The organism is Candidatus Villigracilis saccharophilus (assembly GCF_016711665.1).
In genome coordinates, this window is sequence record NZ_JADJSO010000071.1 from 57,672 (window position 1) to 98,864 (window position 41,193).

Annotated in this window: 27 protein-coding genes (1 of these 27 cut by a window edge); 11 read left to right on the forward strand and 16 right to left on the reverse strand. The window is 50.8% G+C overall.

Annotated elements, in window-relative coordinates:
- The 7 genes from IPL17_RS22455 to IPL17_RS22485 all read left to right on the forward strand — a co-directional run.
- On the forward strand, window positions 1-1,086 hold the 3' portion of the coding sequence (locus IPL17_RS22455) for a hypothetical protein (protein ID WP_345309323.1). 357 nt of this gene lie to the left of the window's left edge; only the last 1,086 of its 1,443 coding nucleotides appear in the window; its start codon lies off the left edge, out of view; the stop codon is at window positions 1,084-1,086.
- A gap of 3 nt (window positions 1,087-1,089) precedes the next feature.
- Entirely contained in the window at window positions 1,090-2,685 is a 1,596-nt protein-coding gene (locus tag IPL17_RS22460; RefSeq protein ID WP_345309324.1) for a hypothetical protein, read from the forward strand.
- On the forward strand, window positions 2,682-3,608 hold the full coding sequence (locus IPL17_RS22465) for a pseudouridine-5'-phosphate glycosidase (RefSeq protein ID WP_345309325.1): 927 nt from the start codon (window positions 2,682-2,684) through the stop codon (window positions 3,606-3,608). Before IPL17_RS22460 ends, IPL17_RS22465 begins: the two co-directional genes overlap by 4 nt.
- 7 nt (window positions 3,609-3,615) lie before the next feature.
- Window positions 3,616-4,005: an SRPBCC domain-containing protein gene (locus tag IPL17_RS22470; protein WP_345309326.1), complete on the forward strand. Its 390-nt coding sequence runs from the start codon at window positions 3,616-3,618 to the stop codon at window positions 4,003-4,005.
- Window positions 4,006-4,064: 59 nt separating this feature from the next.
- Window positions 4,065-5,528, forward strand: a complete 1,464-nt coding sequence (locus tag IPL17_RS22475) for a diguanylate cyclase (protein ID WP_345309327.1) — start codon at window positions 4,065-4,067, stop codon at window positions 5,526-5,528.
- Window positions 5,529-5,560: 32 nt separating this feature from the next.
- Window positions 5,561-9,247, forward strand: coding sequence for a PAS domain S-box protein (locus tag IPL17_RS22480; RefSeq protein ID WP_345309328.1), 3,687 nt, complete (start codon window positions 5,561-5,563; stop codon window positions 9,245-9,247).
- Between the two features lie 136 nt (window positions 9,248-9,383).
- A complete protein-coding gene (locus tag IPL17_RS22485; RefSeq protein WP_345309329.1) occupies window positions 9,384-10,814 on the forward strand; it encodes a glycoside-pentoside-hexuronide (GPH):cation symporter in 1,431 nt (476 codons plus the stop codon).
- Between the two features lie 46 nt (window positions 10,815-10,860).
- Here the strand turns inward: IPL17_RS22485 and IPL17_RS22490 are convergent, their stop codons facing one another.
- The 12 genes from IPL17_RS22490 to IPL17_RS22545 all read right to left on the reverse strand — a co-directional run bounded on the left by IPL17_RS22490 (window position 10,861) and on the right by IPL17_RS22545 (window position 32,410).
- Window positions 10,861-11,436 carry an HD domain-containing protein gene (locus IPL17_RS22490; protein WP_345309330.1) on the reverse strand — a complete coding sequence of 192 codons (576 nt, stop codon included), beginning with the start codon at window positions 11,434-11,436 and terminating at the stop codon, window positions 10,861-10,863.
- A 140-nt stretch (window positions 11,437-11,576) separates the two neighbouring features.
- Window positions 11,577-15,638 (reverse strand): tetratricopeptide repeat protein, encoded by a 4,062-nt coding sequence (locus tag IPL17_RS22495; protein WP_345309331.1) that lies wholly within the window; start codon window positions 15,636-15,638, stop codon window positions 11,577-11,579.
- A gap of 68 nt (window positions 15,639-15,706) precedes the next feature.
- Window positions 15,707-22,903 (reverse strand): putative Ig domain-containing protein, encoded by a 7,197-nt coding sequence (locus IPL17_RS22500; RefSeq protein WP_345309332.1) that lies wholly within the window; start codon window positions 22,901-22,903, stop codon window positions 15,707-15,709.
- A gap of 999 nt (window positions 22,904-23,902) precedes the next feature.
- Window positions 23,903-24,841 (reverse strand): LysR family transcriptional regulator, encoded by a 939-nt coding sequence (locus IPL17_RS22505; protein ID WP_345309333.1) that lies wholly within the window; start codon window positions 24,839-24,841, stop codon window positions 23,903-23,905.
- A 50-nt stretch (window positions 24,842-24,891) separates the two neighbouring features.
- Entirely contained in the window at window positions 24,892-25,389 is a 498-nt protein-coding gene (locus IPL17_RS22510) for a hydrogenase maturation protease (protein WP_345309334.1), read from the reverse strand.
- Window positions 25,390-25,429: 40 nt separating this feature from the next.
- On the reverse strand, window positions 25,430-26,896 hold the full coding sequence (locus IPL17_RS22515) for a Ni/Fe hydrogenase subunit alpha (protein ID WP_345309335.1): 1,467 nt from the start codon (window positions 26,894-26,896) through the stop codon (window positions 25,430-25,432).
- Between the two features lie 70 nt (window positions 26,897-26,966).
- Window positions 26,967-27,218 (reverse strand): hypothetical protein, encoded by a 252-nt coding sequence (locus tag IPL17_RS22520; RefSeq protein WP_345309336.1) that lies wholly within the window; start codon window positions 27,216-27,218, stop codon window positions 26,967-26,969.
- Between the two features lie 59 nt (window positions 27,219-27,277).
- Window positions 27,278-28,279 carry an oxidoreductase gene (locus tag IPL17_RS22525; protein ID WP_345309337.1) on the reverse strand — a complete coding sequence of 334 codons (1,002 nt, stop codon included), beginning with the start codon at window positions 28,277-28,279 and terminating at the stop codon, window positions 27,278-27,280.
- Window positions 28,276-28,770, reverse strand: a complete 495-nt coding sequence (locus IPL17_RS22530; RefSeq protein WP_345309338.1) for a hydrogenase iron-sulfur subunit — start codon at window positions 28,768-28,770, stop codon at window positions 28,276-28,278. The genes IPL17_RS22525 and IPL17_RS22530 overlap by 4 nt, the downstream gene beginning before the upstream one ends.
- A 63-nt stretch (window positions 28,771-28,833) precedes the next feature.
- Window positions 28,834-30,825 (reverse strand): CoB--CoM heterodisulfide reductase iron-sulfur subunit A family protein, encoded by a 1,992-nt coding sequence (locus tag IPL17_RS22535; RefSeq protein WP_345309339.1) that lies wholly within the window; start codon window positions 30,823-30,825, stop codon window positions 28,834-28,836.
- Complete coding sequence (locus tag IPL17_RS22540) at window positions 30,822-31,817, reverse strand: CoB--CoM heterodisulfide reductase iron-sulfur subunit B family protein (protein ID WP_345309340.1); 996 nt, start codon at window positions 31,815-31,817, stop codon at window positions 30,822-30,824. Before IPL17_RS22540 ends, IPL17_RS22535 begins: the two co-directional genes overlap by 4 nt.
- Window positions 31,814-32,410, reverse strand: a complete 597-nt coding sequence (locus IPL17_RS22545) for a 4Fe-4S dicluster domain-containing protein (protein WP_345309341.1) — start codon at window positions 32,408-32,410, stop codon at window positions 31,814-31,816. Before IPL17_RS22545 ends, IPL17_RS22540 begins: the two co-directional genes overlap by 4 nt.
- A 402-nt stretch (window positions 32,411-32,812) precedes the next feature.
- On the opposite strand from IPL17_RS22545, the gene IPL17_RS22550 reads away from it, so the two are divergent.
- Together IPL17_RS22550 and IPL17_RS22555 are read left to right on the forward strand one after the other, a co-directional pair.
- Window positions 32,813-35,608 (forward strand): helicase C-terminal domain-containing protein, encoded by a 2,796-nt coding sequence (locus IPL17_RS22550; protein WP_345309342.1) that lies wholly within the window; start codon window positions 32,813-32,815, stop codon window positions 35,606-35,608.
- 5 nt (window positions 35,609-35,613) lie between these two features.
- Window positions 35,614-36,465 carry a carotenoid biosynthesis protein gene (locus IPL17_RS22555; RefSeq protein ID WP_345309343.1) on the forward strand — a complete coding sequence of 284 codons (852 nt, stop codon included), beginning with the start codon at window positions 35,614-35,616 and terminating at the stop codon, window positions 36,463-36,465.
- Window positions 36,466-36,500: 35 nt separating this feature from the next.
- On the opposite strand, the gene dcd is transcribed toward IPL17_RS22555, so the two are convergent.
- Window positions 36,501-37,055 carry a dCTP deaminase gene (dcd, locus tag IPL17_RS22560; protein ID WP_345309344.1) on the reverse strand — a complete coding sequence of 185 codons (555 nt, stop codon included), beginning with the start codon at window positions 37,053-37,055 and terminating at the stop codon, window positions 36,501-36,503.
- 147 nt (window positions 37,056-37,202) lie between these two features.
- Between dcd and IPL17_RS22565 the strand changes: the two genes are divergently transcribed.
- Together IPL17_RS22565 and IPL17_RS22570 are read left to right on the forward strand one after the other, a co-directional pair.
- Complete coding sequence (locus IPL17_RS22565; RefSeq protein WP_345309345.1) at window positions 37,203-37,796, forward strand: hypothetical protein; 594 nt, start codon at window positions 37,203-37,205, stop codon at window positions 37,794-37,796.
- Window positions 37,797-37,892: 96 nt separating this feature from the next.
- Entirely contained in the window at window positions 37,893-38,714 is an 822-nt protein-coding gene (locus IPL17_RS22570) for a DUF1684 domain-containing protein (RefSeq protein WP_345309346.1), read from the forward strand.
- Between the two features lie 78 nt (window positions 38,715-38,792).
- Here IPL17_RS22570 and IPL17_RS22575 read toward each other — a convergent pair whose 3' ends face one another.
- The 3 genes from IPL17_RS22575 to IPL17_RS22585 form a co-directional block, all read right to left on the reverse strand.
- Window positions 38,793-39,662: an energy-coupling factor transporter transmembrane component T gene (locus IPL17_RS22575; protein ID WP_345309347.1), complete on the reverse strand. Its 870-nt coding sequence runs from the start codon at window positions 39,660-39,662 to the stop codon at window positions 38,793-38,795.
- Window positions 39,663-39,732: 70 nt separating this feature from the next.
- Entirely contained in the window at window positions 39,733-40,551 is an 819-nt protein-coding gene (locus IPL17_RS22580) for an ECF transporter S component (RefSeq protein WP_345309348.1), read from the reverse strand.
- 194 nt (window positions 40,552-40,745) lie between these two features.
- Window positions 40,746-41,193, reverse strand: a 448-nt coding sequence (locus IPL17_RS22585; protein ID WP_345309349.1) for an energy-coupling factor ABC transporter ATP-binding protein, incomplete at its 5' end; no start/stop codon positions are given.

Consider the following 41,193-nt stretch of genomic DNA (forward strand, 5'->3'; position numbering starts at 1 on the left):
GTGGTGGATACTGCCAGCGCAGCGGTATTGCGCACGGATACCGAGATCAAAGACACTGTCGGTCCGGGGGTCAAATTCACAGGCGGGAATGAATATATCGCCGGAAGCGTGGATCTTCGCTCACAGTGGCTGTTTATCGGTCCGCAAACTGCCGACCAGCCTTTCTTAAATCCTGTGCCGACCAGCCCCAAAGATTACAACGAAATGCAAAGCCGCCGCCATCAAACCAGCGGATTGACGCGCGATGGATTTGAAGTCTCCCCCACTATCAGCATCAAATTCAGCATCAAGCGACCAAAAGAAAAAAATCCGACCGAAGGCGGGGTAATCTCGCAATACGGATACGATCCAGATTCCGTCCGCAATGCCATCACGCGTGAAGTGATCGAATTGGGAGCGTCCGAGAATAAAAAAAACCGCATGGATTGGAACCGCCTTCCCGCACATTTGGTCGTGAATGTTTGGCGCGAATACATTCGTAAATTTAAACTCGGAGAGCTGTTCGCGCCTGGTGATACCAGCGGATTGCAAACCATTGAAAAAATGATCAACAAACGGGTCAGGCAAAGCAGTGTGGAAGTGCTTGATGATACGGGCGGAAGAACAGGGGAATGGCTGGAAAGCCTCGAATTCAAACAACTGCAATCACGCGGACTCGAGATCGTGGACGTGCGCATTCATAATGTGCTCTTCGATCCGGATATCGAAAAACAAACCATCGAGCAATGGAGTGCGGAGTGGTTGACAATCGCCAAAAAAGAAGAAAAGTATCTTAAAGAAAAAGAATCGCTGATTGAAACTGCATCACTGGAAGAGGCCAGCAAAAATTTTGCACGGATCGCATCCAGACAGTTTAGCGGTAAACCGACCCTGCCGCAGGAAAACCCATTCAAGACATTACAATTGTTGATTCTGCCGCTCAAGGAATTCATGCTGAGCGAAACCAACGCCAATAAAAACTATGAGACGGAATTAAGGAAACTGGACGAGATTTGGAAATGGCTGTTGGATAACAATCCCCTGAACAACAACTCCCTAGGGATTGACCCTGATGGCACATTTGATGATTCGCAGAGCGTGGGATAAACCATGAAAAATAATAACCCCCGAAACAATTTTGCGTCCCTGATCTTCGGCTTGACAGATGAAAGTGTAGCAATCAGGAATCGTTGGCGCGGTGTTGTTGTTATGGCGATCTGGCTTGTTTTAAGTGGTTTGACCATGGTGCTCACGATCTTCAGCGTACCGGAACGAATGCATAAAGCGATCATCATTGGCATGAGTCTGGTCAAGTACATTCCTCTGTTGGTTGTGGTTTACGCTCTTTCTAAAAAATTAGCGGGGCGTTATCTCGACGATGTTTATGAATTTCACAACGAAGAACTCGCCTCCGACTTTCTCGAAGAAGTAACATTTGGTTACGGGCATCAAAGGATCACGATCAAGGAGGGCAAGATCTCCGAAGATGATGAAAAATCATCCCTCATTTTGATCGGAGGGCCGGGTGAGATCCAGGTCAACCTGGATAGCGTTGCTGTGTTGGAAAAAGTTAACGGGGAACCAAAGGTCATTTATCCGCGAAATGAACCGTGGAAACTTGGCAGGTTCGAGCGCATCCGCGAGATCGGCAAATTTGACGAACTCGGCAAGCGCGAATACGCGATCATAAACCTGCGTGACCAGTTCGTCAGCGGTCTTGCGGTCAAGTCGCGCACCAAAGACGGCATACCTCTGGAAGCAAACGGCATAAAAGTAATGTTTAGCCTGCTCCGCAGGCCACAAACTAAGGATGACAAAGTTCAGGGGGACGCATACTTGTTTGACGAAAGTGCAGTTCAGCTGCTTGTTTATCACCAGACGATCATCACACCCAGCCCCGCCACCCCATCCGGAATCACCTTCCCGTGGGATACAACCATTGTCCCCCTCATCATTTCCGAGCTGGAAGATTTGATCAAATCACGCACACTAAGCGAGATCCTCGCAAGCATCAGCCAGAAGGAAGTGGACAACGCGTCTTTCAACGACCAGACCATCGCTCAAATGCGCGTGGAGATGACAGGCCAGCAGACCATCCCTGGCGCGAGAAGAGAATCCCCCGCGCCAAAATTCGAATCACGATCCAAAATCACCGCTCAATTCTTCAACAAAACCTTTAGAGAAAAAGCCGCCAAACTTGGCGTTTCCATCGAATGGATCGACATTGGCAATTGGCAGCTTCCGAATACTTTAATCCTTGATAAACACAAGGAAGCCTGGGCTCTTTCACGTGAAAACGCCAAGAAACGCGCCTCAGTGGAACACTCAGGAAAGCGTTATGAAAATGTAGAGGTCATGAATCTGATAAAAGATGTCGTCATCACAAATTATGAAAAAGCCAACACCTCACGTATCCCCACTAATAAGGGGACGTCCACCAGGGAATCGGATAATACACAGGAATCATCAGTTTCATTCGATCCTGAATCCAGAAAACGAAATATCCAACAGGCAGAGGTTAAAAAAGACGCGACCGTCATTGCGCAGGAAATACTAAGGGCCTTCCGCAAGGAATTAATCGCGGGAAAAATAAAGATCGAGAACGACAATAGACCGATGGAAGAAAAACAAGAAGAACTTGCCAGAATCGAAAAGGCATTAATAAATATTTCCCACCTCACACCCCACTACCTAAAACCCTCATGAAAAATCCCAACATCACACTCACTCCTGAGATCGCGCGGGCGCTCAATTTTGGCACGCCCGTTGTAGCACTTGAATCCACCGTCATTACACATGGGCTGCCGCAGCCGCAAAATCTTGAACTGGCGCGCGACATGGAACAACAAGTCCGCGATAACGATGCGACCCCCGCGACGGTTGCGCTGTTAGACGGAGAAATTCGCATCGGTCTCTCAGATGAGGAATTGGTACGGCTTTCTGAGTCAGACTCTGTGCTGAAAGTGAGTCACCGCGACTTCGCGACAGCCATCCTCAAAAAGAAAAATGGCGGCACCACAGTCGCAGGGACAATGTTTGCGGCGCAACTGGCGGGTATCAAAGTCTTCGCCACAGGCGGGATCGGCGGCGTGCACAAGGAATCATCTTTTGATATTTCCACCGACCTGCGCGCGCTGGCTGAGATTCCCATGATCGTTGTCTGCGCTGGCGCGAAAGCGATTTTGGACCTGCCGGCAACACTGGAATATCTTGAAACGATGGGCGTGCCTGTCGTCGGCTACCAAACGGATGAATTCCCCGCGTTCTATTCCCGCGAGAGCGGACTGAACGTCAGCGTGCGGTTGGATTCGCCCAAAGAGATCGCGGACTTCGCGCGGGCACATTGGGATCTCGGGATGCGGAGCGCCGTCCTCGTGACGAATCCTGTCCCTGAAACAGAAGCCATCTCACAGGTCGAAATGGAACCGATGATCCTACAAGCGTCGGAAGAAGCGATCGAGCAGGGAATCCACGGACAAAAACTTACTCCGTTCTTATTGGGACGAATCAGTGAATTGACAGAGGGGAAATCTCTGCGCACGAATCTGGCATTATTGTTGAACAATGCGCGTCTCGCAGCGCGGATCGCGGCTGAGATGACCATCCCAATCAAGGTCAAAGCAATTTAGAGGCGACATGAAAAACGAGTTCACCCTGACAGTTACAGTTCACGCAAAAGCAGAAACAATTTATGAAGCATGGCTTTCCACTGAAGGACATAGCGCCATTACAGGCAGTCCCGCGAAGGTGGATGGGACAGTGGATGGCGATTTCGCTGCATGGGACGGGTATATTCAGGGTATGTTTTTAGAGTTGGAACCAAACCGCCGCATTTTGCAAGCATGGCGCACCGCGGAGTTTCCCTCCGAAGCGGAAGACTCGTTGGTGGAAATTTTATTGGAAGAAGAACACGGCAAAACCAAACTGACTCTCAAGCATTGGAACATCCCCGAAGGACAGGCGGAAAGTTATAAAACAGGCTGGGAAGATTTCTACTTCAAACCCATGAAGGTTTATTTTGGGTAGAAGTTATAACCCAGAGTAAATCAAATTCACACATCCAACCCCTAATTTCTGGGATAAATATGAAGGATTGGTCTCCTCAAGCTGGCTATGTACATCAAGAAGATCGGCGTGCGGCAGGTATTGTCAACACGCTTATTTACACATCGCTGGTTACCTACGTCGCGGTTATTCTTACATCCCTTGTCTCGAGTGATTGGAAGTTGATCAGCGTGACATTGGTCGGCGGTGCTTTGCAATTGATTCCATTCACCCTGGTCAGGCATGGATATTTACGCGCCGGCAGTTTGACGGTTGTCCTGAATGCGATTTGCACGGTGACTGTGATCGCCACTGTCGGACAGGGTATTAATGATCTGGCATTGATCGCTTTTCCCATTATTTTTATTTTTTCAGGTCTGACGCTTGACCGCAAGTATTTCAGGATCAGTGTTGGATTTTCCCTGATCGCGGTCTGCTGGCTTGCTGTCGGGGATGCGCTGGGATGGTTCACCCCTGCGTCTCTGGATTTCGAAAACTCACACTGGGTCGTGCTGAGTATGGTGTCTGCGCTTCTGATCGTGGCAGGCATCGCTGTGGATCTGCTCGCCGAGAATATGCGCAACAATCTCGATCAGGCGCGGCAGGAGATCGTTCAACGCCAGAAGGCAGAAGAGGCGCTGCAAAAAAGCAACAATCGTTTCAGTCTGATCATGGACGCGACCCAGGACGGGTTGTGGGATTGGATCGTTGAATCAAACGACAGCTACTTCAGTCCGGGTTATTACCGCATGCTTGGGTACGAGGTTGGTGAGTTTCCCATGAACAGCGAAGCCTGGCTGGAACTGATCCACCCAGGCGACCGTGAACATACCCTGCGCGTGAACATGGATTGTATCGAAGGCATAACAGAACAATTTGAAGTTGAATATCGAATGAAGACCAAGTCCGGCGAATGGCGCTGGATCCTGGGACGGGGAAAGTGCGTTGAACGGAACACTCAAGGCCGCGCGCTGCGTCTGCTCGGTACTCACATGGATCTGACAGACCGCAAACATGCTGAAGACCTGCTTCGCTATCAGGGAACACATGACTCTTTGACGGGTATCTACAACCGCTCATTTTTTGAAGAGCAGCTGATGCGTCTTGAAAGAAGCCGCGAATTCCCAGTCAGTATCGTTATGGTTGATGTGGATAAGTTAAAAATAACCAATGACACCCTCGGCCACGCTGCGGGCGATGAGTTGCTGCGGGAAACTGCTGATCTGCTCAAATCAGTATTCAGGGCAGGAGATGTGCTGGCAAGGATCGGGGGGGACGAATTCTCCGCTTTGTTGCCCTCGACAGAACTGGCTACGGCTGAAGAGATCACTACCCGCATCAAGGAACGGCTGATGAACCACAATCTTATGAATCCAAACATGCCTATTCACTTATCCATCGGCGCTGCAACTGCACAGACCCAGGATATTTTCGAAACATTCAAGATCGCCGATCAGCGTATGTATGCTGATAAAGCTGCCCGCAAATTGAACGGAAGCAAGTAGCTTCGGTGTAAAGGTCTGGAAAGAGGTTACCCATGTTAGTCTCAATAAAACGATGGCTGGAGCCGCCATCAATTGAAGGCGATGAAGAAAAAACGATCCAAACACGGATCGCCAATACGCTCATGCTCTACCTTGGCGCAGCGCTCTTAATCATTATCTTTATTCTCATCCCCCTGTTCGCCTTCCAAAAAATCGGCAGTTGGATATTATCCATCATTATGTTCTGCGGAATTGCGGCAGGACGTTATTTTCTCTTCAAAGGGAACTACCGCCTGGCAACCGTGATCGTGTTTTCGATCATCTATCTTTGCATCCTGGCTATGCTGATCCTCTCAGGCGGTAATTCTGGCACAGCGATGTTCTATTTTGCGACCGTGGTGCTGGTGGCTGGTTTCTTTTTGGAAACAGGTGTGGTGAATGGCTTTACCATCGCAACCTTCCTGATCGCGGTAGGAGTTTCGTTCCTTCAGAATCGAGGGCTTGTCAGCCTTCCGATCATATTCAAATTCAATTCCGCCTTCAGTTGGGTCGCGACCGGCGTCGGTCTGTTGTTCATGATCCGTACCCGTGACCTTTTCGTAGGGAATCTGAAAAATGCGCTGAGACTCGCCCATCAACAGAATTTGACCCGCCAACAGATGGAGGCGCGTTTTCGCGCCGTGGTCGAATATAGCGGCAACGGCGTTGTTTTCATGAACGCTGAGCGAAAGATCAATTATGTCAGTCCCGCGTATCAGCAATTTCTCGGATTCACGCCGGAAGAAATGACCGGACATTTCGGTCCGGAGTATATCCATCCCGAAGACCGTGAATTCACCGGGCGAAAGTTCGCAGAACTTTTACAGACACCTGCGGCCACTGTCATCATCGAATATCGGCTGCAACGCAAAGACGGCTCGTATTGCTGGGTCGAAACAACCGCGACCAATTTGTTGGACAACCCGGATGTGCAGGCCGTTGTCTTGAACCAGCGCGATATCAACGAGCGCAAACTTATCGAAACCCACAATCGTATTATTGCTGAAGTGCAGGAGTTTCTTCTGCACCCGTGCGAACTTGAAGAAATTTACGGGCTTGTTCCTGAAAAAGTTAAGCAAATGATCGGAGACGGCATTACCGCCAGCGCGATCCTGGATGAAAAACAAAAAACCATACGCATGGGTTCCTATCATGGCGTGGATATTCCCTTTGAGAAAATTTTGTCAGTGATCGGATTTGATCCCTGGCAAAAGGAATTCCCACTGGACGCCATTACAGATAAAGCATTGAACATGTATTACTACAGCAAGCTGGTCATTGTGGAAGACGGCTTATACTCGCTCCTGACCCGCATCGTTCCAAAACCAGCCTGCCTGTTGATCGAAAAACTCCTGAGGGTACAAAAAATTTACGGCATGGGGTTTGTTCATAAAAATGAACATATGGGCGGGCTGGTCATTCTCGCCCGCAGCGATATCACCCCCCACATTGCCGCCATTGAACAAATTGTGAACCTGGCAACCATCGCCATCGAGCGTAAGCGCGCAGAAATAGCGCTCAATCAAAGTGAAGCCAAATATCGTCGTATGGTGGAAACAGCAAACGAGGGGGTGATGGTTTTAGACCGCGATTCGCGCATGACCGGGGTCAACAAGCAGGCGGCATCCATGCTTGGCTACTCAATTGAAGAATTGATCGGGCAAAAATTTGAATTGCTTCTTTTCACTGAGGATCTGGAGGATCACCTGACGCAAATGCAAATGAGAAAGCAGGGACAAAGCTCTGTTTTTGAACGATGTTTTCGCCGCAAAGATGGCAGTAAATTATGGACAATTATTTCAGCAACAACGATTACCGATCATGAAGGCAACTTCAATGGTTCGTTCGGTATGCTCACAGATATCACCGAGCGTAAACGCTCTGAAGATCAGCTTCGGAAAAGCGAAGCAATGTTTCGCGCAGTGGTCGAGAACAGCAATGACGGCATTCTTTTTGGGGATGCCAATGCCGTGATCCACTATCGCAGCCCGTCCTATAACCGCATCAACGGATATAGCGATCAGGAACGGGTTGGTCACAGCGGCTTTGAGACCGTACATCCAGACGATGCGAAAGACCTGCGCGCTTATTGGGCAAACTTGATCGCACATCCGGAAATATCCCACAAAACCGAATACCGTATTCGCCACAAAGACGGCACATGGCGTTGGATCGAATCCTCCGGCCAAAACCTGCTAAACAACCCGGATGTGCAGTCTGTCATTATCAATAGCCGCGATATTACGGAGCGTAAACATTCGGAAGACGCACTAAAGCAAAGTGAGCTCAAATACCGCGGACTCTTCGAAGTTAACAAGGATGGAATTTCCATTTTTCTGGTCGATGCGCAAGGAGTTCCCAGCACATTTATCGAATTCAATACCGCCGCGCACCAAATGCTCGGCTACACGCGCGATGAAATGCTTGGATTATCACCGCAGATGCTCGAACCGAAGACGACCCTGGAACAATTGCAATTCAGGGAATCCGAATTTAAAACCAAAGGGATCGCAAATTTTGAAACAGCCCTCTTGCATAAAGACGGGCATCTGGTATCTACCGACTTCACTGCGCAGTTGATCCAATACGAAGGTAAGCCGGCCGTCATGAATATTGTGCGCGACATCACCGAGCGCGAACAATATGAAAACGAATTGCAAGCCATTGCCACTTTGAGCGCGGCATTACGCGCCGCACAGACTCGCGCCGAAATGCTCCCGGTGATCGTTGAACAATTAATATTCCTGCTCAATTGTGAAGCCGTCACCATAGAGATCATTGATCCGCTGACCGGGGACTCTGTCACCGAAGCGGCGTTTGGAATATGGAAACCGCTGATTGGCGTACGGCAGGAAAAAGGCACAGGCATCAATGCGATCATCAGCCAGACACGGCAGCCCTGGCATACCAACGATTTAAATCATACTGAGAACTTTGCCCACCCGGAATTTGTCCACAAAGGTATTCATGGGGGCATCGGCGCGCCGTTGATCGCACAGGATAATCTGATCGGTTTTGTGTGGATGGGACGCCAAAATGAGGTTGCAAACTCCGATGTGCGGCTACTCTCGTCCATAGCCGACATTACTGCGAACGCTATTTATCGAGCGACTCTGCACGAACAAGCTCAAAAAGACGCGGCCGACCTTACCCTTGCATACGATACGACTCTGGAAGGCTGGGTGCAGGCGCTCGAATTGCGAGACCACGAAACGGAAGGTCACACACGCCGCGTAGTGGAAATGACGATTGATCTCGCTAGAAGTATGGGTGTCAGTGAAGATGAGGTAATCGAGATTCGTCGCGGCGCTCTTTTGCATGATATTGGCAAAATGGGAATTCCCGATTCTGTGCTGCTTAAACCGGGTACTTTGAACGAGCGTGAATGGGAGATCATGCGACAACATCCTGATTATGCCTACAGATTATTAACACCGATCGAATATTTGCGTCCGGTATTGGATATCCCATATTGCCATCATGAGCGCTGGGATGGCACAGGCTATCCGCGAGGTTTGAAGAATGAAGAGATCCCATTGGCGGCGCGCATCTTCGCCATTGTGGATGTATGGGATGCATTGACCTCGGATCGGCCATATCGCCTGGCATGGTCAAAAGAAAAGGCGCTCAAGCACATCTCAGAGCAAAGCAATAAACATTTTGATCCAGCTGTGGTGGAAGCATTCTTAAAGATCGTCTGATCAGGATCATTTAATGGAATAAACAATAATACAATTTACAGTTCCCATTTTGAAAGCGTAACAATATTATTAATTGTTACCATCCAGCAAAAACGACCACGCCGGAACTATTCGTATCGCCAAAGGAGAAATTAAGATGACCGCAACCGCCAAGCAGGGTTACCTATCATTTTGGACAAAACTGGCGTACGGTACGGGAGACTGGAGCCTCGCCAGTTTCGGTACACTCCGTCAGGTCTTTTACGCCATCTTTCTCACGGATGTTGTCGGGCTTGAGCCGCGACTGGCTTCTTTTGCGGCATTGATCGGCATACTCTGGGACGCGGTCAACGACCCGATCATTGGCACGATCAGCGACCGGGTGCGGTCACGCTGGGGGCGCCGCCGTCCATTCCTTCTGCTATTTTCAATTCCATTTGGATTGAGTTTTGTCGCGCTTTGGTGGGCGCCGCCATTCGAGAATCAGTACCTGCTGGCGGCCACGGTCTGCCTGACCTTTATGCTGAGCGACACACTACAGACATTGGTCTCCATCCCGTTTTATGCACTGACCCCGGAAATGACATCCGATTACGATGAGCGTACCAGCCTGAGCGGGTACCGTATGTTCTTTAATTTACTCGCTTCACTCGCAACCGCAGTTGCCGCGCCAGCGATCGTGGATGCGGCTCTGGCGGGCGGCGCAACCCAACAGCAGGGATACTTCATTGTCTCGGCATTATTTGGCGGATTGGCCGTCATTCCATTCTTCGTCATCTTTGCGGTTATACGCGAACGGGGCAACGCCGCCGATGCCGCTGAACCTGAGATCCCATTTTTACAAACCCTAAAAACCTCATGGGAAAATATCCCGTTCCGTTTTGCGACCGCGCTGTACATGCTGAATTGGATCACCTTCGACCTGGTCGCACTGGCTTTACCGTTCTTCCTGGCGTACTGGGTTGCCGACGGCAACTTGCTTCAAAAGGCGCTCGGCTTACCGCTCGACTCGGCCGTCTTTGCCTGCCTGCTCGTGACCTCGGTGATCGTTCTTCCATTCTGGGTCTGGCTGGCGCGCAAGATCGGAAAACAACGCGCGTACATCATTGGCATGGTCTTTTGGGCAGTCGTGCAATTGCTGATCTATTCCATCCAACCTGGGCAGATCACATATATTCTGGTACTGGCTGTATTGGCCGGCATTAGTGTTTCAACCGCACATGTTTTACCAGATGCCATATTCCCGGATGTGATCGAATGGGATGAACTTCGCACAGGCCGCCGCCGTGAAGGTATCTATTACGGCGTCAAGAACTTCGTCCGAAAGTTGACAGGCGCACTGGCGATCTTTATTGCACTGCAAACGCTTGGCTGGTTCGGATACCAATCCCCTCCTGCCGGGGCAACACAATTTTCGCAATCTGAACCCACGTTACAAGCCATCCGCTTTTTGATCGGTCCGTTCGGTTCGTTACTTCTATTCGGCGCTGTGGCAATGGCCTGGTTCTATCCGTTGAGCAAGGAAAGACACGCCCGGGTCCGCGCCATGCTGGAAAGAAAAAAGGAAAGAAACGAGGCGAAGAAATAGAACACAGGGAAGCTATACCGCTTCACCCATCTCTTGCAAAAGATTTTTAAGGTCGGCGATATTTTTTGATTGACCCGCATCCCATAAGCGCACGTGCCGATATCGTGAAGTATGTATGTGATTCCAGAAATTTTAATTGCACCTTCAACCACTCTGCATCGGTGTATTCCTTGCCAAAGAAAGAAAGTTCGCGGCGTAGGTTGCGGTTGTGAACCATAAATTCATCACTGCCCAATACCATAAGATCAGCATCTGCCATTATTTTTTGCGGGAGGGTAACGGGAGATTGCGGGAGGACCGTGGCAAAAATGATCCAGCAGATGGTCTCAACTTGATCGTCCGTGTACCCAAAGGTCGGCAAGGCTTCGGCGGCAATCTTCGTACTGATCAATTCATGATAGGCGGGCTGTTTTATAAAACCGAGGTCATGGAACCACGCGGCTGTCAGAAGCAAGTGAAACTCCTCCTCATTTAATTTCTCCTTTTCTGCCAACAACGTCGCAGCCGGGACAACGATATCTCGCGTGTGCGCGATCCCATGATAAAACAGGTTTGGAGATAATTCACGTTCCAATCGCTGGAGGGCGTATTGTCTTGCTTGTTCCAAACTCCTACCGTCCATTTACCTTCCTGCTACTTTTTTTAATTTTATTTTTCCAGCACTGCCACTGTGCGGATCAATTGATGGAAATAGGATGCAACCGCCAGTGATTTATTTGCCGTTTTCTCCAGGTTCCTCGCAGAAAGCGTATATACCGTAGATTAAATTATTTTCGGAAAAGCCGCTCGAACGGTTTGAACAGTCACCAGGTCAAGACTTGCCTGAAGGCGTTCGAAGGTCACTCTGCACTGATCAAGCAGATTCATTCCTTCAGCGTATTTCTGTTGAGCCAAATATACCTGCGCCAGAGCAAGCTGTGTCCTTGCGTTTTCATATTCATCATCAGCCTGTATGAGCAGGGTAAGGCTGTCCTGCATATACTTCTCTGCCGAATCCACCTGACCTTGCGCCAACGCGATCTCGCCCATGATGCGCAGGTTGTGACCTTCCTCTCGCGGAGCCGCCAGCTCACGCGCCAGATCGAGTGACTGCTGTCCATCCCGCTCTGCCGCCACGAGATCGTTTTGCTTAAGCCGCAGTTCAGCAAACAACCCATAAAGTTCAGGTAATAGATCGCGAATCTTGGCCTGGTCAAAGAACTCCAAGGAATGCTGTAATTCCGTCTCTGCCGCATCAAGCTCGGATTTCTGGATCAAGACATTTCCCATGTTCAGGTGCAATGCTCCAAAGACCCACAACGAGCCATGGATCTGGGTCAACTGACGGACAGCCTGCTGATAATAACCAAGCGCGGAATCCAGTCGTCCCAGTTTGATGGCGATGCCGCCCAAATTGTTGTTAACTAATACCTGGTTGTAGACGTGACCGATCTGAACGAACAGATCCAGTGATTGGCGGTAATGAAGGTCGGCCAGCGATAATTCACCTTTGGCAAAATATCCGTTCGCGATCAAATTATGCGAAGTCGCCTGACCGTACACATTCCCGATCTGCTCGTACTGACTCAAAGACTGCTGAAATTTTTCATTCGCCTTGCCGCCGCTGCTGCGCAGGTCGGTGATGCCCATCAAGTTATAGGTGCGTGCCTGTACGGCAACATCATTTAAAGCCGTACCAACCTGTAAGCTGCGCTCGCATAACTCAAGTGCCTTTTCATAGTTTCCCTGCCGAATGTTAATCAATCCAGCCAGCAGGGATAATTCCGCGTCTTCCAATGAGGCAGTGCCGTTCAATGCGTTGAACCCATTTTCCAACCAGGTCAATGCCTGCGCGTATTCTCCCTGTTGTTCATAAGCGCGGCCAACCCAACGGCAGCTTTGAGCCTCCGCATCGTGATCGCCTTGTGACCGCGCAAGCTCGACCGCAGTCTGCAAACTTTCGCGCGCTTCATCATACTGGCCGGTTGATACATATAACTCACCCAGAGAAATATGGATTTGCGTGCGCTCTTTCGTAGTATCTGTTTCGGTTAATTGCTGCGCGCTCTTCAACGCCTTTTGGAAGAAATCAATTCCCTGCTGGGTCGCGTGCAATTGACGCGCCTGTCCACCCGCTAAAAGATTGTATTGGAGGGATACCGGCCAAACCTCACCAGCACAGGCATGGTATGCGATCTGCACAATGGCGTCCGGCTGATACTGAACCAGCGCGTCTGCCACAGATTTATGCAATTGCTGACGCTGTGTAAAAAGCAAAGTATCGTAGGCCACTTCCTGCGTGGTGTGATGCAGGAAGGCATACATCTTCTCGACCGAGATCTCGCTGTGCATCACCTCTTCCGTTTCCATGAAGGCGGCTTCCGCTTCGATCTCGGGTTTCGCTTTCTTCTCCGGATGTGACTGGGTCAACAGCGCAAGGTCAATGGTGTATCCGATCACACTGCTGACCTTGAGAGTCATCTTGTGCGCCTCGGGCAAACGGTCCAACCGAGAGAGGATCAACCCATGAATTGAATCGGGAATCCCCAATTTCACCGTTGAAAGATCGGCGTCACTTTTTAACTGCGATTGTCCATCCACTTGCATCACAAAATTTGCGCGGCGCAAAACTTCAAGCAGTTCATCCGAGACGCGCCACTCGCCGCCATCGGTTTGAACGATCTGTCCGCCGGCGCGCATCGCACCCAATAATTCACCTACAAAAAACGGGTTGCCGCGCGCCGTTTGCTGGATGATCCCCAGCAGCAAACGTGAGAGCGGAGCGCCTAAATTCCGCTCTGCCAGCACAGCAACATCCGCCTTGGAAATTTCCGTCAGCGAAAACTCTGTGTAATTCGGGAGCGGTGCCAGTTCAGTGAACAACGGATCGTCTCCGATCCGAATAGGGCGAAGCGCAATGAACATCATCGCCGGGGAGGTTTCGCACACCTGCTGAGCCAGTGCTTGCGTCAATGCCTGCGAGGCTTCATCCATCCAATGCGCATTATCGATCAACATCAGCAAAGGCTGTTCCTGCGCCCAGGTCTGCAGCATTTCCACCAACAGCGAAAATAATGAAGCCTGTCTTAAGGTGCTATCGAGGGCGGCGGTTGTGGCGTTATCGGGAATCGGCAGCCCAAGCAGGTCACCAAGCAAGGGCAAACGCAGTTCCCAGTTTGGATGATCCGCTTTGACCGACGCGGTCAATCTGTCAACGGCTTCAATTTCCGTACTATCCAGCAAATTCAACAACTCATAAAAAATTTGACGCCACGGGGTATACGGCGCACTGCGGGTCACGCTCTGACAGATCCCGACAAGGACTCGAATATTCCTCTCCCTTGCCTGACGTAGGAAATGCGCGGCGATGTGACTCTTACCCATGCCCGCTTCGCCGCTTAAACGGATGACCTGTCCCTGCCCCGAGGATAATTTCTCCAGGCTGGATGCTAATCCTGCCAAAACCGTCTCGCGCCCCAGAGGCGGTAATGGGAAACGCGCTTCCAGCGAGAATCCAGCCTGACGGTGGCGCGCCCGCACAAGGCGGAAGAGAGCGATCGCTTCAGTTTTCCCCTTCACTTTGATCGGCGGCAAATCCTCCCAGACAAACGCAGAACCAGCTCGGTCATGGATCTCGCTGTTGGCAAGGATCTGCCCGGGCTGGGCGGCTTGCATCAAGCGAGCGGACAGATTGACAGAATCTCCCAGGACGCCGTAAGTTCTGCAGGTCGCACTGCCATACGCGCCGACGCGCATACGTCCGTAGGTCAGCCCGATCTGCAAGGACTCAATAAAATCCAATTGACCCGACAGTACCTGTAAATCCAGCGCGGCTGAGGCAGCGCGGTCGACATCATCTTCATGCGCGATGGGCGCACCAAATGCCGCGTAAAAGTAACTGCCTTTATCGCCAACCGTTAATTGCAGCAGACTGCCTTCATAACGTGCCATGATCCGCTCGACCTGACGAATGAATTCATCCAGTTTTTTTGGCGCATCCGCATCCTGATCATAGTCAATGCCGCCGAAGCGCAGGAACAACGCCGCGGCTGGGCGCAGTTCTGCAAGAAACTCTCCCTGCCCGGCCTGAAGCAAACGATACACAGACGGAATTAACCATGAGCTTAATTGTTCGTTTGTAAATGCATCTTCAGCAAGCTGCAACCAGGGATTTTCAAGTGGACGCGAGTCTTCATCAAGCCCTGTCACAACCGCAAATCGTTCGCTCGTGTGATCATCACTGCGCCACTCGGCAATTTCCAGCCGCTCACCCAAAACAGCCGCCGCGACCGAGTCGAGGATAATGTCGCCTTTGTTGGCTTGATGCTCGCAATTGGCTAAATTCTCGAGCGTCTTGCCTGCCATCACATCCACAAGCGTATATTGCGGGTCGCCGACCACGAAGCGCCGTACTGACCCGGTTGCCACCGCCGCCTTCATACCCAGCGAAACCTGTCCCCCGCCGGCAATTTGTATTTCAGAGAACTGAGCCATCGCAGTTTGCATCGCCAGTGCCGTGGCCGTGGCGCGCATGGTCGGCAGAAGGTCCGAAGTCTGATTCTGCCCGTCGAACCAGCAGGTGATCGCGTCACCGCTAAAACTGATGACACTCCCACCGAAGCGATGCAGTTCAGAGATCAGCGCATCGTACACGCGGTTCAAGTGGACGGTCAGCTCTTCCGCGCCGCGCTTGGGACCCAGCACACGCGCCAACATCTCGGTCAGCGGAGTGAAGCCGGAAATGTCTGCGAACAAGGCGGCGCCGCGTGTACGCTCGGGCAGCTCACGCCCTTCTGCTAGCGCTACCCGCCGATCCATCGGAATGTAAACAGAGGATGTTTCCATAAATTAATTCACCTTAAAAAATTTCGTTGCGAAGGTGACGTGGTCACCTTCGCAACGAGAGATTGAAATTACCTGTGGATCTTGATATTCCCGCCGCCGAGAACTTGATTCACGCCGTTCGTATCATAGACGGTATGCTCGATGCCTGCAACATCCTCCCACCAAACGCGCAGGCGGAAGGTGTCCGGGCTGGCATCGGTTGACCATACCTGGAATATGAAACTGCCATTCGGCGCGGTCACGCCTTCGATGGTGGCTTGACCTTTGACCTGAGAGGCTGCTCCGCTGATCACCAGCCACTCAACTGATGTGGAATGCAGGTGGAACCCTTTGGCTTGGAATTCTATTTCGCCGGTCGGGATGGTGGAATTCTTCTTGTACTTCGCCTGATAGCCAAGTTCAGCTTTGCTCGCGACCGCGCAGGAGGCGCGCAGCGTACACCAGCCTGCCTGTGAGTTGATCCAGCCGCCGCCGGTGACAAAGCCGGCGTTGGGGTCGTAGATCACCGCGTATCTGAAGAGCTTGGTAATAGAAGCCCCGGCGCTGTCTGTGATGACAAGCTGGACGTTATAGACACCAGGCAGGCTATAGACATGACTCGCGCTGGTTATACCCGATGTCCCCGTCAGAGTCTGAGTCGTATTTGTGCCGTCTTCCCAGATCCACTTGGCGGTTAATGTTTCCGGTGCGTCTATATCAGAGTAAGTAGCTGAGGCAGAGAAAGTGGAGTTGATCACCAACGGAATATCGAGAGCCACGATCTCACCGACTTGCGGCACGGCATTGACTTCAGCAACTGTGACGATGATCGTCTCACAATCACTGGCAGTTCCATCACTGACACAAACATCAAATGTATAAGTGTTTGGTCCCTGCGCTTCGGTCGGAGTCCACGTGAACGCGCCGCTTGTTGGATTGATGCTTGCACCAATCGGAGCGCCGACCAAAGAGTATGAAAGTGTATCCGTTGGGAGGTCGCTGTCTGTAGCGCCGGCGGTAAAGGTTAATGCCACCAATTCGTTCACAGATTGATTGCCGATCAAGCCCAACACTGGAGCGGAATTTGTAACCAAAGCATTTACCATCACTGTGATCGTCTGGTAGGAACTCAATGACCCGTCGCTAACACGCGCATAGAATGTGTATGTAATTCCAGCTTGTGCTATGGTCGGGGTCCAGGCGAAAGCACCGGTCAGCGGGTTAATGCTCGCGCCGGTTGGGGCATTGATCAACTCATAGTTCAGCGCGTTATTCCCGTTGACATCCGTGGCTGTGACGGTGAACGTCAATTCGGTCTGCCCAGTTATTGTGTGAGTGGTTGCCGCAGGAGATACCAGTGGAGCCACGTTGATGGGAGCCGTCGGGTCGCATGCATCACCGATACCATTGGCAGGGTTGACATCAACCTGATCGGTGTTGTAAACGAATGGACAGTTATCAATGCTGTCTGTCACTGTATCGTTATCTGCATCCGGAGCGGGGTCGGTGTTATCGCCGATTCCATCGTTGTCCAAGTCAAGCCATTCGGTGGTGTTGCGCGGGAAGGCGTCGAAGGCATCCACGATCGGATCGTTGTCTGCGTTGATATCGCTCGCGTCGCCAATGCCATCGTTATCGAAATCAGCCTGGGTTGGGTTTGGAACGAGCAGGCTGTTGTCAATTGAATCGACAACGCCATCACCGTCCGAATCGGCTGCCGCGGAGAGAATCCTAAACGGAAGTCCGTGATCGAGGACGAGCGAGACATTCCCAGCCTGATCAACTGCTTGGACGAAATACTCAACTGTCCCCGCCGGAGCAGGAACCGAGCCGGTCGCCAATCCCGTTGCGGGGTTGTAGGTCAGGTCAGTGCTTGACCATGAATTCGTGGTCATGTTTCGATACAACACAACTGTTCGATACACGCCAGAGTCGTCATCGCTCAACTCAACCGAGAAGTCGATGTTCCCAGTGTTGGCGGCAGAGACTGACCAAACATTTGGAGCAGTGAAATCGGTTTCGGTGAATGACGCAGTGTACACAACGAGATCGAGATTATCGTACTTGCGCAGAATGCCGGTGGTAGGTGCGGTAACGCTGGTGGTCTGGAATTGCGCGGGCACCACGATCAGCCGCTGCTGCGATGTTCCGCCCACGGTCAGAAATCTGTTAATGGTAGCCGGGCTTTGCGGGTAAAGAGTCTGCGCGAGATAGACGCCTTCCTGCGGCAGGTTAACTTCCTGATCAATGAATTGAGCGATAAGCGGGTCGTTGAAGCTGTCGGTAAATGAACCGCCTGTCATCAAGACGCCACGCAGGATCTCTGTAGCCGAGCTAAAGTTGACCGAGGTCAGCGGGAGCATTGGGCGGTTGCCTGTGGTTTGCAGTCCGCTTCCGCCATTGACCGTGTAGTAGGTCCCGCTTCGAACGGCATCCGTGATGGTGTGAGGCGTGTACGCGAAGTTCAAATTCTGATTGCGATAATTCGCGCGGGTAGGTCCGCCCAAACCAAGGGGGATACCGCCGATGACACTGCCACCGCCGGGTTTGACGCTGGTCTGAGTCGGCATGTTCACTTTAAGCATCGGCAGACCGTACAGGGTTAATTCAGCCACCACTTTTTCATCATAGGTGGTCATGCCGCCGTTGCCGAGGCTGTTGAGGTAAAGCTGTTTGGCTTGCATGAAGGATGAGCCAACGGTCTGCATGGTGCTGAGTTGGCCGGGCACCGGGTTGTATCCCAATCCTTCGGTGAAGTTCAGCATCAACCGTTCAGAGTAAGCCAGCAGATCGCCGTCACCATAACCAAAGCCGGTGTTGCCGATGAAGGTCGCGCCGTTGCGGGCAAAGATCTGGGCGTAGTCCGCGCCGGTGAATGGCAAAGATGTACCATCGTCAAACACATTCAAACCAGAGTGGCATCCGACCGAGAAAATGATCTTGCCGTTGAAGTTGCTGCTTGCATCGAACTCGGTAGCCAGCACATCGGTTGGATCGTTGGGGAAGAGACGGAAGTGATCGAAATGCGAGTTGAGCGAAATGAGATCGTACGCTTGAGCACTGAACGCCTTGGCGCGGAAATCATCCGCTGTCCAGGTATCATTGACGAGGGTGCTGTCAACGGTCACACCCTGACCGGTCAATGTTGAACCGACTTCGACCGCTTGATCTTTCAGGAAGTCATAGCCGGTGACCAGCGCGTTTTGAGGAGCAAGCACAGGCGCGGCGGTGAAGGTATCGATGACTGTCGCGATTTCGCTCGGACTTTCGACGAGACGTCCCAGACCATATTGCGGGATATACACTTCGCGACCATCCACGCCGATCGGCAGGCTGGCGGCGTAGTAATCATCGCTCAGATAATAGCGGTTTTCAAATGCGCTCTTCAGGGCTGGGCTGTCTGGGTAGGGATAAGTGCGCTCATTGGAAACCAGCGTGCGGTCAACGATGCGGCGCTGCGGGATGACCTGATCCCCGCCGACGATGACGATGTATTTCAGATCAGGATAGGATGGAAGCATACTGTACAGCAGGGACTTGATCGAGCGCGCCACATAATTCGCGGACTGCGGATTGCTTTGGTCGGCATCCCATTGAGTGTAAGCGCTGACAATTTCCGGGTATGTTGCCAGATCAATGACCGTGCCTTTGACATTGGGGTCTGCCGCAAGAGCATTGATCTTGTTGACCAGGTCAACCGAAGCAACCGTGTCAGTACCGTATCCGGTCATGCGGGCAGGATAGGTCAGGATCAATGTTTCCTTGGTCGGCGCGGCAGGCGGAGTGACAAACGATGTCGGCACGATGCTGTTATTTACCGGCATCGCCACAGCAGGCGGAGTCACATTCGTGGTGAGGGTAAAGGGTTGATTCACCGCGGCAGTATCATGCGGAACTACCATTACATACCACGGACCAGCCAACTCCTGCACGTTGCGTTCCACATATTCAGTGGTATTTGGTAAGGCATTGGCAGAAATACCAGACAGGGTTTCGATCCCGCCGACATCTCCAATGTTGCTCAATTGCGCAATATTACTAAGCTGAGCGATATTACTTAATTGGGCGATATTGCTGAGTTGCGCGATGTTGCTAAGCTGGGCAATATTACTCAGCTGGGCAATATTACTCAACTGCGCGATGTTACTGAGTTGAGCGATGTTACTAAGTTGCGCGATGTTACTGAGTTGGGCGATGTTACTAAGTTGCGCAATGTTACTCAACTGCGCGATGTTGCTGAGTTGAGCAATATCACTTAATTGCGCGATGTTGCTTAACTGTGCGATATTGCTCAATTGGGCGATGTTACTTAATTGTGCGATGTTGCTGAGCTGCGCAATGTCGGTTATCTTGCCAATATCGCGGAGCTGTCCATATTCCTGCTCAATACGCGGGGCGAAGAGAAACAGATCATAATCCGAAGCACTGTTTATAGTCGCGCTGACCACCGAGCCGGGGATGGGCACGTCAACGCGGAACCAATTCACATCGCTGGTCTTGTTTGCGCTGGCATTGACCGGTGCATTCTCGGCAACGGTAGTGCTGGTTTCGCGCACGCCATTCCCAACCTTGACAGTGTAGGAGGCATTGCCTGTATTGCCCGCATTATCTTTACAAGTTGCCGTTAGCTGCTGGACTCCTTCGCCAACAGACGAAGTGCTGGTAGTGCAGTTGTTGACATCAATACCAGCCCCACCAACATTGTCCGCCCAATTCCAATCAACGGTGACAGCACTGGTATTCCAGCCGACGCTGTTGGCGGCAGGAGTTTGAGTGGGGCTGGCAGTAGGCGCGATCGTCTCATTAACTGCGGGGATGGTCAGTCGAATGTTATCAATGTCAACGGCGATATTCGCACCGCCATTTGTTCCAAGTCGTATCTCAATAGGCTGACCTAACTGGGCCGGGGCAGCGCCGGAAGAATATACAAGCGAGGCATCAACGAAGTTGCCATTTGCCGGGGTTGTTCCTGTGGTGGATGCCAATGGCACTCCGCCGGCATATAGTTCAAGAACATACGCACCTGCTGGCACCGTGGCGCGCTTTCCAATTGCCGCAGTCAATGTGTAGGTGGTATTGGCTTGTACTGTGGAACTTAGCACCTGACCAATTCGGACGACGCCGGTATTGCGGAAATAAGCCACCATTGGGCCATTGAGCGTTCCAGGGGCTGACGGAGTTGGGTAGAACGTGGCGTTGGAATAGGCAGGGAACACACCCCAGAAACCACCACCCCCAGAAACAAGGGTCCAACTGCTTGGAGTGGCTGCGCAACAAGTCTGGGCGCCGCCGTCTGCCTCGAAGTCGAAATTGGTAATAGGTAAAGATGTGACAGCCGGTGTAGCTACAACTGAAGGGCTAAACAGTGAGGTATTGCCGTTCGAGTCAGTGGCGGTCGCGACGATCAAGTCGCCGGCGCCAACGCCGAGAGTCACTGCATTGCCTAAATTGAAATTGGATGATCCGGGCGAAGCGATTGTCGTGCGGCCCAGATAGGTGCCGCCTTCACCACTGACTGCATTATCGGCTTCATAAAAATCAATGGCGATCGGATAGGCGCTGTTGGCAATCGTGGAGTCGATGCTGTAATCTACTCTCAGAGTGCCGCCGCTGATGGCTGCCGCACCAAGCACCGGATAGTTCTGACCATTGTTTGGAAGGGATGGATCCGTGATGCTATCATCAGGATCGCCAGCATCGTTCGCGCTGACAATGTTGAGGTAAATCCCCAGGCCGGTATTGTCAAAAATGCTGTTGCCGACAATCGCATTGCGGTAGCCAGTAAACTGGCTGATGCCGATCATATTGTTGGCGATGATGTTGCCTTCGCCCGCCGCAGGACCGCCGATGGTGTTTGTCGATGCCCAGTTGCGAATCACGATCCCCCCCCAGGTTCCAGTATTGGGGATGGCAGTAAGGCCGTCGCTGCCAACGCCGATGTAGTTGCCCTTGATGGAGATGCCCGTTACACCGGGATTTAACACATCAATGCCACTGCCCCACAGCGAAATCCCCTCGACGTTGCCGGAGATGATGTTGCGTTCCAGCGTATCGCTGGTCCCATCAAGGTTGGTACCGATGCGGTTATTGTTTGAGCCGCCCTCAATGATGACGCCGACATCATTGCCCAATGCCGTTGTGCCGGCAGCATCTGTGCCGATCCTATTTCCAGCGATCACATTACCAAAGGCAGCCGAGCCTGTGATCGAGATACCTTTTTGTGTATTCCCACTGATCACATTGCCTTCCAGCGCATCATTGAGACCATCGCCATTTGTGCCGATGACCGTATTCTCGACATGGTAATTTCCAAACGCTCCCAGAACCAATCCACTGCCAATATTGCCAACGGATGCAGTGCCGGCGGCGTTCGTACCGATCAAATTGCTCTGAACAATATTACCGACAGAGTGGCGGGTGGCATCGCCGGAAAACAGAATTCCGCCGTTGTTGGAATTCCCTGAGACGAGATTATTGCGGATAATATTTCCACTGCCGCCGAAAATTGAAATCCCGCCGCTTGCGCCTCCGCCCAAAGCCTCTGTGCCTGTAACATCCGTGCCGATATAGTTATTTTGAATCGTATTATTATTCGGCGCAGAACCAAAATTGGTAAGTGAAATTTGATTATTGGTATTGCCGGAGATCAAATTACGCTGGCTGTCTAATGCTCCACCGATCAGGTTGTTGGTTGAAGCCTGCTGAATGTAAACACCACCCAACCCATTTCCCAGCGCTGTTGTGCCGCTTGCATCGGTACCGAGAAAATTACACTGGATGGTATTGTTACTGCTGTTCGGAATATGGATCCCATTATAGTAACGGTTGATGATCAGCCCGCGCACCGTGTTGCCACTTGAGCCAAAGAATCCAAATGCGTCTACACTGCCTGCGTTTGTTCCGTCGAGTTCTATCTGCAAAGCAGGCGGCCAGGCGGCACAACTCGCCCCCGGTTGAGTCAACCCATCAATAATGACCGGGCTGGAGATCGCGGGAAAGCCGGAAGAAGGAGATATTGTCCGTACGCCCGCTCCAGGAATATTAAAGTTGATCGTATCCGTCCCAAACTGGGCATTGGCTTCCTGAATGGCTGCCCGCAGGGTACACTCCCCGGGCGTTGCTGTTTCGCAAAAGCCATCCCCTGCACTGGCATCCGCAGAATCGCCTGTGCTGTTAACCGTGTATGGTCCAGCCGCCAAAACCGGGCTGATATTAAGTAGATTGAAAACCATTGTCAAAATAACGATCATGGACATGAAACGGTTTTTGTTTTTTATGGATAACATATTTTTTCTCCTGGTAAACATCGGGCGAACAAACAAATGCGCGGACAGAATATCTATCCGCGCTGATAAGGTTTAGAATTAATTTTAAAAAATATAGAGTCTGATTTTCATTTATTCCTGATCCTTGTATTGAAAATCCTTGATGCCATAAACTGCTTATTATTACAAAACCAGGCCCATAATTCTTTCCAACTACAAATTGCGTTATAAATAATAATATTCAAAATATATAGAGGTAACGGGGACTGTATGATGGATTATCTGAACTAAATAGACGGAAAAACAAATGCTCGCCAACCTTGCAATTTTGATAAGTATAGTCTTAATTGTCCGTTTTAGCCATAAGTCAAAATAAAGTCAGTATGGTGGATATGTTCGAAATCATAATTTCCTGCCGATCAGAATGGATTTGTATTCCCAAATCACATAAGAAAGTTTTAGTTTTTCAATAATTTTAACTTTTATCGGATTGTTCCTGCTGTATCGTTTGATTCCCCAGCGTCTGTTTATCCGCGATCAAGACAAATCCATAAATGATCGCTATATCCCGCCATAACTCTCTGGAATACCCTGGATGACACTTATTACTCGAAATCCTCTCTCTGCATAGGTATTATTAAAGTGAGTTCACATCAGACAGATCTGATGTTAGGTTTGGATCATACCAACCTAAGGAGGATGATCATGTCCGTTACAATGTTTGCAGGCACATTACTTGGAACAGTACTAAGTTTTGCCACCCAGAATCAGCGTCTGACCATATGCAAGTATCTCTTCAGAAAGAAACCATTCCTAGGGCAAATCATCGGATTGACCTTGGTGTTCAGCCTGATACTAATCCCCTTCCTCGCCTTGACAGGGTCCATAACCATTAACTCCACAGCGTTCTTCCTTGGAGGGTGTTTCGCGTACAGCTTCATCATAAGTTTTGCATTATCGAGCTGCACAATTGCGAGACCCCTGCACAGAGTAAGGCATGCTTACACGAAGTAAAATACATCAAGCATAAATGACACCTGCGCCAGATTGGCCGAGTAAATCTGCATTTTCCGGGGTGTGGATGAATCCCCAAAAGACGTCTCGTGGGCGATGCGGCGGACTAATTCGTTTGCGCACCATGTAGGTGATGCGTTGCACGTTAAATCCCTCGACACTCACGCTAATAATCTGCCTTAATGCGCGAAGGTGCTTGCTAGCGAGGCACGACACGAAGGAAATGCCATAGCCAGTCGCGACTGCTTCCATAATGCCTTCGGCGTTGGCTATTTCCATAAATATATTTAAATCCTCAAGGCTGATATCGAACTTTGAAAGTTCTGTCAACATTGCCCACCGTGTTCCCGAAGTTTCCTCTCTTATGTACAAGGGCTCGTTTACAATCTCGGACGGCTCAATGGATGGTCTCATAGCCCACGGGTGATTCACCGGCACGATCAATCCGATTGAATCTCGAAAAAATTCCTGGGACTCCAATCCCTTGTCATTTACTTCAGCGCTGACCACCCCAAGTTGTGCAATTCCCGCCAGCAAGTTAAGGGCAATAGTTTCCGGGCTACAAGACAAAAGATGTATCTTTACCTTGGGATACATTAGGCAAAAACGGGTTGCCAATTGAGGAAGAACATATTTACCAATGGATGTACTACAAACAATATTCAACTCTCCAACCGCAGCTTCTTGCAGAGAAGCCATCATTTCCTTCAAATCATCCATATCGTGCAGGAGATGACGCGCCCAGGGTAGTAAGAGCTGGCCGGCTTCCGTCAAATGAAGACCAATATTACTGCGAGTGAAAAGCTGAACTCCCAATTCCTGCTCAAGCAATTTGATCTGGTGACTCACACCCGGCTGACTAAGGTGCAGAAGCTTCGCCGCATCAGACAGACTTGAGCTTTCAGCAGCGCAAATAAATGTCTCAACCTTCTGAATATCAACCATGTATCTCTCCAAATAAAAATGAGAAGATCAAAAAAAAACGGGTATAGCGTCTACGCTATCGAGACCTCCAACAAATCCAACGCCGCCCGGGTTGCGATTGGAACAGCAGCCTGTACTTCGGGGGTCAAACCATCACAAAACTCAAAGCATTTATCTGTTGTAACGCCCACAATCATGATGTGCTTCGGTAACTTGGCACCGAGCCGACTACCAAATTCCAATGCATTTTGCAAAGACGCATCATGAACACTTGTTGTATGAAAGGCAGAGTAGTTCGGCATATCTTCCAGTCGCATTACAAGAACCGAGCCTATCGCTTCCTCTGATCTAAATGCATCGATCAAAATGGCATTGTCATAACCGACAAGATGTTCCATCAACCCAAGCCCGCCCAATGAAAGATATTCCACCGAAATAAAATTTTTATTAGCGAGCGGATAAGATCCAGGGGAAGAACACAGCCGCCGCTTCACTTCCTCTGCGACTTTCCAGCCAACACCGTCATCACCAAGAATGGGATTACCGAGACCGACCACCAAAGTTTTCATTGGATAAAGTTCCGTTTCTATCTATGCCTGCCTACTCTGCTTAACAAAATTGTTTCAATACTTCAATAGGATTCCCGTCCACATCCCGAACGGTGACCTCCAAAGGCATTTGTCCTGGCAGGGAATGGGTCGCGCACCCAAAGCATGGATCGTAGGCACGGAAAGCCATCTCCACCATGTTGAGCAGGCCTTCATTCACCATCCCGTCTTTGATGAGACTCGTCGCCGCCTTATTCGTGGACATCTGGATCGGCGCATAGTTGTTGGTGGTGCCAACGATGAGATTCAATTTGGTCACGATGCCCCGCTCATCGGTCCAATAATGATGCGTGAGCGTGCCGCGCGGCGCCTCGACGATGCCAATCCCCTGGGTCGGAATTTGAGTCGGTTTCGCGTGGATATTCGTAGATGTGATCTCAGTGTCAGTCACCAACTCCACCCAGCGTTCAGCCGCATATAACAATTCAACCAATCGCGCCCAATGCGTAGCGAGGCGTTGATGCACTGGCTTACCGCCAAGCGTTGCGTAAAATTTTTCATACTCCTCCTGCGCGCGCGGCGTTGCCATGCCATCGGATGCATTCAAGCGCGAAAGCGGAGTTGCCATGTACACACCCGAGTCGATGCCATCTACAAAACCTTTCCAGCCAACTTTTTTGAGATACGGGAATTTGAGATACGTCCACGGCTCAACGTGCTCGGCGATATGCTCGGCATACTCCTTCGGCGCGTATTTGACGAACTCCTTTCCATTCGGGTCCACCACGCGGACTTTGCCATCGTAGAAATTGATCTTGTTGTTCTCGTCCACCATGCCCATGTAATACGTGCGGTGGGTGTACACATCGCCGAGGATGAGGTCAACATAGGCTTTATTGCCGAGCACAATGTCATTGAACAGTTTGAGGCTGAATTGGGCAAAGTCAATTGCCCAGCGTCCCATCTCTTCGATCTCTTTACGCTGCTCTTCGGTGATGCCCTTGGTCATACCGCCAGGGATGGACGTACACGGATGCACCTTGCGCCCGCCGATCATCTCCACCACGGTATGCCCATACTTGCGCATCTGGATCACCTTGCCGCCGATCTCCAACCCCACTTTGTGAATCACACCGAGGATATTTCTTTCGGCTACAGGCGCGTCAGGTCCCATCACAAAATCAGGCCCGCCCAGAGCGTAGAAGTGAGTGGTGTGGTCGGTGCAATAGAACGCGGAATACAACAGCTCACGCAAGAGTTTTGCCGTACGCGGCGGGTCCACTTTATAGGCCATGTCTCCAGCTTTGGACGCCGCCATATTATGTGCCTCGGGGCAGACCCCGCAAATGCGATTCGTGATCAGCGGCATCTCCTCAATGGGACGTCCGACACAGAATCGTTCAAATCCGCGCAGTTCGGGAATCTGAAAATAGGTGTTGGCAACATTGCCTTTGTCATCGAGGAATATCTCGATCTTGCCGTGACCTTCGAGACGGGTGATTGGGTCGATGGTGATGCGTTGATTCATAAAGCCTCCGAGCTTTGCTGCGTGATAAGTGAAACGTGACACATAAAATCACGTTTCACTTATTATTTTTTCACTTCTCCAGAGCCGAAGCATCGTCATGCAATTCCTTGATAAGATGCGCCCGCGCCTTGACCTCTTCCATTTTGAGTGACGCATACTGCGAGGCTCCCTTCATCAATTTTTCCACCAAATCAGCAGGAAGTTTTTTGAGATCTTCATGGGAATAACCCTTCTCTTTGAGATATTCTTCAATGAGGGAATTTTCCAAAAGAGCACTACGGTCTTCAATAGGCTCAGTGTTTTCGGTCAATTTTGTGTTCATGTCATTCTCCTTTTCGAGGATCAAACGACCTTCTTTCATCTTATATTTCGTTCTTTCCACTAACCATTTTCTACTTTCCACACTTCTCTATTGGCCTTCAGCAGCGACCCCGCCAAATTAAACCGATACACCTGTCCCGTCGGGTCGGGGATTCCATCGAGGATATGCTCAATCTCTTCGGGTGTGTTCGCGTCAATGACTGATGAAAACGCGGTGATGAGACGCGCGCCGTAATCCATCACACCATCCGCGGGACCGTAACAGCCAATACACTGCGTCCCTGCCTGCGGACAGCGCGCATTGCATCCGCTGCGTGTGGCAGGCCCGTTGCATGGAATCCCCTGCTCGAGCAGGCACAAGGTTGGGTCAACAGGCGCGACATCCTGAATGCGCTTGAACTCCTTGATGAATTTCACATTCCGCGCCCGCGGACATTCATCGCAGACTGTGGAATCTCCACAACCAATGACCGAGCCTTTCGGCGGCAATTCCGCTTCTCCCTTCACAACTTTGATGACCAGATCGATCACCGCCGCAATTTGATGACTCTCAGGCGGGCAGCCTGGCATGAAGTAATCCACATCCACAACCTCTTCGAGCGGACGAACCATCCGTGAAAGGGTCGGAATATGCAATTCACCTTCAGGCACGTCATAACTTGTACGCGGATAGATTGCATTCGGGTTATCCGTCGTGATGGTATTGAACGCTGTGCGGACAATATCACCCACGGGGCTGAGATTCGCCAGCCCGGGGATACAACCTTCACAGGCGCATGAACCGAACGCAACGAGAATCTTCGATTTCTGCCTCAATAATTTAGCAATGTGCTCATTCTCATCGTTGCGGATTCCGCCATTAAAGAGGGTCAGCAGGATCGAGCCGTCTTCCATCGCTTCTACATCATGATATTTTGCATCCATCGCCACAGGCCAGAAGACAACTTCAAAGTTCGCGTCCACATCCAGAATCTTTTCGTGGGTATTCAGCACCGCAATTTCACATCCACCGCAGGAGGCGGCCCAGTACATGGCGAATTTGGGTTTGGGGTTTGTGTTCATGCGTGAACCTCCTTTTCAAATGATGAATGCGGATTGATGAATGATGAATTTTCAGATTCATCATTCTGCATTTTGCATTCTGCATTTAAATTCAATGGCCCCAACTTCCGCACCTCTTCCACAAATGCAGTTGTCTCTGCGGCGAACCGTGCGCCTTCCGCCGCGCTGGCCCAAACCAGTTTCACACGCTCGGGTTCGATGCCCAGACCTGCAAGTACACGCTTGAGCAAAAGATAACGGCGCAAGGCTTTGTAATTCTGCTCGATGTAATGACATTCGCCAGGGTGGCAGCCCGTGATCATCACGCCGTCTGCTCCGTCTGAAAGAGCACGCAGCACAAAGGTAGGGTCGAGGCGGCCGGAACACATCAAGCGGATTAATCTCACGTTCGGCGCATATTTCATGCGCGCCGTCCCTGCCAAATCCGATGCGCGATAGCTGCACCAGTTGCAGGTGAAGCCGATGATGGTGGGTTCAAAAGTGTTATCCATACGAGTCTCCATCTGTGGTGAATAGTAATTGGTAAGTAGTAATTACCATTTACTATTTACAAATTACACATCCACCAGATTTTTCAACATCAACCCATCGATCTGCGCGATGATCTGCTCATTGCTGAAGCCTGTGCCGCTGATCGCACCCGCAGGGCAGGCCGCCACGCACGTTCCGCAGCCCTGACACAGCGCGGGATTGATATAGGAAACTTTGTCATCTTCAATGAACGAGATCGCGTTGAACGGACACATGCCATTGCAAATTTTGCAGCCCGAACATAACGTTTGATTCACACTGGCCTTGATCGGTTCCAGCGAAACTTCCTTCTGCAAAATTTTGTCGAGCACACGCGCCGAAGCCGCCGCACCCTGCGCCACACTGGACGGAATATCCTTCGGCCCCTGCGCACAGCCTGCGATGAAAACGCCTTCGGTCATGGTCGCCATCGGGTCGAGTTTGGGATGCTTCTCGGTGAACCAACCGTCGGTGGAACACGAGATGCCGAACATCTTGCCGACTTCCTTTGCATCGTGGCGCGGCTGCAATCCGCTGGAAAGGATGACCATATCCACAGGGATGCGGCGCTGTTTGCCCGCCAGCGTATCCTCCACTTGAATGATGAGCTTTCCCTTTTCGCGTGCATTGCGTGCCGCAACTGTGACCTCGGCCACCTTGCCGCGCACGAAGAGAGTCTCTTCTTCGATCACACGTTGATAGAACTCGTCGTAGGCTTTGTACGCGGTACGCATGTCAATGTAAAAGTTATAGACCGTTGCGCCCGTGCGCTCGTGAACGAGATGCGCGAACTTCAATCCCTGCATACAGCAAATGACCGAGCAGTAATTGTTGAAATTCTTATCGCGCGACCCCACGCAATGGATGATGCCCACACTCTTCGGCACGGTCTTTCCATCGCGCAGAACGATATTGCCAGAAGTCGGCCCTGCCGCATTGGACAATCTCTCGAACTCCAAACTCGTGAACACATTCGGCAAACGTCCATAACCGTAATTGCTCACACGCCGCGCATCGAACAGGTCGTAGCCTGTGGCAAGCACAATGTTGCCAACATCCACTTGCAGCAATTCATCCTGTTGCTCAAAATCGATCGCGCCCGTCGGACAGAATTTCTCGCAAGCCTTGCATGTGCCTTTGAGAAAATACGTGCAGTTCTCCTTGTCCATCACGGGGTACTTCGGCACGGCCTGCGCGAACGGCGTGTACACCGCCTTGCGATAACCAAGCCCTGCCTCATAGATTTCATCGATCACTTTCTTCGGACACTTCTCCTGACAAATTCCACAGCCCGTACAAAGTTCTTCCTTGATGCAGCGCGCCTTCTTTCTGATCGTCACATGGAAACTGCCCACGAAGCCCGTCACCTTTTCAACTTCGCTCCACGTCAACAGCGTGATGTTCGGATGCGTGCCCACCTCCACCATGCGCGGCGTGAGAATGCACGCGGAACAATCCAGCGTGGGGAAAGTCTTATCGAACTGCGCCATGTGTCCGCCAATGGACGGCTCGCGTTCCACGAGATACACATGGAATCCCGCATTCGCAATTTCCAATGCCGATTGGATTCCCGCAATGCCGCCGCCCACCACCAATGTATTCGGATTGATCGGAACTTTAATTTCCTCCAGCGGACGATTCTCGATCACTCTCGACACCGCGCCTGATACAACAGCCTTGGCCTTTGCCGTCGCGACAGCTTTATCTGAATGCACCCACGAGACCTGCTCGCGGATCGAAGCCAACTCCACCAAATACGGATTCAATCCCGCGTTCTTCGCCGCCGTGCGGAATGTCTTTTCGTGCAAATGCGGCGAGCACGCCGCCACGACCACACGCGTCAAGCCAAGTTCCTTGATGTCCTTCTCAATAAATTCCTGCCCGAGGCTCGAACACATGAATTTATATTCACGCGCAATAACCACACCCTGCCGCCCAAGTTTTTCAGCAGCCCAGTTTGCAACATCGACAACATCCACAGTGCCTGAGATGTTCGACCCGCAGTGACAGACATAGACTCCAACTCGCTCTGTCATTTCACCGCCTCCTTCTTCGCCTCGTGCTTGGTCCAGCGACGCGGCATGGGCAGCCCTTCATCCTTTTTTCTCGGCGCGGCTGGTTCCTGCGTCACAGGCACTTCAATGCCGATGTTCGCCAGCGCATTCCGCGCACTGACCAGTTCCAAGCCAATGCCCAACTCGCCAGGTTCCTTCCCAAAGGCGAGACCCATCAATTGGGTGAAGAACAAAACCGGCATGTGATAATTTGTATGGAAGAAATGATTCGTTTCATTTTGATACGCATCGATGTTCATCTGACACATCGGGCAGACCGTTGCCATCAAATGCGCGCCGCGCTCGTCTGCATCAGAGACGAGTCTGCGAATTAATTCAAAGGCAGTCTCAGGCCCGATCTGAGTCATGTGCCCGCCGCAGCATTCTGTCGTGAGCGGATAATCGATCACATCCGCGCCGAGCGCGCGCAGCAGGTCATCCAATTCCGTGGGATGTTCATGGTCTGACCAGCGGTGTTGATAATCAGGCCTCGGCAACATGCAGCCCATGTACGGCACGACCTTGAGTCCGCTCAAGGGGCGCACCACTTTCGCTCGGACGGCATCCAGCCCCACGTCATAGACAAGAACGTCGATCAGGTGGCGCACATCCAGCGAGCCCGCTTTATATTCCAATCCACCTGCCGAGAGCGCATCGTTCACCTTCACCCCCAGTGACGGACGTTCCTGCATGTAATAATCAGCCTTGGCAAGATTGAGATAACAAGCCGAACACGGCGCAACGACGGTACGTGTACCATCTACCTGTTTGGAAGCCAACGCAAGATTGCGCGCGATCAACGAATAAGCAGGGATGAGATTGATGCCGAGATACTCCGTCGCGCCGCAGCAATTCCAATCCCTGATCTCTTCCAATTGCAAGTCCAGCGGCTCCACAATGGAATTGAGCGACTCCATATATGCCTTCGCGCTGGAGTCCATTGAACAACCCGGGTAGAGAAGATATTTTTTCATGAGGTCATCTCCAGCTGCTTGGCGCGCTGTAAGATCGCGTGTAATTGGTCGATGTTCTCAATTCGTTTCGGCGTGATCGCCATGCGCCCCTTCGACATCATTCCCAATCCCATCGGCATCATACCCGGCAGCCGCAGCGGAAAATGCCGCAGGTAATGCCGCGTCGCCAGCCCAAGCTCGTAACTGCGCCCGAAGGTTTCCACCATGTCCACAAAGGTCTGAGAGAAATGCGGCGCTGTTGAATCGGTGTACAGCTTCGCGTGGATCGCCATGCCCTTCAGCGTATACATCACATCCGCGATATGCACTTCTTGCGGACACCTCACCACGCAGTGATAGCACGATACGCACAACCACGGCGTATTGCTGCGCAGCACCTCACCGCGCATGCCTGCCCGCAGCATCGCAAACAACATGCGCGGTGTATGGTCCATATCCTCGGCCACCGGGCAGGAACCGCCGCAGGTTCCACACTGGATACACATCTCCAAATGCGAAACGCCCGCAGTCTTCATACTCACTTCATGTAAAAGGGAAAGGTCTTCCTCACGAGCCAACCCCGCGCGGACTCTCTCATCTGTCATTTGGGGCATAAACGCCTCCGTGCTTTGCAACTCAACCTGCCGCGTAAAGGACACGACAGACCTAAAACAGTTGCTGCTCGGCCCGACCATGGTCGCCCATTCGCAGTAAAGATTCGCTCCCCTAACTTAAAGAATAGTGACATTTTACACAATCAACAAGTAACAAAGGTAACTATACAATCCTGACAAATTTCATACACAGGGAAGAGCCACCCAAGTTTAATTTTTAGGGATAGACCAACGTTTTCCACTACCTTTTTTAGAAAGCCAGGGATTTTGTGAATCGCAAGAATTCCGTAATTATTTCATGGTACACTTGTTCTAACTAAAAAAACACGAACGATTAAGATTTTTGTAAAAAACGAGCCAAAACCAAATGCCGAATTCCATAATTGCGGGACATTCCGTACTATGACATCCATCGTTTCAATTGACATAGAGACCACAGGTCTCGACGAAAACCGCGAAGCCATTATTGAAATCGCCGCTGTGAAATTCAACGGCCGCCGCGTGGAAGATGAATTCTCGACGCTCATCAACCCAGGCAAAGCCATTCCAGAATTCATTACTGGCTTGACCGGCATTGACAACGCCATGGTGCGTCAAGCTCCGCGCCTGATCGACATCAAGCAGGAACTTTTAGATTTCGTCGGCGACGCGCCCATCCTCGGGCATAACGTCAAATTTGACATTGGCTTTCTACGCAAAGCGGGGCTGTTCCCATATCACCAAACAATTGACACGTACGAACTGGCATCCGTCCTAATGCCTACAGCAAGCCGCTATAACCTCGGTTCACTTGGTCAACAGCTTAACATCCCCCTCCCCGCCACACACCGCGCCCTGGACGATGCACGTGTCACACAAGCCGCTTATGTGCGCCTGCTTGATATTGCGAAGGAACTTCCGTTGGAAACTTTGCAGGAGATCGTTGAGCTTAGTAATTTTGTGGATTGGGATGCAGGCTGGGCGTTCGAACAGGCACTTCAAGCCAGAGCCAAAGAGGGTATCAAATCCAAGTCGACAAAAAGTACTTCTGTTCCAGCGCCTAAACCTGTTTCAACAAAAAACGATAGTTCTCCCATTGAGAATAACGAAAAGCCAATTCCACTTGACCCCGAAGAGATTGCCTCTGTTTTGGAGTACGGCGGTCCGTTTTCCCAATACTTTGAATCCTACGAGCATCGCCCGGAACAGGTGGATATGCTCAAAGCGGTGGCTAACGCCCTCTCGAACGGCAACCATTTACTGGTCGAGGCTGGAACGGGTGTCGGCAAATCGTTCGCCTATCTGGTTCCGGCTGCCATATTCGCAGTACGGAACAATACCCGTGTGGTCGTATCTACGAACACCATCAACCTGCAAGACCAGCTCATCAAAAAAGATATCCCCGACCTGCAAGCCGCATTAAGTTTGGATGTACGTGCCGCAGTACTCAAAGGCCGCTCAAATTATCTCTGCCCTCGCAGGCTACAATTTATGCGTCAGCACGGTCCAAAGGATGCGAACGAAATGCGGGTGCTGGCAAAACTCATCGTCTGGAAATTGGAAAACGACAGCGGCGACAGGAATGAATTGAATTTAACGGGTCCGATCGAACGCGAAGTGTGGAGCAGGCTTTCCGCCGAAGATGATAACTGCACCACCGAGACCTGCCTTGGACGAATGAGTGGAACCTGTCCGTTCCACCGCGCCAAGCAAGCTGCGCTGGGCTCACATTTGTTGATCGTGAACCATGCGCTTCTGCTTTCTGATGTTTCAACTGGCAGCAAGGTTCTACCCGAATATGATTATGTGATCGTGGATGAAGCACATCACATGGAAAACGCTGTAACAAGCGCGCTTTCGTTCCGCATGACCCAAAATGATCTGGAACGGATGTTGAAGGAATTGGGCGGATCCTCCGCAGGGCTGCTCGGCAGATTGCTGACTGAAACTCACGACGCGCTTCGCCCCTCTGACTTTGGATTGCTCCAACAAAAAGCAAAACACGCCACCGACCAAGCATTCCGCCTCGAACAAATCACCCGTGAATTTTTCAATGTGCTCGGTGATTTTATCTCCATACAGCGTGAGGGGCAGCCGTCCAGCAATTACTCATGGCAGCTGCGCATTGTGCCCGCCTCACGGACCCTGCCCGGCTGGGACAACGTAGAGATCATGTGGGATCAGATCAGCGAGACGATGGGACTGCTCCTAAAGACTCTTGAAGAGATTTACAGGGCGCTTGGCGATGTGTATGCAGAAGGTCATGAAAACGTTCAAGATGTAATGGGAAATCTTGGCAGTCTAATGCGCCGAATGGCAGAAGCCGAGGCTGCGTCTTCCGGGATGATGAGTAAACCATCCAATGATCTAATTTATTGGGTCGAAGTAAATCCGCGCGGAGAGAGACTGTCATTGAACGCCGCTCCTCTGCGCGTTGGCCCACTGGTTCAAGAACACTTATGGCACAAAAAAGCCTGCGTTATCATGGCATCTGCCACGCTAACCACGCATGGCGAGTTTCGCTATCTACGTAACACACTGTCCGCAGACGAGGTAAATACACTCGCGCTGGGTTCACCATTCGATTACGAATCAAGCACCCTGCTCTATGTTGCCAATGACATGCCTGAACCAAATGCGCAGGGATATCAACAGGCGCTTGACCGAGCCATCATCTCCACAGCCAAGGCTACCGGTGGCAGGATGCTCGTATTATTCACATCCTATGCGGCACTCAAGAAAACTGCGCAAGCCATCACCGGTCCATTGGGACGAGAGGATATTTTCGTATTTGAACAAGGCGAAGGCGCATCGCCAAACGCATTGCTCGAATCTTTTAAATCAACAGAGCGCGCCGTATTGCTAGGCACGCGCTCCTTCTGGGAAGGCGTGGATGTGCCTGGTGATTCGTTATCAGTCGTGGTCATCACCAAACTCCCGTTTGGAGTACCCTCCGACCCGATCATCGCGGCGCGTTCTGAGCTATACGAAGATTCGTTCAATGAGTATTACCTGCCCGAATCGATCTTGAAATTCCGCCAGGGATTTGGCCGCCTGATCCGCTCCGCATCAGACCGCGGTGTCGTCGCCATTCTGGACAGACGCGTGCTAACAAAGCAGTATGGCAGGTTATTCCTGGAATCACTTCCGCAATGTACAGCCAGGCAGGGTGCAACTGCGGGGCTGGCGAAAATGGCGGGGGATTGGCTGGGCGTGTAGTATCCATGCCAAACAGTTACTTTATTCTCTTTGAAGTTGTCATCTATATCCAATTTGCGCTTTGCTTCCACCACGCGCTGAAGCGCGGCGCCCCCAATCTGCTTAAATTAATAGCCGGCACAACATTCGGAGTTCTGCTGGAACTTGCCACCATCCGCCAATTAAATGCATACCAATATGGGCAATTCATGCTTATGGTGCTGGATGTTCCGCTTTGCATTGGCGTCGCATGGAGCAGTATTATCTACGCCGTCATGGAATTCTCAGATGGCAGCAACCTGCCCTATTTCACCCGCCCCGTACTCGACGGTTTGCTCGCGCTAAATATCGATCTGGCAATGGACACCATCGCCATCCGCCTCGGCTTTTGGGATTGGGGACAGGGCTTGAATTTTCAATATTTCGGTGTTCCCTATGCAAACTTTTGGGCGTGGTTCTGGGTTGTTTCATCATTCTCATTTGGATACCGTCTCGTGGCACTCCGTAGTGATTGGATCGGACGGTGGCTGCCCTCGTTCTTTGGGATCATCATCGGCTTGTTATGTGTGATGTTCACCAACGCCTTCATCACCTTCATCATTCCCTTTGATTACCACACCCTGACCATTGCCCCGGTATTGATCGGCGCGCTCTTTGTTGTGATCGTTTCACGGCCGCGCTTTTATCAAACCCCGATCGATCCATTGGCATTTTGGGTTCCGTTCCTCTCCCACTTCTATTTATTGATCGCCGGGCTGATCTCTGGCGTCATTCTTGATCCTCCCGCGCTATTATGGATCGCCTTGTCCATGTTTGTCCTTGCACTGATTCTGCATAAACCTTCCATTCAACACATATTCTTACGAGAACTAAAATAAAAAGAGCCGCATCATCAGAAGCGGCTCTTTTCTCACTACAACTTTGGCAAAACAATCGATTGCTGGTTTTGGTACTTGCCCTTCTTATCCGCATATGACGTATCGCATTCTTCATCTGCCTCAAAGAAAAGAACCTGTGCCAACCCCTCATTGGCATATATCTTCGCAGGCAGCGGTGTGGTATTGGAGATCTCAAGCGTTACAAATCCCTCCCATTCAGGTTCAAAGGGAGTCACGTTCACAATGATCCCGCACCGTGCATAAGTGGATTTGCCCAGACAGATCGTCAACACCTTGCGCGGGATGCGGAAGTATTCGATCGTGCGTGCCAGGGCAAACGAGTTCGGCGGAACTACGCACACATCCCCGACAAAATCAACCATGGATTTAACATCAAAATTCTTCGGGTCAACCGTCGCAGAAAATACATTTGTAAATATCTTGAACTCATTTGCAACACGCACATCATATCCATAGGAAGACACGCCATAAGAGATCACTCCCTCGCGGACTTGGTTCTCCACGAACGGTTCGATCATTTTTTGTTCATGCGCCATCTTGCGGATCCAGTGGTCAGGTTTTAATCCCATCTTTCTCTCCTTGGTCAGATTGTGTATTGAGTATAAAAACTGTCACCATTTTATAACAAAAATGTAAACCTACAATCCCCAAATTCTGGTATAGTATCGCCGTCACAGCAATTGACTTATTTCAAATTTTTCAGGAGATACCGTAAAATGAAGAGGATCGTTATTTTTCTAGGCAATGAGATTTTGCTCGGCATGTTGATCACTGTTTTGAGCGTTTTCACAGCCTTAGCCAGCTATCAGGGCGCTTTGGCGGATGGCAATCAAAATGACGCCGAAATCAAAGGCATGCAAGCACTGAATGATGGCAACGCTGAATATCTCACCGAAAATCAGAATATTTCACAGGACTACAATTACTACGATAACTGGTACATCAATCAGGACACCAATCCTGAGGCGGCAGACTACTACCAGTTCAATTTCTCGCAACAGCTACAGGACGCCATTGCCCGCGACCCCAATGCCGTGTGGGACGATCAATATTACACGGACATGGCGGTCACCTCCAGCGAGTTCTTCAGCACTTCAGAGTCTGAATTTATCCTAGCGACAAATTGGAACGAACGCGGCGATCACCTTCAACTGGTGCTGACCATCATGGCAATTGGACTTGCTTTTGCAGGCTGGGCATCCATCAACAAGGAAGAAAGCAACCTGCGCGGATTCTTCTCGCTGTTCTCCATCATCACCCTGGTCATCGGCTTGATCTATTACTTCGCAACACCGATCGTTGCTGGTTAGATATTGCGGCTTATCAACAGACCCGTCCTTAAAGGGATGGGTCTGTTCTTTTTAAATGGGCTTCCTAACTCTTTTTTGTACAGGTATAATCCCAACATGGCAAACGACACCTATCAACACTCCATCCATGAATGGCGCAAAGAACGCGACGAAACCATCCGCAAGGAAAATGGATGGATCGCGTTAGCAGGCTTGTACTGGCTGAAACTTGGAAAAAACCAACTTGGCTCGGACCCCAAATCCGAAATTCTACTTCCGGCGCGCATCCCCGCCAATATCGGTCATCTTGAATACAACGGCAAATCCATTTCATTGCGTGCCAACCCCGGCCAAAAAATTGAGGTGAACGGCCTTGATAAAGATTTCGCCGTCCTTCAGCCAGACATCTCCGAAACGCCAAGTTTTATTAAATTACAGGATGTCCAACTCGTGGTCATTCAACGTGGAAATAAATTTGGTGTCCGCATTTGGGATAATCAACGCGAAGAAAGGCGATCCTTCCCCGCCCGCACCTGGTTCGACATCGATGAAAATTTTCGCGTCCCTGCGACATACACAGCTTATGACCGTCCCAAGATGTCCTACTTCCCGGATGTGGCAGGTGATAAATCAGAATTCCCTGTTGAAGGCTATTTATCCTTTCAATACAATGAAAAATCATACCAGCTTGATGTAAATCAGGAAGATGACGGCACATTCTTTATCCGCTTCTCAGACCTAACCAGCAAAGATGAAACCTACCCCACCGGCCGCTATCTTGTCACAGATAAGGATGCCGACGGTCATATATTCATAGATTTCAACAAAGCCTACAACCCACCCTGCGCCTTCACAGATTTTGCCACATGCGTCTTCGCTCCCGAGCAAAATCATCTGGATTTCAGAGTAACAGCCGGGGAAACACACTCACATCATTAAACAAAATCCGCCGTTCATCACGGCGGATTTTTTATTAAAAATGTCGTTGCGAGGGTAGTGCTTTCATACCACACTTGACTAAAACATTCCCATCAAAGCTTCTGGCACCCAAAACTTCCCCAGTCCCATAAAAGCCAAAACAATCGAAGTGACCAGTATTGCCACACCTACTGCGATCAAGACTCTATCCCGCGTCTGATAGGTCAGCACGTCCAGCCAGGTGCGCGGACCAACGCCAAAGGCACGCAGATCCATCGCGTCAATAATATCTTCACTGCTGATGATCGCATGAATGGTCACGGGCACAACAATTGGGCCCAATTTCCGTACCTGCGCAATCAAACCGCCGTTGATCTTCTCAAGTTCATAGCCGCGCGCCCGCTGGGCATCCATTGTCAGTTGGAAATCCCTGCCAAAGGTCGGGATGAAGCGCATGGTCAAATCCATGGCGTAGGCAAATTTATCGGGGAGACGCAGCCCTTTAAACGTGATCCCATATAAGGCGGGGTTGAGCGAGTAAGGGATTAAAACAGTCATCACCGCCATGCTGGATGCGCGCACCAGTTGGCTCAATGCGTAGAATGACCGTTCAACAGTGACCTTCAAAACAGGAGTCCAGCCGAGGATGGAAAAAGGCGCTCTAAACTCGCGGATCAAATGTTCCTCTGCATACACTTCCGTCCCGCCGCGGCCTGTAAGAAAGGTTAGTATCGAGAAGAAAAAAACAAGGACAATAATGAACAAAAATGCGCGGCGCACTTCATGCCATTTCACGCCAGAGGTGAGCAAAGAAAACATGGCTATGGCAAAAAAGGGAAGTAAATAACGCACATCCCAAAATGAGAGCGTGGAGAAAAGAAAGCAAAGAAAGAAGATGACCCACGCGCGCGGATCAAAACTTTGGATGAAGGAATTTTCACGTTTACGATAACGCCAAGCAACAAGCATGATTCACCATTATATCGATGAAGATCCCTTAAAGGACCTTTTGAAACCTTAAGGGCCTCGTAATGACAAACTAACGACCAGACTGTCTGCGAGTGGAAGTGTACGCAACAACCAGCATCGGAACAAGAATGGCGGCGAAGATCAGGTTGGGACCAGCCGCGGGCAGGAATTGTCCAACGATGGTGGCAGGCAGGCTCAATCCGTTGATGACAATATCGGAAAGCGAAGCAAAGAGAAGCCCGACAATGTTGCCCAACATACCCCATGTGACTGCGGTCGCGACATCTTCATTACTCTTGAAGAAATAACGAACGCCGAAAATCAGGGCAAAGCCGATCAGGATCGCGATACCTGCAAAGAGAGAAATCTGCGCGTCGCCGAAAATACCGTTTTCCACATCAAAATAAAGCATATTGGGCATACTGCGATTCATGAAGAATAACAAGGCGGTAATGACAGCCAATGCGCCGCTGACATAAAGCACTGTGTCCATGCTCTTCTTCTTATCAGAGAATAACATCCACATGCCAGAGACGAAACCGATCAAGCCGTTGCCAATGCTCCATTGCGGAGAAAGGCCAAAGCCCGTGAGCGCATCGCCGAACATGTTGCCAACTGCACCCGTGAAGAAACCAACGATGGGTCCAAATGCAAAACCAAAGAACATTGGGATTGCGATCGCGGGGCGAAGCGCAACCTGGCTCGCGGAAGGAACAACGAATACGGTGCCATTGAACAGCCATGAGAACACAGCATACAACGCCGCACCGATGGCCATCCACACTACTTCGCGTGTTCCAACTTCCCAGGCTTTGTTGGCTTGTGTGGCAAAGTACACGCCGAACGCGATGGCAATGCCAACCACAACAAACACAAAGCGGGAAACCACACTAGCCTGATCTACTGGAAAGATTTAAGAACAGCTCCTTCAGCAGGCTCTCCCGGGCCAAGCACGAACATAACAACAGCAAACAAGGCAAGTACTAACAACTAATAGAATTAATACATTGGTGAATTTCTTATCCATCTTACCTTCTCCTTTTTGTTTTTTTGGAGTGTGACAGAACCTATGGCGCTCCAATTTTAAATATGTGCCAATGCCTCGCTCTCACGAAACGTCCCGTCGTGCCGAGTCGCTTGAGGTTGAGAGCCAGCAATGAGGTCGGAATGATGCGGTTGGCTTTGAAGTCGATCAAAGTCGCGGAGCACATCCTGCGGTTTGCCATCTGCAATCAGCTTTCCATCCGAAATGATCAAAACACGATTGGCGTAAATTGCCGCGAGGTCAACATCGTGCGTGATAAAAATGATGGCTTCAAAAGCAGGCATTTGCAAGATCGAATCCATGAAGTTCATGTAATTCTGATAATCCTGCCCGGCAGTCGGCTCATCCATCACAAGGATACGCGAACGCATTGCAAGAATGGCCGCAATGCTCACGCGCTTCTGCTGGCCGAATGAAAGCGCCAGCGGCGGGTCTTTCTCTTTTTCAACCAGGTTAACGATCTTTAGCGCCTCTTTCACCTCCAGT

Bases quoted from the DNA above. Each gene is read 5' to 3' on its own strand.
- IPL17_RS22460 (WP_345309324.1), top strand. From the start codon at position 1,090: ATGAAAAATAATAACCCCCGAAACAATTTTGCGTCCCTGATCTTCGGC.
- IPL17_RS22465 (WP_345309325.1), top strand. From the start codon at position 2,682: ATGAAAAATCCCAACATCACACTCACTCCTGAGATCGCGCGGGCGCTC.
- IPL17_RS22470 (WP_345309326.1), top strand. From the start codon at position 3,616: ATGAAAAACGAGTTCACCCTGACAGTTACAGTTCACGCAAAAGCAGAA.
- IPL17_RS22475 (WP_345309327.1), top strand. From the start codon at position 4,065: ATGAAGGATTGGTCTCCTCAAGCTGGCTATGTACATCAAGAAGATCGG.
- IPL17_RS22480 (WP_345309328.1), top strand. From the start codon at position 5,561: ATGTTAGTCTCAATAAAACGATGGCTGGAGCCGCCATCAATTGAAGGC.
- IPL17_RS22485 (WP_345309329.1), top strand. From the start codon at position 9,384: ATGACCGCAACCGCCAAGCAGGGTTACCTATCATTTTGGACAAAACTG.
- IPL17_RS22490 (WP_345309330.1), bottom strand. From the start codon at position 11,436: ATGGACGGTAGGAGTTTGGAACAAGCAAGACAATACGCCCTCCAGCGA.
- IPL17_RS22495 (WP_345309331.1), bottom strand. From the start codon at position 15,638: ATGGAAACATCCTCTGTTTACATTCCGATGGATCGGCGGGTAGCGCTA.
- IPL17_RS22500 (WP_345309332.1), bottom strand. From the start codon at position 22,903: ATGTTATCCATAAAAAACAAAAACCGTTTCATGTCCATGATCGTTATT.
- IPL17_RS22505 (WP_345309333.1), bottom strand. From the start codon at position 24,841: ATGGTTGATATTCAGAAGGTTGAGACATTTATTTGCGCTGCTGAAAGC.
- IPL17_RS22510 (WP_345309334.1), bottom strand. From the start codon at position 25,389: ATGAAAACTTTGGTGGTCGGTCTCGGTAATCCCATTCTTGGTGATGAC.
- IPL17_RS22515 (WP_345309335.1), bottom strand. From the start codon at position 26,896: ATGAATCAACGCATCACCATCGACCCAATCACCCGTCTCGAAGGTCAC.
- IPL17_RS22520 (WP_345309336.1), bottom strand. From the start codon at position 27,218: ATGAACACAAAATTGACCGAAAACACTGAGCCTATTGAAGACCGTAGT.
- IPL17_RS22525 (WP_345309337.1), bottom strand. From the start codon at position 28,279: ATGAACACAAACCCCAAACCCAAATTCGCCATGTACTGGGCCGCCTCC.
- IPL17_RS22530 (WP_345309338.1), bottom strand. From the start codon at position 28,770: ATGGATAACACTTTTGAACCCACCATCATCGGCTTCACCTGCAACTGG.
- IPL17_RS22535 (WP_345309339.1), bottom strand. From the start codon at position 30,825: ATGACAGAGCGAGTTGGAGTCTATGTCTGTCACTGCGGGTCGAACATC.
- IPL17_RS22540 (WP_345309340.1), bottom strand. From the start codon at position 31,817: ATGAAAAAATATCTTCTCTACCCGGGTTGTTCAATGGACTCCAGCGCG.
- IPL17_RS22545 (WP_345309341.1), bottom strand. From the start codon at position 32,410: ATGCCCCAAATGACAGATGAGAGAGTCCGCGCGGGGTTGGCTCGTGAG.
- IPL17_RS22550 (WP_345309342.1), top strand. From the start codon at position 32,813: ATGACATCCATCGTTTCAATTGACATAGAGACCACAGGTCTCGACGAA.
- IPL17_RS22555 (WP_345309343.1), top strand. From the start codon at position 35,614: ATGCCAAACAGTTACTTTATTCTCTTTGAAGTTGTCATCTATATCCAA.
- dcd (WP_345309344.1), bottom strand. From the start codon at position 37,055: ATGGGATTAAAACCTGACCACTGGATCCGCAAGATGGCGCATGAACAA.
- IPL17_RS22565 (WP_345309345.1), top strand. From the start codon at position 37,203: ATGAAGAGGATCGTTATTTTTCTAGGCAATGAGATTTTGCTCGGCATG.
- IPL17_RS22570 (WP_345309346.1), top strand. From the start codon at position 37,893: ATGGCAAACGACACCTATCAACACTCCATCCATGAATGGCGCAAAGAA.
- IPL17_RS22575 (WP_345309347.1), bottom strand. From the start codon at position 39,662: ATGCTTGTTGCTTGGCGTTATCGTAAACGTGAAAATTCCTTCATCCAA.